61 protein-coding genes and 1 riboswitch (2 of these 62 only partly in view) are annotated in these 57,198 nt (G+C 42.1%); of the genes, 12 read left to right on the top strand and 49 right to left on the bottom strand.

The features are described from left to right. The 21 genes from ACRRMM_RS12985 to ACRRMM_RS12885 form a co-directional block, all read right to left on the bottom strand. Positions 1 to 219 carry the 5' end (the start) of a TetR/AcrR family transcriptional regulator gene (locus ACRRMM_RS12985; RefSeq protein WP_428828597.1) on the bottom strand. The gene continues 348 nt to the left of window position 1, outside the view, so 219 of the gene's 567 nt are visible here — the first part of the coding sequence; it begins with the start codon at positions 217 to 219; its stop codon lies off the left edge, out of view. 146 nt (positions 220 to 365) lie between these two features. Beyond that, a complete protein-coding gene (locus ACRRMM_RS12980; RefSeq protein ID WP_428828598.1) occupies positions 366 to 968 on the bottom strand; it encodes a DUF3885 domain-containing protein in 603 nt (200 codons plus the stop codon). A 394-nt stretch (positions 969 to 1,362) separates the two neighbouring features. Beyond that, the gene (gene sufB / locus ACRRMM_RS12975; RefSeq protein WP_007500362.1) at positions 1,363 to 2,760 is read right to left on the bottom strand and encodes a Fe-S cluster assembly protein SufB; all 1,398 of its coding nucleotides are present in this window, start codon (positions 2,758 to 2,760) and stop codon (positions 1,363 to 1,365) included. A 17-nt stretch (positions 2,761 to 2,777) separates the two neighbouring features. After that, positions 2,778 to 3,224: a Fe-S cluster assembly sulfur transfer protein SufU gene (gene sufU, locus ACRRMM_RS12970; RefSeq protein WP_008347017.1), complete on the bottom strand. Its 447-nt coding sequence runs from the start codon at positions 3,222 to 3,224 to the stop codon at positions 2,778 to 2,780. After that, on the bottom strand, positions 3,214 to 4,434 hold the full coding sequence (locus ACRRMM_RS12965; protein WP_035389339.1) for a cysteine desulfurase: 1,221 nt from the start codon (positions 4,432 to 4,434) through the stop codon (positions 3,214 to 3,216). The genes sufU and ACRRMM_RS12965 overlap by 11 nt, the downstream gene beginning before the upstream one ends. Continuing rightward, positions 4,434 to 5,747, bottom strand: coding sequence for a Fe-S cluster assembly protein SufD (gene sufD, locus ACRRMM_RS12960; RefSeq protein ID WP_008347022.1), 1,314 nt, complete (start codon positions 5,745 to 5,747; stop codon positions 4,434 to 4,436). The genes ACRRMM_RS12965 and sufD overlap by 1 nt, the downstream gene beginning before the upstream one ends. An 18-nt stretch (positions 5,748 to 5,765) precedes the next feature. Beyond that, a complete protein-coding gene (sufC, locus tag ACRRMM_RS12955; RefSeq protein WP_007500355.1) occupies positions 5,766 to 6,551 on the bottom strand; it encodes a Fe-S cluster assembly ATPase SufC in 786 nt (261 codons plus the stop codon). 210 nt (positions 6,552 to 6,761) lie between these two features. Continuing rightward, complete coding sequence (locus ACRRMM_RS12950) at positions 6,762 to 6,899, bottom strand: hypothetical protein (protein ID WP_008356693.1); 138 nt, start codon at positions 6,897 to 6,899, stop codon at positions 6,762 to 6,764. 215 nt (positions 6,900 to 7,114) lie between these two features. Further along, positions 7,115 to 7,483 carry a carboxymuconolactone decarboxylase family protein gene (locus ACRRMM_RS12945; RefSeq protein ID WP_003212803.1) on the bottom strand — a complete coding sequence of 123 codons (369 nt, stop codon included), beginning with the start codon at positions 7,481 to 7,483 and terminating at the stop codon, positions 7,115 to 7,117. A gap of 105 nt (positions 7,484 to 7,588) precedes the next feature. Beyond that, positions 7,589 to 8,410 carry a methionine ABC transporter substrate-binding lipoprotein MetQ gene (metQ, locus tag ACRRMM_RS12940; protein ID WP_007500351.1) on the bottom strand — a complete coding sequence of 274 codons (822 nt, stop codon included), beginning with the start codon at positions 8,408 to 8,410 and terminating at the stop codon, positions 7,589 to 7,591. Between the two features lie 14 nt (positions 8,411 to 8,424). Next, positions 8,425 to 9,093: a methionine ABC transporter permease gene (locus ACRRMM_RS12935; protein ID WP_025207943.1), complete on the bottom strand. Its 669-nt coding sequence runs from the start codon at positions 9,091 to 9,093 to the stop codon at positions 8,425 to 8,427. Then, the gene (locus tag ACRRMM_RS12930; protein ID WP_024719778.1) at positions 9,086 to 10,111 is read right to left on the bottom strand and encodes a methionine ABC transporter ATP-binding protein; all 1,026 of its coding nucleotides are present in this window, start codon (positions 10,109 to 10,111) and stop codon (positions 9,086 to 9,088) included. The genes ACRRMM_RS12935 and ACRRMM_RS12930 overlap by 8 nt, the downstream gene beginning before the upstream one ends. A 155-nt stretch (positions 10,112 to 10,266) precedes the next feature. Next, positions 10,267 to 10,375: riboswitch (SAM riboswitch) on the bottom strand. Between the two features lie 102 nt (positions 10,376 to 10,477). Further along, positions 10,478 to 10,819, bottom strand: coding sequence for an SCP2 sterol-binding domain-containing protein (locus ACRRMM_RS12925; protein ID WP_017368016.1), 342 nt, complete (start codon positions 10,817 to 10,819; stop codon positions 10,478 to 10,480). 120 nt (positions 10,820 to 10,939) lie between these two features. Continuing rightward, complete coding sequence (locus tag ACRRMM_RS12920; protein WP_041091867.1) at positions 10,940 to 11,242, bottom strand: thioredoxin family protein; 303 nt, start codon at positions 11,240 to 11,242, stop codon at positions 10,940 to 10,942. Between the two features lie 13 nt (positions 11,243 to 11,255). Next, on the bottom strand, positions 11,256 to 11,600 hold the full coding sequence (locus tag ACRRMM_RS12915; protein WP_008347035.1) for a toprim domain-containing protein: 345 nt from the start codon (positions 11,598 to 11,600) through the stop codon (positions 11,256 to 11,258). 127 nt (positions 11,601 to 11,727) lie between these two features. Beyond that, positions 11,728 to 11,964 carry a YusG family protein gene (locus ACRRMM_RS12910; protein WP_008347037.1) on the bottom strand — a complete coding sequence of 79 codons (237 nt, stop codon included), beginning with the start codon at positions 11,962 to 11,964 and terminating at the stop codon, positions 11,728 to 11,730. Between the two features lie 44 nt (positions 11,965 to 12,008). Next, positions 12,009 to 12,392, bottom strand: a complete 384-nt coding sequence (gcvH, locus tag ACRRMM_RS12905; RefSeq protein ID WP_003213614.1) for a glycine cleavage system protein GcvH — start codon at positions 12,390 to 12,392, stop codon at positions 12,009 to 12,011. 66 nt (positions 12,393 to 12,458) lie between these two features. Next, positions 12,459 to 12,815 carry an arsenate reductase family protein gene (locus ACRRMM_RS12900; RefSeq protein ID WP_008356673.1) on the bottom strand — a complete coding sequence of 119 codons (357 nt, stop codon included), beginning with the start codon at positions 12,813 to 12,815 and terminating at the stop codon, positions 12,459 to 12,461. 110 nt (positions 12,816 to 12,925) lie between these two features. Next, positions 12,926 to 14,710 (bottom strand): acyl-CoA dehydrogenase family protein, encoded by a 1,785-nt coding sequence (locus ACRRMM_RS12895; RefSeq protein ID WP_060781380.1) that lies wholly within the window; start codon positions 14,708 to 14,710, stop codon positions 12,926 to 12,928. An 11-nt stretch (positions 14,711 to 14,721) separates the two neighbouring features. Further along, positions 14,722 to 15,897 (bottom strand): acetyl-CoA C-acetyltransferase, encoded by a 1,176-nt coding sequence (locus ACRRMM_RS12890; protein WP_255389842.1) that lies wholly within the window; start codon positions 15,895 to 15,897, stop codon positions 14,722 to 14,724. 12 nt (positions 15,898 to 15,909) lie between these two features. Next, positions 15,910 to 18,297, bottom strand: a complete 2,388-nt coding sequence (locus tag ACRRMM_RS12885; RefSeq protein ID WP_019743166.1) for a 3-hydroxyacyl-CoA dehydrogenase/enoyl-CoA hydratase family protein — start codon at positions 18,295 to 18,297, stop codon at positions 15,910 to 15,912. Positions 18,298 to 18,496: 199 nt separating this feature from the next. On the opposite strand from ACRRMM_RS12885, the gene ACRRMM_RS12880 reads away from it, so the two are divergent. From ACRRMM_RS12880 to ACRRMM_RS12870, 3 genes are read left to right on the top strand one after another with little or no spacing between them, the layout of a single operon-like run. Further along, on the top strand, positions 18,497 to 18,634 hold the full coding sequence (locus tag ACRRMM_RS12880; protein ID WP_008347049.1) for a YuzL family protein: 138 nt from the start codon (positions 18,497 to 18,499) through the stop codon (positions 18,632 to 18,634). 10 nt (positions 18,635 to 18,644) lie between these two features. After that, the gene (locus tag ACRRMM_RS12875; RefSeq protein ID WP_060698253.1) at positions 18,645 to 18,896 is read left to right on the top strand and encodes a hypothetical protein; all 252 of its coding nucleotides are present in this window, start codon (positions 18,645 to 18,647) and stop codon (positions 18,894 to 18,896) included. Between the two features lie 12 nt (positions 18,897 to 18,908). Further along, positions 18,909 to 19,256 (top strand): spore coat protein, encoded by a 348-nt coding sequence (locus tag ACRRMM_RS12870; protein WP_007500333.1) that lies wholly within the window; start codon positions 18,909 to 18,911, stop codon positions 19,254 to 19,256. Between the two features lie 232 nt (positions 19,257 to 19,488). On the opposite strand, the gene ACRRMM_RS12865 is transcribed toward ACRRMM_RS12870, so the two are convergent. The 3 genes from ACRRMM_RS12865 to ACRRMM_RS12855 all read right to left on the bottom strand — a co-directional run bounded on the left by ACRRMM_RS12865 (position 19,489) and on the right by ACRRMM_RS12855 (position 21,235). Beyond that, the gene (locus ACRRMM_RS12865; protein WP_035389350.1) at positions 19,489 to 19,740 is read right to left on the bottom strand and encodes a YusU family protein; all 252 of its coding nucleotides are present in this window, start codon (positions 19,738 to 19,740) and stop codon (positions 19,489 to 19,491) included. Positions 19,741 to 19,812: 72 nt separating this feature from the next. Then, positions 19,813 to 20,643, bottom strand: a complete 831-nt coding sequence (locus ACRRMM_RS12860; protein ID WP_008347057.1) for an ABC transporter ATP-binding protein — start codon at positions 20,641 to 20,643, stop codon at positions 19,813 to 19,815. Between the two features lie 145 nt (positions 20,644 to 20,788). Then, positions 20,789 to 21,235: a YusW family protein gene (locus ACRRMM_RS12855; protein WP_169476062.1), complete on the bottom strand. Its 447-nt coding sequence runs from the start codon at positions 21,233 to 21,235 to the stop codon at positions 20,789 to 20,791. Between the two features lie 113 nt (positions 21,236 to 21,348). On the opposite strand from ACRRMM_RS12855, the gene ACRRMM_RS12850 reads away from it, so the two are divergent. Further along, positions 21,349 to 22,191 (top strand): oxidoreductase, encoded by an 843-nt coding sequence (locus ACRRMM_RS12850; protein WP_191219081.1) that lies wholly within the window; start codon positions 21,349 to 21,351, stop codon positions 22,189 to 22,191. Between the two features lie 41 nt (positions 22,192 to 22,232). Here ACRRMM_RS12850 and ACRRMM_RS12845 read toward each other — a convergent pair whose 3' ends face one another. Then, a complete protein-coding gene (locus tag ACRRMM_RS12845; RefSeq protein WP_008347064.1) occupies positions 22,233 to 23,603 on the bottom strand; it encodes a S1C family serine protease in 1,371 nt (456 codons plus the stop codon). A gap of 337 nt (positions 23,604 to 23,940) precedes the next feature. On the opposite strand from ACRRMM_RS12845, the gene ACRRMM_RS12840 reads away from it, so the two are divergent. Beyond that, a complete protein-coding gene (locus tag ACRRMM_RS12840) occupies positions 23,941 to 24,615 on the top strand; it encodes a response regulator transcription factor (RefSeq protein ID WP_008347066.1) in 675 nt (224 codons plus the stop codon). Continuing rightward, a complete protein-coding gene (locus tag ACRRMM_RS12835; protein ID WP_007500323.1) occupies positions 24,612 to 25,943 on the top strand; it encodes a HAMP domain-containing sensor histidine kinase in 1,332 nt (443 codons plus the stop codon). The genes ACRRMM_RS12840 and ACRRMM_RS12835 overlap by 4 nt, the downstream gene beginning before the upstream one ends. 21 nt (positions 25,944 to 25,964) lie before the next feature. On the opposite strand, the gene spxO is transcribed toward ACRRMM_RS12835, so the two are convergent. Further along, entirely contained in the window at positions 25,965 to 26,129 is a 165-nt protein-coding gene (gene spxO / locus ACRRMM_RS12830) for an anti-adapter protein SpxO (protein ID WP_008347070.1), read from the bottom strand. A gap of 192 nt (positions 26,130 to 26,321) precedes the next feature. Between spxO and ACRRMM_RS12825 the strand changes: the two genes are divergently transcribed. Beyond that, a complete protein-coding gene (locus tag ACRRMM_RS12825) occupies positions 26,322 to 27,200 on the top strand; it encodes a TetR/AcrR family transcriptional regulator (protein ID WP_428828599.1) in 879 nt (292 codons plus the stop codon). Between the two features lie 119 nt (positions 27,201 to 27,319). On the opposite strand, the gene fumC is transcribed toward ACRRMM_RS12825, so the two are convergent. Both fumC and ACRRMM_RS12815 read right to left on the bottom strand, forming a co-directional pair. Next, a complete protein-coding gene (fumC, locus tag ACRRMM_RS12820) occupies positions 27,320 to 28,714 on the bottom strand; it encodes a class II fumarate hydratase (RefSeq protein WP_428828600.1) in 1,395 nt (464 codons plus the stop codon). 87 nt (positions 28,715 to 28,801) lie between these two features. Beyond that, on the bottom strand, positions 28,802 to 28,969 hold the full coding sequence (locus tag ACRRMM_RS12815; RefSeq protein ID WP_003213147.1) for a YvzF family protein: 168 nt from the start codon (positions 28,967 to 28,969) through the stop codon (positions 28,802 to 28,804). Positions 28,970 to 29,084: 115 nt separating this feature from the next. On the opposite strand from ACRRMM_RS12815, the gene ACRRMM_RS12810 reads away from it, so the two are divergent. From ACRRMM_RS12810 to ACRRMM_RS12795, 4 genes are read left to right on the top strand one after another with little or no spacing between them, the layout of a single operon-like run. After that, positions 29,085 to 30,509: a spore germination protein gene (locus ACRRMM_RS12810; protein ID WP_098680605.1), complete on the top strand. Its 1,425-nt coding sequence runs from the start codon at positions 29,085 to 29,087 to the stop codon at positions 30,507 to 30,509. Beyond that, complete coding sequence (locus tag ACRRMM_RS12805) at positions 30,496 to 31,590, top strand: GerAB/ArcD/ProY family transporter (RefSeq protein ID WP_008347081.1); 1,095 nt, start codon at positions 30,496 to 30,498, stop codon at positions 31,588 to 31,590. Before ACRRMM_RS12810 ends, ACRRMM_RS12805 begins: the two co-directional genes overlap by 14 nt. Then, the gene (locus ACRRMM_RS12800; RefSeq protein ID WP_008347083.1) at positions 31,587 to 32,705 is read left to right on the top strand and encodes a Ger(x)C family spore germination protein; all 1,119 of its coding nucleotides are present in this window, start codon (positions 31,587 to 31,589) and stop codon (positions 32,703 to 32,705) included. The genes ACRRMM_RS12805 and ACRRMM_RS12800 overlap by 4 nt, the downstream gene beginning before the upstream one ends. Positions 32,706 to 32,745: 40 nt before the next feature. Further along, positions 32,746 to 33,114, top strand: a complete 369-nt coding sequence (locus tag ACRRMM_RS12795) for a hypothetical protein (RefSeq protein ID WP_007500307.1) — start codon at positions 32,746 to 32,748, stop codon at positions 33,112 to 33,114. Positions 33,115 to 33,156: 42 nt separating this feature from the next. Here the strand turns inward: ACRRMM_RS12795 and ACRRMM_RS12790 are convergent, their stop codons facing one another. The 7 genes from ACRRMM_RS12790 to ACRRMM_RS12760 all read right to left on the bottom strand — a co-directional run bounded on the left by ACRRMM_RS12790 (position 33,157) and on the right by ACRRMM_RS12760 (position 38,437). After that, positions 33,157 to 33,792, bottom strand: a complete 636-nt coding sequence (locus ACRRMM_RS12790; protein WP_041115722.1) for a response regulator — start codon at positions 33,790 to 33,792, stop codon at positions 33,157 to 33,159. Then, entirely contained in the window at positions 33,789 to 34,853 is a 1,065-nt protein-coding gene (gene liaS, locus ACRRMM_RS12785) for a two-component system sensor histidine kinase LiaS (protein ID WP_008347087.1), read from the bottom strand. The genes ACRRMM_RS12790 and liaS overlap by 4 nt, the downstream gene beginning before the upstream one ends. Continuing rightward, the gene (gene liaF, locus ACRRMM_RS12780) at positions 34,850 to 35,614 is read right to left on the bottom strand and encodes a cell wall-active antibiotics response protein LiaF (protein ID WP_034646654.1); all 765 of its coding nucleotides are present in this window, start codon (positions 35,612 to 35,614) and stop codon (positions 34,850 to 34,852) included. The genes liaS and liaF overlap by 4 nt, the downstream gene beginning before the upstream one ends. Before the next feature lie 30 nt (positions 35,615 to 35,644). Next, a complete protein-coding gene (gene liaG, locus ACRRMM_RS12775; protein WP_019744036.1) occupies positions 35,645 to 36,514 on the bottom strand; it encodes a LiaG family protein in 870 nt (289 codons plus the stop codon). 111 nt (positions 36,515 to 36,625) lie between these two features. Continuing rightward, positions 36,626 to 37,291 (bottom strand): stress responsive protein LiaH, encoded by a 666-nt coding sequence (gene liaH, locus ACRRMM_RS12770; protein ID WP_203085416.1) that lies wholly within the window; start codon positions 37,289 to 37,291, stop codon positions 36,626 to 36,628. A gap of 15 nt (positions 37,292 to 37,306) precedes the next feature. Beyond that, entirely contained in the window at positions 37,307 to 37,702 is a 396-nt protein-coding gene (locus ACRRMM_RS12765; protein WP_428828601.1) for a hypothetical protein, read from the bottom strand. Positions 37,703 to 37,867: 165 nt separating this feature from the next. Beyond that, positions 37,868 to 38,437 carry a cob(I)yrinic acid a,c-diamide adenosyltransferase gene (locus tag ACRRMM_RS12760; protein WP_007500294.1) on the bottom strand — a complete coding sequence of 190 codons (570 nt, stop codon included), beginning with the start codon at positions 38,435 to 38,437 and terminating at the stop codon, positions 37,868 to 37,870. A gap of 189 nt (positions 38,438 to 38,626) precedes the next feature. Between ACRRMM_RS12760 and ACRRMM_RS12755 the strand changes: the two genes are divergently transcribed. Then, the gene (locus ACRRMM_RS12755; RefSeq protein WP_025207954.1) at positions 38,627 to 39,373 is read left to right on the top strand and encodes an SDR family NAD(P)-dependent oxidoreductase; all 747 of its coding nucleotides are present in this window, start codon (positions 38,627 to 38,629) and stop codon (positions 39,371 to 39,373) included. Positions 39,374 to 39,409: 36 nt separating this feature from the next. Here the strand turns inward: ACRRMM_RS12755 and pdxA are convergent, their stop codons facing one another. The 14 genes from pdxA to ACRRMM_RS12685 form a co-directional block, all read right to left on the bottom strand. Continuing rightward, positions 39,410 to 40,414: a 4-hydroxythreonine-4-phosphate dehydrogenase PdxA gene (gene pdxA / locus ACRRMM_RS12750; protein WP_035389369.1), complete on the bottom strand. Its 1,005-nt coding sequence runs from the start codon at positions 40,412 to 40,414 to the stop codon at positions 39,410 to 39,412. Then, positions 40,390 to 41,736: a four-carbon acid sugar kinase family protein gene (locus ACRRMM_RS12745; RefSeq protein ID WP_116306190.1), complete on the bottom strand. Its 1,347-nt coding sequence runs from the start codon at positions 41,734 to 41,736 to the stop codon at positions 40,390 to 40,392. The genes pdxA and ACRRMM_RS12745 overlap by 25 nt, the downstream gene beginning before the upstream one ends. 25 nt (positions 41,737 to 41,761) lie before the next feature. Beyond that, the gene (locus ACRRMM_RS12740) at positions 41,762 to 43,546 is read right to left on the bottom strand and encodes a PrpR N-terminal domain-containing protein (RefSeq protein ID WP_428828602.1); all 1,785 of its coding nucleotides are present in this window, start codon (positions 43,544 to 43,546) and stop codon (positions 41,762 to 41,764) included. Positions 43,547 to 43,692: 146 nt separating this feature from the next. Next, positions 43,693 to 44,868, bottom strand: coding sequence for a sialidase family protein (locus tag ACRRMM_RS12735; protein WP_035389375.1), 1,176 nt, complete (start codon positions 44,866 to 44,868; stop codon positions 43,693 to 43,695). Beyond that, positions 44,868 to 46,271, bottom strand: a complete 1,404-nt coding sequence (locus ACRRMM_RS12730; protein ID WP_025207958.1) for a sodium:solute symporter family protein — start codon at positions 46,269 to 46,271, stop codon at positions 44,868 to 44,870. Before ACRRMM_RS12730 ends, ACRRMM_RS12735 begins: the two co-directional genes overlap by 1 nt. Before the next feature lie 71 nt (positions 46,272 to 46,342). Then, the gene (locus tag ACRRMM_RS12725; RefSeq protein WP_428828603.1) at positions 46,343 to 47,515 is read right to left on the bottom strand and encodes an iron-containing alcohol dehydrogenase; all 1,173 of its coding nucleotides are present in this window, start codon (positions 47,513 to 47,515) and stop codon (positions 46,343 to 46,345) included. Between the two features lie 4 nt (positions 47,516 to 47,519). Further along, complete coding sequence (gene dapA, locus ACRRMM_RS12720; protein ID WP_079919746.1) at positions 47,520 to 48,422, bottom strand: 4-hydroxy-tetrahydrodipicolinate synthase; 903 nt, start codon at positions 48,420 to 48,422, stop codon at positions 47,520 to 47,522. A gap of 179 nt (positions 48,423 to 48,601) precedes the next feature. After that, a complete protein-coding gene (locus ACRRMM_RS12715; RefSeq protein WP_428828604.1) occupies positions 48,602 to 49,888 on the bottom strand; it encodes a heme ABC transporter ATP-binding protein in 1,287 nt (428 codons plus the stop codon). Continuing rightward, entirely contained in the window at positions 49,885 to 50,943 is a 1,059-nt protein-coding gene (locus ACRRMM_RS12710; protein ID WP_046527683.1) for a FecCD family ABC transporter permease, read from the bottom strand. The genes ACRRMM_RS12715 and ACRRMM_RS12710 overlap by 4 nt, the downstream gene beginning before the upstream one ends. Beyond that, positions 50,909 to 51,859, bottom strand: coding sequence for an ABC transporter substrate-binding protein (locus ACRRMM_RS12705; protein ID WP_428828605.1), 951 nt, complete (start codon positions 51,857 to 51,859; stop codon positions 50,909 to 50,911). The genes ACRRMM_RS12710 and ACRRMM_RS12705 overlap by 35 nt, the downstream gene beginning before the upstream one ends. A 169-nt stretch (positions 51,860 to 52,028) precedes the next feature. After that, positions 52,029 to 53,420 (bottom strand): glycoside hydrolase family 28 protein, encoded by a 1,392-nt coding sequence (locus ACRRMM_RS12700; RefSeq protein WP_428828606.1) that lies wholly within the window; start codon positions 53,418 to 53,420, stop codon positions 52,029 to 52,031. Between the two features lie 20 nt (positions 53,421 to 53,440). Next, a complete protein-coding gene (locus ACRRMM_RS12695) occupies positions 53,441 to 54,934 on the bottom strand; it encodes a UxaA family hydrolase (protein WP_428828607.1) in 1,494 nt (497 codons plus the stop codon). Then, on the bottom strand, positions 54,931 to 56,382 hold the full coding sequence (locus ACRRMM_RS12690) for a tagaturonate reductase (RefSeq protein ID WP_428828608.1): 1,452 nt from the start codon (positions 56,380 to 56,382) through the stop codon (positions 54,931 to 54,933). Before ACRRMM_RS12690 ends, ACRRMM_RS12695 begins: the two co-directional genes overlap by 4 nt. Before the next feature lie 58 nt (positions 56,383 to 56,440). After that, positions 56,441 to 57,198, bottom strand: partial view of a LacI family DNA-binding transcriptional regulator gene (locus ACRRMM_RS12685; protein WP_017359253.1) — the 3' portion only. Its footprint extends 253 nt past the window's final position; 758 of the gene's 1,011 nt are visible here — the last part of the coding sequence; the start codon falls outside the window, past its right edge; its stop codon occupies positions 56,441 to 56,443.

The raw sequence follows: 57,198 nt of genomic DNA, 5'->3' as shown, positions 1-57,198 counted from the left end.
AAATTGGGTCTGAGACAGTACGTCATCCATTGCAGCTTGATACATATCAATCCAATAATCAACGACCCCTTCTAATAATTCCTCCTTATTAGAAAAGTGATAATACACATTAGACTTTGAAACTTTGCTTACACGTACCAATTCATCCATACTTGTATAAGCAAACCCTTTTTCCAAAAATAATGTTGCAGCTACTTCAAGTACACGTTTTTGATTCATTAATTTTACCTTTGTCATAATTAGAACTATACAGTACTAAATTATATGTTGCAAGTATTTATGATCATTTAGAAAAGAGTTTGATGAAAAAGTTTTCTCAATGCGGTCAAACGCAAATGAGGAAACTAACAATAAGAGAGTTTCTTTTAATTATAATCTTCTCCTACCATTAAAGTACTATACTTTGTTTTAAATTTTTCATACTTTTTCTCATCCTTAAATAATAAGAATGCCCCTCTGTCATCATAAATATGATAAATAAAATCTTTATTTATAAAGAATATTTCAGGATAACTACTATATTTGTCATTGAACCTCGGAGCCATACTTTTAAAATCTTGATTACATATAGCCTTGATTATTTTCTTGTACTCTATATGCTGTTTTTTTGTTTCTAAAGAATACTGAATGACTTTTCCATTCTCATCTTTAGAATTTTTTACATTGAGTCTGTATTTATTAATTTTTTTTGAATACTTACTATATACTCCTATCGGCCTCTGTAATGAATGCTCGCTTCGAACAATTGTGACGACGAACAATAAATCGTTCTCCCCAAAAAGTTCATCAAATATACTTATTGCAACATTATAAACCTTATTAAAATATTGAGGATTTAAATGGCCTTGATCATTAAACTGATACATATCTTTTTCGAGTTGAATATGAAGGCTTAGAGGTAACTCGTTAAAGGAATCATTAATTAAATCAATATTGAATTCACTTTGTAAATAATCTAGGTGAACCATATCTCATTCTCCATTCATTCTTTTATGTACAATTCTTATTTTATTAATACTCGACCACTTTTATTTAGTGTAGCTATACGCTCTCCGGATTTATTCATTAATTTGTAGTAACCTCCTCCATGAGAATTCCCTTTCCCAAGATCTCTTGAAATGGACAAACCAGATGCAGGATCTTTCCACTCTTGTTACCTTTAACCTTCTTAGTGAAAAGAGAAATCTTAACCCCAGTATCATTCAATAAAGTTTTTTATTCATTGTCAACTTAGATGTAACCAATGAAATAGAAAAAGACGAACTTAAAAAGTTCGTCTCCTACACTAAAAGGTCATCTTGATCGGCACAAATTCGGCACGCTTCATCAACCTCTTATATCAATCATTTTCAATCCTCTGTATTAACCAATAGAACCTTCCATTTCAAACTTAATCAAACGGTTCATTTCAACGGCGTATTCCATTGGTAGTTCTTTTGTGAATGGCTCGATGAAGCCCATGACGATCATTTCTGTTGCTTCTTCTTCAGAAATTCCGCGGCTCATCAAGTAGAATAGCTGTTCTTCTGATACTTTCGATACTTTCGCTTCGTGCTCTAATGAAATGTTGTCGTTTAAGATTTCATTGTAAGGAATTGTATCAGATGTTGATTTGTTATCCATGATGAGTGTATCACACTCGATGTTTGAGCGTGCACCCTCTGCTTTACGTCCGAAGTGAACGATTCCACGGTATGTGACTTTACCGCCTTGTTTGGAAATCGATTTCGATACGATCGTTGAAGATGTGTTTGGTGCAAGGTGAATCATTTTTGCACCTGCATCTTGGTGCTGACCTTTACCTGCTAGGGCAATACTTAATGTCATACCACGAGCGCCTTCACCTTTTAAGATGACAGCTGGGTATTTCATTGTCAGCTTAGAACCGATGTTTCCATCAATCCATTCCATTGTTGCATTTTCTTCACATACTGTACGTTTCGTCACAAGGTTGAAGACGTTGTTTGCCCAGTTTTGAATCGTTGTATAACGGCAGTAGCCGCCTTTTTTGACGATGATTTCAACAACCGCACTGTGAAGTGAGTTTGTTGTGTAAACTGGAGCTGTACAACCTTCTACGTAATGCACGTGTGCGCCTTCATCAACGATGATCAGTGTACGTTCGAACTGACCCATGTTCTCAGAGTTGATTCGGAAGTATGCTTGAAGTGGTGTATCTACTTTTACGCCTTTTGGTACGTAGATGAATGAACCACCAGACCATACAGCCGAGTTAAGCGCAGCAAATTTGTTGTCAGTCGGAGGAATGACTTTTGCCCAGTGCTCACGGAAGATGTCTTCGTTCTCTTTTAATGCACTGTCTGTATCTTTAAACACAATGCCTAAATCTTCAAGATCTTGCTTCATGTTGTGATACACAACTTCAGATTCGTACTGAGCAGATACACCTGCTAAGTACTTTTGCTCTGCTTCAGGGATTCCAAGCTTATCAAAGGTTTGTTTGATTTCTTCTGGTACTTCATCCCAAGAACGCTCAGAGCGTTCTGATGGTTTTACGTAGTACGTAATTTCATCAAAGTTTAATGCATTTAAATCTCCGCCCCATTGTGGCATCGGCATGTTGTAAAAGTGCTCAAGAGATTTCAAACGGAAGTCGAGCATCCACTGAGGCTCTTCTTTCATACGAGAAATTTCTTCAACGATCTCTTTTGTCAGTCCGCGCTCTGAACGGAAAATGGAAACGTCTTTATCAGAAAAGCCGTATTTATATTCACCAACATCTGGCATTTTTTTAGCCATCCATTTTCACTCCAATCTTATGATTTGCCGTTATCTTCGGCAGATGCGCCTTTTTCAAGCGCCTTCCAGGATAATGTTGCACATTTGATGCGCGCCGGGAATTTTGCGACTCCCTGCAGCGCCTCAATGTCACCAAGATCAATGGAATCGTCGTATTCTTTTCCTAGCATCATATCGGAGAAAATCTGAGACATTTTCAAAGCTGTTTCAATATCTTTCCCTTTAATCGCCTGCGTCATCATAGAGGCAGATGCCATCGAAATCGAGCATCCTTCTCCTTCAAATTTCGCATCGATGACTTTTTCGTCTTCGATTTTCATCGTGAGACGAATGCGGTCACCACACGTTGGGTTGTTCATATCGACGACAATGCTGTCGTTTAACACACCTTTGTTTCTCGGATTTTTATAATGATCCATAATCACTTGTCTGTACAGTGTGTCTAAGTTTACATTAAAAGACATTCGTAAAATACTCCTTTGTCTTACGGAGCGCTGCCATGAGCTCGTCAATCTCCTCTTCTGTATTGTACAGATAGAAGCTTGCTCTTGCAGTCGCTGATACACCAAGCCATTTCATGAGCGGCTGTGCACAGTGATGTCCAGCACGAATGGCGACACCTTCCGTATCTAGAACAGTTGAGGCATCATGAGGATGGACGTCGTCTAAGTTAAACGTCACAAGTCCAGCTCGGTGCTGCGGTCCGTAAACCGTGGCACCTTCAAGCTCCTTAAAGCGCTCAAGTGCATAAGTCGCAAGCTGATGCTCGTAACGGCTGACTTCTTCCATTCCGATGTCATTTAAGAAATCAATCGCTTTTCCGAGCCCAATTGCTCCTGCAATAATCGGTGTTCCCGCTTCAAATTTCCACGGCAGCTCTTTCCATGTAGAATCATATAGATCCACAAAGTCGATCATTTCACCGCCAAACTCAGCAGGCTCCATATTATTCAAAAGGTCCTTCTTCCCGTAAAGAACACCAATGCCAGTCGGTCCACACATTTTATGCCCAGAGAAAGCGAAAAAGTCACAATCTAGATCCTGAACATCAATTTGCATGTGCGGGGTGCTCTGGGCACCATCGACGACGATAATTGCACCGTGATCGTGAGCAATCTTTGCGATGTCTTTAATTGGGTTGATGGTTCCTAATACGTTTGAGACATGTGTGACAGCAACGATTTTCGTTTGATGTGTGATGGTTTGCTTCACATCTTCAAGCGACAGCGTGCCGTCTTCCTGTAACGGAATATATTTCAATGTGGCGCCAGTTGCTTTTGCTGCCTGCTGCCAAGGGATGATATTCGCATGATGTTCCATATGCGTAATGACGATCTCATCGCCTTCTTTAAGGTTTGCTCTAGCATAGCTGATTGCCACTGTGTTCAGTGCTGTTGTTGTACCTCTAGTAAAAATAATCTCCTGGACAGAAGAAGCGCCAATGAATGCTCGAACTTTTTCTCTTGCACCCTCGTATGCGTCCGTTGCTCTTGTGCCAAGGGTATGAACACCCCGGTGGACGTTCGAGTTGTAAGACCGGTAATACTCATTCATTGCATCAATGACAACTCGTGGTTTTTGAGATGTCGCTGCACTGTCCAAATACACCAAATCATGTCCGTTCACTTGCTGATGAAGAATTGGAAACTGCTCACGAACGTCTTTGATATTCATTATTTTACTTTCCTTTCGATCACAGAAACGAGCTGCTTTTTTACTCCTTCAATCGGCAGTTCTTTGACGACTGGATTTAAGAAGCCATAAATGACAAGTCTTTCTGCATCTTCTTTGGAAATCCCACGGCTCATGAGGTAATAGAGTTGAATTGGATCAACACGCCCAACAGACGCAGCGTGCCCTGCTGTTACATCATCTTCATCGATTAAAAGAATTGGGTTAGCGTCACCGCGTGCTTTCTCACTCAGCATGAGAACACGAGATTCTTGCTCTGCATTTGACTTCGTTGCGCCATGCTCGATTTTACCAATCCCGTTAAAGATAGAAGATGCTTGATCCTTCATGACACCATGCTTCAAGATATACCCTTCAGAGTTTTTACCGAAGTGGATGATGCTTGTTGTGAAGTTTTCCGTTTGATTCCCGCGGCCAACAACAACTGATTTTGTATCACCGAATGTACCGTCGCCCATAAGCTTCGTGATGTTTTCAGACACGACGTCTCCATCATTCATCAGACCAAGCGCCCATTCGATTTTACTGTCACGACCATTTGCCATACCACGTCTATTCACATAGACTGTCACACCTTCTGCAAGGTTATCCACTGCACCGTAAGTGACGCGGGCATTTGCACCCGTGAAGACTTCAGACACGATATTGAAGATCGCTTCTTCTGGTGTTGCCGTACTGATGTAGTTTTCGACATATGTCACAGCACTATGATCGTCTGCTACAACGATGACATGGTTGAACAACGTTGTTTCGTCATTTTCATGAAGATAAACGGCTTGAATTGGTGCTTCAAGCTCTACGTTTTTCGGTACATAGAGGAAAGCTCCGCCATTCACTAAAGCAGCATGTAGAGCTGTTAGTTTGTGCTCATCCACTTTCACTGCATCAGTCATGAAATATTTCTTCACTAGGTCTCCATGTTCGCGAATCGCAGTATGGATATCAGTGAAGATCACGCCTTTGTCTTTTGCTTCAGTAGAAAGAGACAAGTATGCTGGCGTTTGATCACGCTGAATGTAGACTGTCTTATCTGTGTCCTCTAAATCAATAAGAGACTTCACTTCTTCAGGAAGCTCTTCTAAAGATCCAAATGGCGCACTTTCGACTGTATGCTGTTTGAAATTGGTTAAATTCCATTTAGAAATATTCGTTTTGTCAGGCTTTGGCATTGGAAGGTCTTCTGCTTTTTCAAGAGCCTGTAAGCGAAGGGAACTCATCCATGCCGGTTCCTGATGCTTCTCGGAGAAGCTTTTGACATAATCTTGATCTACTGATAATTTCGTTTCTAATGTCATCAATAATCCTCCTAACGCTTACGCTTCTTGACCAACAGTTTCGTCTTCAATTCCTAACTCTTTTTTAATCCAGTCATAACCTTCTGCTTCTAGACGCTGCGCGAGTTCTGGTCCGCCAGATTTCACAATACGTCCTTGCATCATGACATGAACGTGATCTGGTGTGATGTAGTTCAATAAACGCTGATAGTGAGTGATCATTAAGCAGCCGAAGCTTTCGCCGCGCATTTTATTAATTCCTTTAGAAACAACTTTCAGCGCATCGATATCAAGACCAGAATCGATTTCGTCAAGGATGGCGATTTTTGGTTCAATCATCATTAATTGAAGAATTTCGTTGCGTTTTTTCTCCCCGCCTGAGAAACCTTCGTTTAGGTAGCGTTGCGCCATATCTGGGTCCATTTCAAGGAATTCCATGTTTTCGTCCATTTTGCGGATGAATTTCATGAGAGAGATTTCATCGCCTTCTTCTCTGCGTGCGTTAATAGCCGAACGAAGGAAGTCTGCATTTGTTACACCACTAATTTCAGATGGATATTGCATTGCAAGGAAAAGACCCGCTTGAGCGCGCTCATCTACTTCCATTTCAAGAACATCTTCGCCATCAAGCAAGATGCTGCCTTTTGTCACTTCATACTTAGGGTGGCCCATGATTGCAGCAGATAAAGTAGATTTACCTGTACCGTTTGGTCCCATTACTGCGTGGAATTCTCCACCTTTTATTTCTAGGTTTACACCTTTTAAGATTTCTTTCCCTTCAATCTCAACGTGCAAGTCCTTAATTGTTAATGTCGAAGCAGTCATATATCGATACCTCCAAAATAATCATTATTCTCAATTTATTCTCATTCTAATTTTATAACAAATTAAAAGTGAATACAACACATTCACGACAAGCGTGAGAGGATGCTCTCAAAATTCTAACAAAAAATACAGGTAGATAAAAGGATTTATGTCGAAAAGACTGTTTTCATAAAGAAGGGGCGGGAAACTGTTCTCCCCGCCCCTTAGCTATCAATAGCCTCGTATATTCATTTTTGCGAGCTGTCTTTTCTCATCTCGATAGGACTGCTCTCGTTTAAGTTCTACTTTCATTCGTAAGTCATGGTCTCTTTCGTACTCTGCATAACTCATGCCATGAGATTGATGCATGGCCTTTTCCATCTCGGCGGTATAATCCAATCCCAGTGTACTCTGGTCCGAACAAATAATAAACCATTCCCTTCTTTGAGTGTAGCTTCATTGTATCAAAGGCATGCTGCTTCACTCAAAAGGGATATAACACGCTATGCTGGCATATTTTCTCACACAACCGGCTGAGAACGACTCAACTCCCTGATATGGAAAAATACCATCTTATCCTTCCCTTAATGCGTCTGTCCTCCAAATTCATCAATACATTGCTGAACAACTGTGATGCCTTGACTTAGTGCAGCACCGCCGCCAAACGCTGCCGCCACACTGACGACCTCCAGCAAATTCTCTTCTGTTGCGCCTTGGTCGAGCGCTCCCTTTGTATGATAGATCATGCAATATTCATCCTGTGCATGAATGCTGATGCCGAGGGCAATCATTTGTTTTTCTTTTTGTGTTAAGGAATCGCTCTGAAAGCACTGCTCCGTAAATTCATTAAATTTCTTGCCAAACACCGGCATTTTCTTCTGAAATTCACCCATTGCCGTTTTATAATCCGTCAGTGATTGCTGCATCGATCCGCTCATATGCTGTTCATTCATCTTCATTCCATCCCTTCAGGTCATTTGTTCGTTTTTATTATGAGCGAGATTTGAAAAAATACACAAAAAAAACCTCGCTTTGATGAAAGCGAGGTTTACAAGTTGTTATTCAGATACAGGCAATACTGCACCATCATACTTTTTGTCGATGAATTCTTTGATTTTATCCGAGTGAAGAACTTCCATTAATACCTTGATCTTCTCTGATTTTTCGTCACCTTTGCGAACAGCGACGATGTTTGCATACGGGTTGTTTTTCGTTTGCTCAAGTTCGATTGAATCTTTTTTCGGATTCAATTTATTTTGGATCGCATAGTTAACGTTGATAAATACAGCGTCGCCTTCACTGTTTTCATAAGCTTTCGCTGTTAGTTCAGGAGCGATTTTTTTGAATTTTAGGTTCTTCGGGTTTTCTTTGATGTTTTTGACTGTTGCGTTGATTGTATCTACTTTTGGATCAAGCTTGATCACACCAGCATTTTGTAATAGGGCAAGCATACGTCCTTGCTCAGCTACGTTGTTTGTCATGATGATCGTGCCGCCGTTTGGAATATCTTTTACTGATTTGTATTTCTTAGAGTAGATACCGAAAGGCTCAAGGTGAACGGCACCAGCACTCACTAAGTTGTAATCTTTGTTTGATTTATTTTCTTCGTTCAAGTAAGGGATATGTTGGAAAAAGTTCGCATCCACTTCTTTTTCAGCTAATGCTTTGTTGTACATTTTATAATCGCTCAGTACTTTCACTTTTAGATCGTAGCCTTTTTCTTTTAGAAGTGGTTTTGCTTCTTCAAGAATCTCGGCATGTGGTGTTTTTGAAGCGGCAACCGTGATGGTTTTGTTATCGCTTGCGTTATTTGATGAACCGCAAGCAGCTAAAATGCCTGCAAATGCTAGAAATAGTGCACTTAAAATCAATTTCTTCATGAATAATTCCTCCCTTAACGTTTATCAATTTTATTTGTAATCAAATCACCGATTATTTGAATGATAAAGACGATGATCAGAATAAACACAGTGGCTACAAGTGTGACATCTGTATTACCAGATTGGTATCCTTCTACATAAGCAAGGTCACCAAGTCCGCCTGCTCCAATTGCTCCTGCAATCGCAGTAGAGCCAATCAGAGCAATCGCTGTTACAGTAATTCCTGAAATAAGGGCTGGCAGTGATTCTGGAAGCAATACTTTGAAAATAATGGTCGACGTTTTTGCTCCCATAGATCGTGCTGCTTCAATGACTCCTTTGTCTACTTCACGCAGTGCAATTTCGACAAGACGTGCGTAGAAAGGGGCTGAGCCAATGACAAGGGCTGGTAATGCTGCATTTGGACCTAATATCGTGCCCATAATTAGTTTAGTAAATCCTAATAATAGAATGATTAATATGATAAAGGGAATCGATCTGAAAATGTTGACTACTGCGCCGATGACAGCATTAATTGGTTTGTTTTCCCACAAACCGCCTTTACTTGTCAAAAAGAGCAACAGCCCAAGGATGATGCCGATAGCAAAAGCAAACGCTAATGCAATGAGTGTCATATAGACCGTTTCACCCGTCGCGTTCCAAATAACCTCTAGATCAACGTTCGGAAACCATTTCTCAAACATGTGTCATCACCTCGATTTCAACCTGTTTGCTTTGGATATAGGCGATGGCTTTTTCAACTTCGTTCTCGTCTCCATTAATATGGATAAAGAGTGTTCCAAACGCGCCTTCCTGCGTTTGAGAAATCTTTCCTTGCAGGATGTTCACATCGACCTTGAAGGATCGAATAATTTCCGTGATCAGCGGCTGTTCGGCAGAATCTCCAATAAAGGACAACCTGACGACCTGACCTTCTTTTACTCTCTCTAGGACGTGCTCGATCGTTTCTTTTGCTTCTTCTGGTTCAGCAAGCTGTTTCACGAATCGCTTCGTCATTTCTTCTTTCGGCTGTCTGAAGACACGTAATACTTCGCCTTCTTCGACAATACGGCCATTCTCCATCACTGCCACACGGTGACAAATTTTGCGAATGACGTGCATTTCATGTGTGATCAATACAATGGTGAGTCCTAGTCGTTTATTAATATCGGCTAAAAGCTCAAGGATGGAATCCGTTGTTTGTGGATCAAGCGCAGAAGTGGCTTCGTCACATAGCAGAACTTTTGGGTCATTCGCTAATGCTCTCGCAATCCCTACACGCTGCTTTTGCCCGCCGCTGAGCTGAGAAGGATATGCATTTTCTTTTCCTTCTAAACCGACCAATTTAATCAGTTCGTTTGCACGAGCTCTCCGTTTTGACGTTGGTACACCTGCGATCTCGAGCGGGAACATAATATTTTGTCTCACTGTTCTTGACCAGAGCAAGTTAAAGTGCTGGAAAATCATGCTGATTTCTTGTCTTGCTTTCCGAAGTTTCGCATTCGATACTTCATTGATCCGGTTGCCTGCCACTTCAACGATTCCTTCTGTTGGCAACTCCAGACCGTTTAATAGGCGAATCAAGGAGCTTTTCCCAGCGCCGCTATACCCGATAATTCCGAATATTTCACCTTTATCGATATCCAAGTTGACGTCTTTCACGGCATCAACATTTCCGCTTTTTGAATGATACGTTTTTGATACATTCTGTAAATGGATCACAGTCTGTTCACCTGCTTTCTTGCTGAATCTATAGGTTGCCATCACATACGTTCATTTATTCTTCCGACTGTTATGACGCTAGCCTGACGCAAGGTCAGTAAAAAAGACCTAACTGCAACGCAAGCAGAAAGGCCTTTTATATCAAATACGCCTTTCTCTCATCTTTCAAAGCGTTGCGGCTTTGAGTGAATTGGCACCAATTTCAGCTATGCTGACGGTTGCCGGGTTTCATAGGGCACGTCCCTCCACCTCTCTTAATAAGAGAAAATATGTTGTTTTATGTGATGTTCATGTTTTTACTAACGTAGAATATCATGCTATCTGAGATATGTCAACGCTGTAAATCGCTAATTTCCAAGTAAACGACTACGTTATCATTTTTCGAAAAAAACCGTTCGTCAACCAAAGTACTGCTTCTAGTCGAAGAAGCGCTCGAAATGAGCCTTTCACTTTCACATGTCCTCTGCTGATCAGCTGCTGTAAGGACATGTCTCCATCTAATAATTGCAAAATCTCTTTTCGCTCACCATAAAAGATGAGATCCGATAACTCAATTGCAGGTAGTTTCTTCACTTCACCACGTTCATCCACAATCAATGTACAAGAGTCCGTTTCCGCCTCAAATGTAATCTTCAAGGATGATGATGAGAGCAGCGGCTTTAACAATAATCGCTGCCCTGCACTTCCATGGGCTTTCACATTTTCCACATGTATAACCTCCCTGTCATTTGGTTATACATAACATTTCTCTACAAACATCGGCTTGTCCTTTATAAATAGCTCGACAAATTTTCAAATGAATTGCTTGAAATATGACAAAAAACCGCTTTATTTAGCGGTTTCAATCATTTCGTGAAGATATGGAACGGAGTGAAAAGCATAGCCTTTTTGCACGATTTCACCCTTTTTAAACAGGAGAAAGCAAGGAACACTCTCGATCTCAAATGCTTTTGCAAAACCTGGTGAATAGTTTAAATTGTTTTCGTAAAATGGTACATCCGGCTGCATGGCGTCTACGACTGCCAGCATTTTCTTTGCCAGCTGGCATGTTCCGCAAAACGGTGTATATAAGTATAAAAGAAATAAATCGTCCTCTATCTCTTTGAATTCGTGTTCTTCAATCTCTTTCATAATACGTCCACCCTCATAAATATTTCGAATGAACATCAATGTTTGCAGCTAATAGAATAGATGCAATATGGGCTGACGGTGAAGCGGCCACTTCGCGGTACGTTCTGTCGACAAAAAGATGCAGTGCTTCAGGGAATTCTTTTCGAAATTGCTTCCGCAGTTTGTCGCCAGCATCGTCACTGTCTGCTAATATGTAAACGTCTTTCCCGAATAAATCGTCCACAAGCTGATCCAGCTTCGATGTACTGATCGTGCCATTGGTGCAAATGATGGTAACAGGTTCACTTATGACTTCTTTTAGCTTCTGTTTATCTGATTTACCTTCTACAATGATGACCTTTTCTATCTCGACATTCATCACGATCACCCGGCCCTTTTGACGTTGATTCACTTCTTCCTTAGATTACAATCTTTCATTCAGGTTGTAAAGATTGGGCAATTGATCAACAAAAAGACTGCAGCACTCACTGCAGCCTTATCTGTGATCAGCACCAGCCATTTTCATCGTCACAGTCTACATATTTTTCAGTCCCATGGGTCAATGTATCTGACAGACGATAAAAACGGTTTTGATCGTAGGAATAACCTGATTTTAATTCATATTGATTTTCACTAATCATCGTGCCAATCTCTTCGTTTTGATGGTAAAGCACCATGCCGCTCTCTTTGAATCGTCCAGTGACATGCTCTGTTATATCCACCTGTTCTTTTTGAAAAGACAAATTGGACACCCCCCATATAGGTAGAGTGTCCAATTTCACATGAATTAGTCTTCTTTTGTCATTTCTTCATATTGCTCAGCTGTCATTAAGTTCTCGATTTCAGATGTATCCGCTGGCTCTACTACGATCATCCAAGCTTTTTCGTATGGAGAGTCGTTGACGAACTCTGGGCTGTCATCAAGCTCATCGTTTACTTCAACGATTGTGCCGTTAATCGGTGCGTATAGTTCAGAAACTGTTTTGACTGATTCTACACTTCCGAAAGGCTCGTCCGCTGTGATTTTGTCTCCTACTTCAGGAAGCTCAACGAACACGATATCCCCTAGCTCAGATTGAGCAAAATGCGTAATACCGATACGCACCTTATCTCCTTCTACTTTGACCCATTCGTGTTCTTCTGAATAACGTAAATCTTTTGGTGTGCTCATTTCATACCCCTCCAGTCTTTTCTTACAATCTATATTGAAGATACCACAATCTGAATGAAAGTTACATCATTTCCAGACGCTTTTAAATGTATCTTCATTAAATCCAACTGTCACTCGTTTGCCGTCTGTTGTTATTGGACGCTTGATTAGCATTCCGTTAGACGCAAGTAATTCAAGCTGTTCGTCCTCTGACATTGCAGGAAGTTTATCTTTCAGCTGCAGCTCTCTGTATTTCTGACCGCTCGTATTAAAGAATTTCTTCAGCTCTAAACCGCTTTTTTCGTAAAGGGCTTTTAATGTTTCTTTATCAGGCGTCTCTTCGACGATATGTATGCTGTTGATGTCTTTATTGTGTTCTTCCAGCCATTTCTTTGCTTTTCGGCATGTACCGCAAGATGGGTATTCGTAAAAATCTAAAGCCACCATTTTCACCTCCTGCAAATAGTGACAACATTTTATCACAAAACATATGAAAAACCTAAATGTATGCTTACAAAAAGGTGCGACATGATATCCGCACCTTTTAAGCCGTCTTATACGATATATTTCTCTGCTTCAAAGATTCGTTTCGCCACCTCACGCTTTTTGGCGATGACATTCATTGGCGTGAATCTTGTCAGCTTGCGAAGGGCTGACAGACTCATACGGAGTGAATCTCCTTCTTCCATGGCAATCAATGATTCTTTCGCATGAGCTTCAATCTTTAAAAAGGCTTCCTGTGTGAAAATTTGTGTATACGCCAGCTTTTGTGCATTTTTTTCTGCGCCTGATGCAGCGATTGCTTTTTCCGTACGCAAGACCGCCGACTCAGCAGCAAAGAGTTCATTGACGATATCTGCTATATTCACAAGGATTTCTTGCTCTTTGTCTAATGCTTTCCCATATTTCATCGCCGCCATTCCAGATACCATCAAGGCGATCTTTTTCGCATGGGCAAGTAAGTATTTCTCTTGATCAAGCGGCTGATCACCCGGCTCTTCCGGCATCATCATCATTAGCTCTTCCTGTAGGGTTTGCGCTTTTTGAAGAAGCGGAAGCTCTCCTTTCATCGCTTTCTTCAAGAAGGTGCCTGGCACAAGCAATCGGTTAATTTCATTCGTTCCTTCAAAAATACGGTTAATTCGTGAGTCACGATAAGCTCTTTCGACTTCGTATTCTTGCATGAAACCATATCCGCCGTGAATCTGCACACCTTCATCCACAATGTAATCGAGCGTTTCAGAGCCAAGCACTTTACAAAGAGAGCATTCAATCGCATATTCTGCAATGGATTGCGCAATTTGTTTCCCATCCTTTTGCTCCTCGTCACTTAACAGACCCATTCTTTGTTCAAATAACCCGACTGTGCGGTATACAGCACTTTCCATGGCATAGAGCTTTGCCGACATGTTGGCTGCTTTTTCGCCAATTAAGCTAAATTGAGAAATTGGTGTTTTAAACTGCTTACGCTGATTGGCATACTCTGCTGATAATTGAATGACTCGTTTTGATGCACCGATTGTCCCTACAGCCAGTTTGTAGCGTCCAATGTTTAAAATGTTAAAGGCAATGACATGACCTCTGCCTGCTTCACCAAGCAAATTCTCCTTTGGCACTTCGGCATCTTCAAGGATTAACGTTCTCGTCGAGGACCCTTTAATGCCCATCTTTTTCTCTTCAGGTCCTGTTTTGACTCCAGGAAAATCCTTTTCTACGATGAAAGCAGAGAAGTGTTCACCATCAATCTTCGCATACACGACAAACACATCGGCAAATGCGGAGTTTGTGATCCATTGTTTTTCCCCATTGAGGACATAATGCGTTCCAGCTTCATTCAGGACTGCCGTTGTTTTCGCACCTAGCGCATCAGAACCTGACCCTGGCTCTGTTAGGGCATATGCCGCAATTGTTTCTCCAGAGGCGAGTCCTGGCAGGTACTTTTCCTTTTGCGCTTGATTGCCGAACAGCACGATCGGCAAAGAACCGATCCCGACATGGGCGCCGTAAGAAAGAGAGAAGCTGCCTGCTCTTGCAAATTTTTCAGTAATGATGGCTGAGCTGATTTTATCTAGCCCCAGCCCGCCAAATTCCTCAGGAACATCCGCACCAAGCAGGCCAAGCTCTCCAGCCTTTTTCAAGAGACGAACAGAATGCTCGAATTCATGATTTTCAATTTGATCGATGTGCGGAACGACATCTTGTAAAATGTAATCTTCTGTTGTTTTCCCGATCATTTGATGTTCATCAGAGAAATCCTCTGGTGTAAAGATATGCTCATAATTCGTCTCATCAATTAAGAAACTGCCACCCTTTTTTACATCTTCCATTGCTTTCATCATGTTTTCCCCCTTTAGATCAATTCAAAAATGCCTGCTGCTCCCATGCCCCCGCCGATACACATCGTCACAATACCAAATTGTTCATTTCGCCGTTTCATTTCATGAATGAGTGACAGCGTGAGTTTCGTTCCTGTACAGCCTAGCGGATGTCCTAATGCAATGGCGCCGCCGTTGACATTTACCTTCTCTTCATCGATCCCTAAATGACGAATGACTTGAATCGCCTGAGAAGCAAATGCTTCATTTAATTCAAACAGCCCGATGTCCTTCAGCTCTAGACCAGCGATTTTCAGCGCACGCGGAATGGCTTCAACCGGCCCAATTCCCATGACTTCAGGTGGTACACCACCAACAGCAAACGCCCTGAACTTGGCGAGCTGCTGAAGAGAAAGAGAAGATGCTTTTTCGCGATCCATCATCATGACACATGCCGCTCCATCACTCGTCTGCGAAGAGTTTCCTGCAGTCACTGTGCCTTTTGTTGAGAAGGCAGGTCGTAACGTTGAAAGAACCTCCTCTGTTGTGCCCGCTCTGACACCTTCATCTTGTGAGAACGTAAATTGGCGTTCTTCTAGTTGATACTGCTCTCCTACCCGTCTTTCTATCACATCAACGGGAACAATTTCATCTGAAAATTTCCCTTCTTGAAGTGCCTTTGCTGCCTTTTGATGGCTCCTCACCGCAAAAGCATCTTGATCTTGCCTTGTGACCTGATACTTTTGCGCCACTTGCTCCGCTGTGTGGCCCATGCTCATATAGTATTCAGGCGCTTGCTCTGCCAAAAGAGCGTTTGGACGAATGGAGTGACCCATCATTGGGACTTGCGACATCGATTCGACGCCTCCGGCCAAAATGGTTTCTGCCTGCCCAAGCATAATTCGTTCACCTGCATAAGCAATTGACTGCAGACCAGAAGAGCAATAGCGGTTAATGGTGATAGCAGGTACTGTATATGGCAAACCTGCTAATGCCCCGATATTCCGGGCCACATTCAGCCCTTGCTCTGCTTCTGGTGTCGCACATCCGATGATTAAATCATCGATTGTTCCATCATAATCACCGGCACGCTTTAGCGTTTCTTTTACACACAATGCGCCCATATCATCAGGTCTGACATGTTTTAATGATCCTTTTTTGGCTTTCCCTACTGGTGTTCTTGCGCCAGCTACAATCACTGCTTCTCTCATTTTGACTCCCCCCTAGTTACGTAAAGGTTTTCCTTTAACGAGCATGTGCTGCATGCGTGCCTGAGATTTGACTTCCCCTACAAGACTTAAAAAGGCTTCTCTTTCAAGCTCTAATAAGTATTGTTCATCCACCTCTGTACCAAATGGCAATTTGCCGCCAGAAATGACATGTGCTAGTTTTTTCGCAATGGTCATGTCATGGTCTGAAATGTATCCAGACAATCTCATGTTTTCAGCAGCCAGCACCATTGCTGCGTAGCCTGTTTCCCCCATCACGGGCACCTTTCGCTTCAGAGGTGCACGATAACCCGCTTCATCAAGAGAAAGAACGAGTTGTTTCGCATCATGGATTAAATGATCACCATTCATGCTGATCCGGTCATTCACTCGGAGCATCTTCATATCACGCGCTTCCTCTGCTGATGTAGATACCTTTGCCATCGCAATGGCTTCAAAGGTTTGTAGCGTAGCATCTTGGATCGCAGTTGCTGATGGCTTTTCCGCTCCTTGCAGATGGCGAATATAGAGTTCTTTGTTTCCGCCTCCGCCCGGTATGAGTCCGACCCCCGCTTCGACAAGCCCCATATACGTTTCACTGGACGCTTGGATAGCGGCTGCTGGTAGACAAAGCTCCGTCCCTCCGCCAAGTGTCATACCAAATGGTGCAGCCACAACTGGACGGTCACTATACTTCACCTTCATCATCGCCTGCTGGAACCTGCGAATGACAAAATCAATTTCAAAGAAGTTGTCGTCCTGTGCTTCCATTAAAATTAAGGCGAGATTCGCACCAACACAGAAGTTCTTTCCTTGGTTACCGATGACCAGCCCTTTATAATTCTTTTCCGTTTCATCTACAGCACGATTGATCATATCAATGACATCAAGCCCAATGGCATTACTTTTCGAATGAAATTCAAGCAAGACAACATCATCCCCAATATCGATCAAGCTTGCACCTGTATTTTTAAAAATGACATCGTGTTTCTTTTTCAATCTAGCTAACGAAATATTCTTGTCGTTTCCCTTTTCCTGTTCATAAGCACCATTCTGATAAAATGCACGGTCTCCTTCGGCATTTTCTTGATAGAATGTGTCATGTCCTTGTGAAAGCATATCTCGCACCCAGGTCGGGATGCTGTGCCCTTCCGCTTCCATTCGACTGACGGCTTTTTTCACGCCAATCGCATCCCACAGCTCGAACGGGCCATGCTGCCAGCCAAATCCCCATTTCATGGCGTTATCGATGGACTGAATATCATCCGCAATGTCGCCTTTTAGTTGAGCTGAATAAAGAAGAACAGGTGCGGTCATATTCCAAAGCAATTGCCCAGCACGGCCGTCTTGATAAATAAGCGCTTTCAATTTCGCTTTTGTCCCCTTTTGCTGCTTGGCAATGTCAATGCCCGGATCCTTCAGCTTTGTCCGTTCTCCGTATGTGAGTGTGACAGGATCAAGCTCTAAAATGCTCTTTCCGTTTTTTTGATAAAATCCTTGCCCTGCTTTGCTGCCGATCCACCCTTTTTCGAGCATTCTTTCCATAAACTCAGGCAGCTGAAAAATATCTTTTTCCTTTCCTTCTACCTGTTCATACACATTGCGGGCTACATGAGAAAATGTGTCGAGTCCCACCACATCAAGTGTGCGGAAGGTCGCACTTTTCGGTCTGCCAATGAGTGGACCTGTAACAGAATCGACCTCTCCGATCGTGTATTTGTTCTCAAGCATTTCACGCACTGTGACAAGAAGCCCATAAGTGCCAATTCGGTTGGCAATAAAGTTCGGTGTATCTTTTGCTTCGACCACACCCTTGCCAAGTACATCTTCACCAAATGTTTTCATATATGAGAGTACTTCTGGATCTGTTTCTTGAATAGGAATTACTTCTAACAGCTTTAAATAACGAGCTGGGTTAAAAAAGTGAGTGCCTAAAAAGTGGCGTTTAAAATCAGCTGATCGGCCTTCTGCCATTTTTTCAACAGAAATACCGGATGTATTGCTGGATACGATGCTGCCTTCTTTGCGGTGTTCGTCGATGAGAGAGAATACGTGTTGTTTAATGCTGAGCTTTTCAGTGACGACTTCAATGATCCAGTCAGCATCGTGTAATAAGGAAAGGTGATCTGTGAGATTTCCGGGTGTGATGTATGATAGGTTTTTGGCTGAAGTAAGAGGTGCTGGCTTTTGCTTTAACAATTTTTTCATTGCGTCTTGGCTTAATCTATTCCGAACACTAGGGTGATCAAGCGTTAGCTTTTTTGCCGTTTCTTCCTTTGTCAGTTCATGTGGCACAATATCTAGCAATGTTACTGGTATCCCGATATTGGCTAGATGTGCAGCAATGCCTGAGCCCATGACACCTGAACCAATGACAGCCGCCTTGCGAATATGTTTGCCCATAAATATCCCCCTAAACATTTTGAATGAACAGTCATTCATTTTTTGTCCAAAAAAAAGCAATGCCTCTTTCTTTATCTTAAAAGATTTTCCGAAACAGTTCAATAGCAGATTTCAAAAATTTACACATTCTCATGCGACTTTCTTTACAGCGTATGAATTAAAGACGAGGGGGAATTGTAAGAATGGAGGTGATGTCCACATGTCTCGTTTGCAAAAGAACCCATCAAAAGCAGGCGTAAGTGCTGCAAGTGTGAAAGGAAACGCAGGTCCATCACAAGAAGCAGACCTAGGTGGTAAAAAGACCAGTCAAAATCAGCAATATAAAAAGAAATCGTAAGGAGGAACACATCTTGAACAACCAGCAAATGAATATGCCCCCACAGGTGATTTCAGTAAAAGATTCCTTGTACCTAGAGGATATGCTGAACTGGAATTTGATCGCCATGAAAAAGGCTCATTTTATGGCCGAGCATTGTCAGGATCAAACATTGAAACAAGAACTCAATCAAGTTGGCCAAATGCATCATCAGCATTACACACAAATTCTTCAGCATTTAGGCAGCTCAGGGCAAGGCCAGTCTTCTGGCTTTATGCAATAGGAGGTAACAGACATGGAACAGCAAAACCAACAAAAAATCGGGAATCCACAAACGCCGGTTCCAACAACGACAAACATGAACGATCGCGACTTTGTCACAGACCTTTTGTCGACTGAAAAATATATGACAAGCGGATATAACACAGCGCTCAATGAATTCAGCCATGAATCTCTTTACCAAGATATTCAGCGAATTGCGCTAGAAACACAAAAAACGCAAAGACATTTATATGATGTCATGTTCAAATATGGCTGGTACTCTGTCGAAGCTGCTGACCAGCAGAAGCTCCAGCAGGCACATCAAAAGTTCCAGCAAACACTGACAGATCAATCACCGTACGGATCATCACCTATGTCATAAAGAGAAACTGCCAGCTCGTACTGGCAGTTTCAGCGTGTAGACAAACCCTCGCATTCGGTGTCAGTCCTGCGCTTTGGTGCTCACGAATGTCAAATTCACTCCGCTCCGATGCTCGTTCTTCCTAGACTGCAAAAGTTTTCTATCACGCTGAAAAGAAGACAAAGGGCTAAAATAAAGTTCATTTTAGCCCTTTGTCAACAATCTGATACTGCCAGCTCGTACTGGCAGTTTTTTAACGGTCTTTATTCGCACGATGAGCTTCATTTAATTGCTTGATCCGCTGAATCATTTCTTTGATGTCTTCTTTTGCCTCTGGATACATGTCATTAAAATGCTTGGCTAAAGGCGGCATGCTTTTGGCAATATGAGAATAGATGATCCACTGCGTGACCTCTCTTTTCAGTTCCTCATTCGTTTCACCAAGCAGCAGCTCTGTATATTTATCAAGTAGGCCTTCGAGCTTTTCATCTAATTCATTTCCCATTGGTATTCCGCTCCTTTTTTCAGAAAAAAGCCTGACTCTGCATGTAACAGATGTCAGGCTTTTCACATACGATTATCTTGCAGCAAGAAATGTCTCAGCTTGTGCCTGTTGGACAATACAGCGTCCTCTGCCGTGCGGAATACATAACGGTGTTCCGAATAAAGGATCTGTTGTTACTTGGCAGTTCATATCAAAGACATTTTTCACAAGATCACAGTTAATGACAGTTTCCGGTCTTCCTTCTGCATAAATTGACTTGTCTTTAATGGCCACAAGGTGATGCGCATATCTGCAAGCGAGATTGAGGTCATGCAGAACCATGACAATCGTGCGCTGCTCTTTTTCATTTAAATCAAAAAGAAGATCCAGGATTTCAATTTGGTGCGTCATGTCTAAATACGTTGTTGGCTCATCTAATAGAATAATATCCGTCTCCTGTGCCAATGTCATCGCAATCCATGCACGCTGCCTTTGTCCACCTGATAATGAATCAACCGTTCGATCAGCAAGGTCTTCCATCTTCGTTGACTTCAGTGCACGATTTACCGCTTCTTCATCTTGCTTTGACCATTGCTTCAGCCAATTTTGATAAGGATATCGCCCTTGCTTGACGAGCTGATGCACCGTTAATCCTTCTGGCGCTTCTGGTCCTTGCGGAAGAATGGCGAGCTGTTTCGCCACTTCCTTTGTTGGTAATTTGGCAATGGAATGACCTTCAAGCAGGACAGAACCACCCATTGGCTTCATGAGACGGGCCAAAGAGCGAAGTAGCGTGGATTTACCGCATCCATTGCTGCCAATAAATACTGTGATTTCACCCTTAGGGATTGACACATTTAGTTCGTCTATGATCATTGTTTCTCCGTAACCTAAGCTTAAACCTTCAGTAGAAATGGCACTCATTCCGCTCAAACGCTCCTTTTCTCATCCAAATTTTTTATATTGAATATCGTCTATGTAGACGTCAAAGATCACTTATCTCAATTTAGTGTATCAGATTTAAGTGATCTTGAAAATCATTTTCAATTAAAAAATGAGAAAGTCTCGTTTACTTTTTCTTTTCGAATGCACGTTTTGTCCCATCTTCGAGCTTGATATCGACTCGTATCCGCTGATAATCATCATCTAAATTAAAAGCAGATAATAACTCATTGACATATGTTTCATTCAGCTTTGCACTAGGAATCGACATATCATTGAGCTTCATCTTCATTTCACGTAAAGCTTCTTCCCCTTCATAGCGGACACCATTCATATGATCTCGAATGAGTGCTTCTTCTCTTCCACCTGCTTGACGATAGGTAGCTTCATATAATTCGCTTTTTTGTCCATATTGTACGTGCAATTGCAAATGCTGAAATGGCAGTTCCTTCATTTGAACAGCGGACAGACTTTCAGCTTCTGCTTCATGTGAATGTTGTATTGGTTCGATTGAACGACAGCCAGACAGCATAAAGAACAGCACTCCTAGCAGTCCCGCCTTCTTCCAGCACATCATGTATTTCCTCCTATTTTATAGCATCGTTTTTTATTCTTCTCCAAGCCCCTTTTCGTTATTCAATAAAACAGTAGACTATGGTAGATTAAAACAAAAAGGAGAACCGGATGATGAATAAAACAGCCATTGTGACTGGTGCCAACAGCGGTTTCGGAAAGCTCATCACACTGCGCCTCGCTCAGCAAGGGTACACTGTGATTGCTGGCGTAAGACAGGAAACCAATACGAAAAAGCTTGCCGAAGAAGTAAAGAACGCCGCTTTATCCGAATCGATACATATTGAAGCATTAGATGTGACAGATACACAGTCCATTCAAGCATTTCAAAAAAGGCTTAATGCCTATGCTCCGATTCACCTGCTTGTGAACAATGCAGGAACGGCCTATGCTGGTTTTGCTGAAGAAGTGCCTGTTGATCAGTACCGAGAGCAATTTGAAGTGAATGTCTTTGGTGTGATGGAAATGACACAAGCAGTCCTTCCGTTGATGACGAGCGGTGCAAAAATATTGAATATGAGCAGTATCAGCGGACTCATGGGAATGCCCGCACTCTCTCCATATGTATCGTCAAAGTTTGCGCTAGAGGGCTATACAGAGAGTTTGCGAATTGAGCTGGCTGCGTTTGGCATTCAGGCCGCTTTGATTGAGCCGGGTTCTTTCCAAACGAACATTTGGAACACCTCCATGAATGAGCAAATGACGCCGCCTGCAGAAGGTTCTAAATACACAGCTATTTATCAAAAGATGATGTCCTATATAGAGGCGCAAAAAAACAACTATGGAGATCCCGGCGAAGTTGCAGAGCTTGTGGTTTCGCTTGCAGAGAAGAAGCGGCTAAAAAAGCTAAGGTATCTTGTCGGGAAAGGTGTTCGGCTTTCATTCATAGCAAAGCAGCTCTTGCCTTGGAATGTATGGGAAAACATTATTTTACGGACACTATCCTCAAAAAAATAGGCACAAAAAAACAGGTGGATAAACGATCCACCTGTTTTCTTTTATTCGTTATCAGACTGCCCAAGGGTAATATCAAGATTTTTGTTCTTTCCATCACGGATGACAGTCATTGTCGTTTTATCGCCAATTTTTGTTTCTTTATAAAGGATTTCTTTCAGTTGTGAGCTGTTCGCTACATCTTTTCCTTTGAACTTGATGATGACATCTCCAGACTTCAAGCCTGCTTTTTGTGCAGGAGATCCTTTTGATACATCTTTTACATAGATGCCTTTACCGATTTGTTTATCAAATAGGCCAAGTGTATTTTCCTGATACGTTTCAGGCACTTGCTCAAGGTCAATCATTTGTACGCCAAGGTAAGGACGTTCGACTTTTCCATTTTTCAACAGCTGATCTACGATCGGTTTGACATCGTTACTTGGGATCGCAAATCCGAGTGATTCTACTCCGCTTTCGCTAATTTTCAAACTGTTGATGCCGATGACTTGACCGTCTGTATTGATTAGCGGACCGCCACTGTTTCCAGGGTTAATGGCAGCATCTGTTTGAAGCACATTCATCTCAACGGTTCCAGATGATGTATTGGCTTCAACGGTACGATCGAGACCACTAATAATCCCTTCTGTTACTGTACCAGAGAACTGCGCACCGAGCGGGTTCCCGATTGCGATGACTTTGTCTCCAGCACGAAGCTTAGAAGAATCTCCAAAACTTGCAACTTTATCAATGCCGTCAGCATTTATTTCCACGACAGCTAAATCTGTCATTACGTCACTGCCGACAAGCTTCGCATCTTTTGTTTTCCCATCGTATAGTGTGACCTTTAATTTATTGGCACCCTCGACTACATGGTTATTTGTGATAATGTATGCTTTTTTGCCATCTTTTTTGAAGATGACACCAGAACCCGTTCCAGCTTCTGCTTCAGTTGAATCACCGCTAAGACCGAACGAGTTTTGTGTAGATTGATAGTTTGAGACCCCTACAATCGTCGGCTCTAAATCTTCTACCATATCAGCAACATTCGTCGCATTGGTGATTTGTTTTGTTGAGAAATTTTCAGATGAAGCCGGTTCGCTTGATGCTGTTTGGGTTTGAGTGTTTGCCGCTGTATCTTGTGACTGCGGTAAAAGCGGTGTAATGCCAAGCACAAGACCGCCGCCAATAATCCCTCCAAGAATCGGACTTAGCCATGCAGCCTTTCGTTTTTTCTCCTTTTTAGACGAACGGTCATCAATCACTTGAGGAGACCCATTTGTCACCCTCTCCTGAGAGGCAGATGCTTCGTTTTCATGATGGTGAAAAACGAGTTCTTTCTCTTTTTCTGGTTCTTCTATTTGTTTCTCATTCTCTTGATGTGTGTGTTCTTGATCATTCATCTTTTTCTCTTCATCTTCTCTTCGGAAATCCATCGCTTGCACTCCTTTGCATCATTTTCATGAAATGCTTCATTCATATGTCTAGACAGGACTCATGTCCCCTTAATGGCAATATCATTGAAAAATTCTTTATGACAATATGTCAAATTATATAATACTTATTCATAGAAAAAAAGCAAGGTGTGCACATTGGTGAAAAGCACCTATTGATTAGCCTTTTGTCTATGCCCTTTTTTCCCTTGAGCTTATCATAAACAAACATTATGGGATAATGATGAGAAGAATATGTGAAATTGTGAAAAAAGCGTGTGATTGTTGACATGCCGCCTTTGTATCCCGTTATAATGACGTTGAGAGGATGTGGAAGACTTTGTCGTACACCATTTATTTAGTTGAAGATGAGCAGAATTTAAATGAACTGTTAACCAAATATTTAGAGAGTGAAAATTGGAATGTGTCCTCTTTTTTAACCGGAGAAGCGGCACGCGCGGCCATGAACAAGCCACCGCATCTATGGATTTTAGATATTATGCTGCCTGATACGGACGGCTACACACTCATTAAAGAAATCAAAGCAGCCTCGCCTGACGTACCGGTCATTTTTATTTCGGCACGTGATGCAGATATTGATCGTGTGCTTGGCTTAGAACTCGGGAGCAGTGATTATATTGCGAAACCCTTTCTTCCGCGCGAGCTGATCATCCGCGTGCAAAAGCTGCTGGAGCTTGTATATAAAAACAGTGACACACCTCAGCAAAGCGTCACACCCGTTTCTTCCTATATCATTCACGAGGACGTAAGAGAGGTGTATGAAGGAGATCAGCTGATTAACTTAACGTCTAAGGAATTTGATTTGCTGCTCTTATTTACCCATCATCAAGGACATGCCTTTTCCCGGGAAGATATCCTCGTCAAGATCTGGGGGCACGATTACTTCGGGACAGATCGTGTGGTCGATGATCTTGTCAGACGGCTGCGAAAAAAAATGCCTGACTTAAAAGTCGAGACCATTTATGGATTTGGCTATAGGATGCTAAAAGGATGAAGAACAAACCACTCGCTTTTCAAATTTGGGTTGTCATCTCTGGCATTTTACTCACCATCTCGATTGTCCTGATCATTTTATTTTCAAATACATTACGCAGCTTCTTTACGAATGAAATTTATAAAAACATCGAAAACGAGCAGCAAGTGTTAACAGAATACCCTCTGAATCGAGACGGCTCACCAAAGTCGACACCAGAAAACCGCTCGGTTCAGCACATTCTGATTCCGTCAGATGAATTAAATCAAATGGCTCAGTTTTTCCCGCATGCCTTTATTGAAAAAGTGCAGTCCTTTGTTAAAAAACAAAAAAGCGCAACAAAACGCTATTCTGAAGAAGTGAATGGCCAGCATATCTTTTTTGTGATCAAAAAAGTCTCAACTGGCAATACACAATATATTCTCTTGTCATATGCACCCGATTCTTATCGAGATGACTTGTCCTTTACACTGTTTAAACAGCTGATTTTCATCTTAGGAACTGTTATTTTACTAAGCTGGATTCCATCGATTTGGCTCGCCCGCTACTTATCACGTCCAATCGTCGCGTTTGAAAAGCACGTCAAGCGCATTGCACAAGAAGACTGGGACGATCCTGTGATGGTTGACCGGCAAGATGAAATTGGCAAGCTGGGGCATACGATTGAAGAAATGAGACAAAAGCTCATTCAAAAGGATGAAACAGAACGAACGCTTTTGCAAAATATATCACACGACTTAAAAACACCTGTGATGGTCATCCGCGGTTATACGCAGTCTATTAAAGATGGAATTTTCCCTAAAGGAGATCTTGAACAAACGGTGGAAGTGATTGAAGGCGAAGCGGAAAAGCTTGAGAAGAAAATCAAAGATTTGCTGTATTTAACAAAGCTTGATTATTTATCAAAACAACATCCGGCGCATTCTCCCTTCCTTGTGAGTAATACAATGCTGGAAGTGGTTGACCGTTTACGCTGGTCGAAAAATGAATTGCAGTGGAACGTGGACTTAGATGATGAGGCTGCACTTGAAGGCGATCCAGAACAATGGAGCAAATTATTTGAAAATGTATTAGAAAATCAACTTCGCTATGCAAAAAATAAAATTGATATTCATATGAAGCAGGAAGAGGATCAAATTCGCATCGTCATTCGTAATGATGGCCCTCCAATTGAAGAACACATGCTATCCAGCCTATACGAACCTTTTAGTAAGGGAAAAAAGGGCGAATTCGGCATTGGATTAAGCATTGTCAAACGAATTCTTTCAATGCATCAAGCGTCCATATCAATTGAAAATGATGAACTAGGTGTACGCTATACGATCACTGTTCCAAAGAAGAGGCTGTAGGTTTTACACCGCAGTCTTTTTTTAGATGAATGAATACCCATTGAAATCACGGTATGTGGCTTTGATCTTCTTGCCAGCTTGATACATCCATTTCTTTTCAATGGTTGTCTCTTTCGGCATTTTGACTTTTTCTACTTGAATTCCTTTTGCTTTCAAGCGTCTAATCATATCATCAATTTCTCTCATGGAACATCATCCTTTCACATTTTTTGACCGGTTGGTCACCTTACTTTATAATATAAAGAATTACACTGTAAAAAACAAGTTACAATCTGATTAATTTTTGAAAAGTTTTGTCGTTTATGACCGATAAGTCACATCTCTTTGCGCACGTTTCCTAAGACATTTGTCTCTCGGTAAGAAAGGATGACATTCATATTGAAAAAGAAAGAAAAAATGATTATTGAGGCTGGTATGAAGTTATTTGCCAGCAAAGGCTATAATACAACGTCTGTTCAGGAAATTGCAGATGAATGCCACATGTCAAAGGGTGCGTTTTACCTTTATTTCAAATCGAAGGAAGCACTACTTATTTCGATCTTGCATTACTATTACGATAAGGTATTTACCCGGATTCATGAGGTTCAAACAGAGGGCGGCACACCAAAAGAGGCCTACCGGAAACAGCTCACTGTCTATTACGATAATATTTTGCAACAAAAGGATTTTATTAAAATGCAGCTAAGCGACAGGGCGCTCCCATTGAACGAAGAAACGCAGCAGCTCGCAAAGCAAATTCGACTTGCGACGATTCAGTTGCACATTGATAACATTAAGCAAGTGTATGGAGATGCAGCCATTCCTTATATGGCTGATCTTTGTTTAACGATCGAGGGCATGAGTCACGTTTACTTTGAGCTTGCCATTTTATATGATTTTCAGCTCGAAGCAGAGGAGCTTGCCTCAACAATGATTCACCGTATCGATGATCTAATGGGCGGTATGATGAAGCGCAATGACCATCCGCTCATTTCTGTGGACCAAGCAAGCGACTGGTTCGGCCCTATTTATGAACGATCATTTGACCCGCTCACAGAATCTCTATTAAAAGAATTAAGAGAACTGGCAGAAGCACATTATGAAGTGAAAGACGAGCCAGATTTATTTGAAGCGCTTGGCATTTTAGAAAACGAGTTAAACAAACAAAAACCAAGACAAGTCATCGTCAAAGGCATGCTTTACCAATTGAAATTATACACACCGCTTCAGCCGGTCTCAGGCTCCTTATTACGCATTCTAAAAGAAGATCATTTATAAAACCCAGGGCTTGGTTGCCCTGGGTTTATGATTGTGACAAAAACAAACAATCAAACTTCTTTTCTGTGATTTCAGGGAGTTTCCATTAAAAAAACCAGAGGCACAGAGGCCTCTGGTTTTTATTTTGCTTTCGGTGTCACCATTTCTTCTGGTTTCACAAACTCTTCAAACTGCTCTTCTGTTAATAGCTCTAATTGAAGTGCAGCTTCTTTTAACGTTAAACCTTCTTTGTGCGCAAGCTTCGCAATTTTCGCTGCATTTTCATATCCGATGTGCGGGTTCAGTGCCGTCACAAGCATCAATGAATTATTCAGGTTTTTCTCGATTGTTTCTAGGTTTGGTTCAATTCCAACGGCACACTTGTCATGGAATGAGTTCATGCCGTCAGCAAGCAATTCAACTGACTGCAAGAAGTTATAGATGATGACCGGTTTAAATACGTTCAGCTCGAAGTTTCCTTGGCTTGCGGCAAAACCGATCGTTGCATCATTCCCCATGATTTGTGCGGCAACCATTGTTAAAGCTTCACTTTGAGTTGGGTTGACTTTTCCTGGCATAATGGAGCTGCCTGGCTCATTTTCAGGAATGATCAATTCACCAATTCCGCAGCGAGGACCACTTGCAAGCCATCTCACATCATTGGCAATTTTCATTAAGTCAGCTGCAAGAGCTTTAAGCGCACCGTGTGCATATGTGATTTCATCATGGCTTGTGAGCGCATGGAATTTGTTTGGTGAAGAATTGAACGTTTGACCTGTTAACTGGCTGATTTCTTCTGCCACGTATTTGCCAAACTCAGGATGTGCGTTAATTCCTGTCCCAACAGCTGTTCCGCCAATCGCAAGTTCTCTCATTTTTTCAGTAGATTCTAAAATCATTTCTTTTGAACGATCAAGCATGTACACCCAGCCGCTAATCTCTTGGCCCACTGTAAGAGGTGTTGCATCTTGCAAATGCGTACGGCCAATTTTCACGATCTCTTGGTATGCTTTTGCTTTCTCATCAAGCGTCGCTCTTAACTGGTCAATCGCAGGCAATAGCTTTTTGTACACAGCTAAAACAGCTGCCACGTGCATAGCCGTTGGGAATGTATCATTTGAACTTTGGCTACGGTTCACATCATCATTCGGGTGAATGCTGAATTCACTATTTTTATCTTTCAAGTAAGCAGTTGCTCTATTTGCAACGACTTCGTTCATGTTCATGTTACTTTGTGTTCCACTTCCTGTTTGCCATACAACAAGCGGGAAATGCTCGTCATACTTTCCACTGATGATGTCATCACAAACAGCAGCAATCGCTTCAGATTTTTCACTTTCTAAGTTGCCTAGACGTTCGTTCGCAATCGCTGTGCTACGTTTCAAAATTGCAAACGCATTCACAACTTCCTTTGGCATTTTCTCAGAACCGATTTTGAAATTTTCTTTGCTTCGTTGTGTTTGTGCACCCCAGAACTTGTCCTGTGGCACCTTGATTTCGCCCATTGTATCTTTTTCGATTCTAAATTCTGTCATTATGTATCCCTCCATAGCTTCATCACTCAACTCTATTCTATACAAAAAACGAAAATCCTTTAAGCGTTTTCAATTAAAATTTTATCTTTATTTTAATTTTAGTTCAATATAAACACGAACATCTTTGGAATATTTGTATTTCGGATTTGTTTTTCCGTAATCTTTTGACGTATAAGTCACCTCATAATGCTTGTCAAACGACTGTAGAATACGGTCGATCTCCTCTTTTGTTCCTGCTAAACGAATTTGCGCCATCTTCTCTTTCCTCCAACACCGTGATTCTTTCATATACCACAAAATAATGTAACACAGAATATTGTTTTTTCAAGCAGGTAATGCTAAGAAAAAGAAATTGAGGCGGGTGATCCTTTTGAATCAAACTCCATTGAAAGAGCACTTATACGATAATCTCTCTGTCATTCTCCCTCAGTTAAAGGACATGGATGATTTGATCCATGAGAAAAAAACATTGCCTCATGGACAGGTTGTTTATTATTTATACATTAAAGAAATGAACGAAGCGATGCAGATTCAAACCTTCTTAAAACTGCTATTGCAAGATCATGCCTCTCTGACAAAAGAGAAGCTAGAATCCAATTTATCGATGATGACTACCCGTACGGTGAAAACCTCTGAAGAACTAGTAGATGCTATTTTCCAAGGACATTGTGTCGTACTGATTAATGGATTTCAGCATGCTTATATTTTAGAAACACACGGAACGAAGAAACGTAATTTAGGAGATGCTACATCTGAAACCATCGTAAGAGGACCAAAAATTGGTTTCATTGAAGATATCAACACGAACTTAGCTCTCGTCAGACAGCGTTTGAAAAACCCTGATCTCAAAACAGTAGATATGAAAATCGGCGAAAAGAAATACACCCAAGTATCGATCATGTACATTGATGGTATCGTTGAGCCCTCTGTTTTAAAAGAGGTAAAAAAGCGTCTCAAACAAGTCACCATAGATGATATTCAAGACTCAGGCGTTCTTGAGGAGCTGATTGAAGACAATGTGTATTCTCCTTTTCCGCAAATTCAAAACACAGAACGGCCTGATAAAGTGGCATCTGCTTTAAACAATGGACGCGTCGCCATCTTTGTTGATCATTCGCCTTTTATCTTAATTGTGCCTGCTTCTCTCGCGACGATTATGCAATCACCTGATGATTATTATGAAAGATGGATCGCTGCCTCTCTGATTCGTTTGCTGCGTTTTACGTCCATCTTTCTCACATTGTTTTTATCAGCCATTTATATTGCCCTTGTGTCCTTCCATCAAGGTCTTTTGCCCACAACTTTAGCTATTTCCATCTCAAGCACACGAGAGAATGTCCCCTTTCCTCCTATTGTGGAAGCACTCATCATGGAAATGACCATTGAGCTGCTGCGGGAAGCCGGGTTAAGACTGCCTAATCCACTTGGACAAACAATCGGACTTGTGGGCGGTGTTGTCATTGGGCAGGCAGCCGTACAAGCCCATATCGTCAGCTCCATTATGGTCATTATTGTCAGCGTCATTGCACTTGCATCCTTTACCTTTCCTCAATATGGAATGGGGATATCATTTCGTGTCCTTCGCTTTGTGTCCATGTTTGCTGCAGCTGCATTCGGTTTATATGGACTTGTCCTGTTTATGCTCGTCTTACTCACTCATTTGACAAGACAAAAAAGCTTTGGCACCCCATATTTTTCACCAGATTTTGTGTTCAGCTATAAAAATGAGGACAATTCCATCATCAGATTGCCTTTGAAAAATCAAAAGAAAGGGGAACAACATGGTCAATCATAAAGAGTCGATCACAAGCTATCAGGCAAGTGCCATTATCGCCAATACCACACTAGGCGCAAGTATGATGATTCTGCCAAGATCAATGGCTCAAGCGGCGCCTACACCTGACGGCTGGATTGCACTCTTACTCATGAGTGTGATATACATTGTGTTCATTTTTGTCAATGTGCTCATGATGAAAAAGGTCTCCTTTTCTTCCTACTATGACTATACAAAAGAAGGACTTGGAAAATGGATTGGCTCACTTGCCAACCTGTTGATTATTATTTACTTTCTCGGCGTTGCCAGCTATGAAGTACGAGCTATGTCTGAGATGGTGAAATTCTTTCTACTTCAAAACACACCTGTAGCCGTGACGATGATTAGCTTTATTTTGGTTGGTTTTTACCTTGTGATTGGGGGGATTGGTGATTTTGCCCGGCTGTGCCCTTTTTTTCTGATTGTCACACTCATCATCTTATTTGTAGCCTACGGACTTAGTGTACAAGAGTTTAAGCTCGATAACCTACGGCCAGTTTTAGGAGAGGGCATTTCCCCTGTTTTCAATTCCTTGAATGCTTCGGCCATTTCGTTTGTCGGCATTGAAATGATGCTTTTCATGCCTGCCTATATGAATACGCAAAAACACACTTTTGCATATGGCTCCATCGGCTTTTTGATTCCTGCGATCATCTATATTTTCACCTATATTCTTGTGGTTGGTGCGCTCACGGTGAAAGAAACGGCGACTCTGACGTGGCCGACCATTGCCTTATTTCAATCATTTGATATTCAGGGGATTTTTATTGAACGGATTGAATCCTTTTTGCTGATTGTTTGGCTTGTCCAGCTTTATACGAGCTTTGTAGGATATACGTTTTTTGCTACGATAGGAGTCATCAAATTGACTAAATTCCCTAAAAAAATCGCGCTCGCCTTGATGGGCATTGTGATCTTCTTTGCCGCTCTTTTCCCAAAAGATGTTGATACGGTCCGAGACTATTTAACCTACGTAAACAACTTGTTCTTTCTTCTATTTGGTATACTCCCGTTTCTTTTATTTATCATCGTATTTTTCAAAAGGAGGCGGAAAACAGCATGAAAAAGAAAGCGGTTCTTGCGCTCTTCTCACTGATTCTATTATGCGGGTGCTGGGATAGTACAAATATCGAGGAGCTCAACATGGCAATTGGATTTGCTGTAGATAAAGGAGATGACGGACATAAATTGAAGCTGTCTATGCAGGTGCTCGTTCCGCAAAAAATTGAGCAAGAATCAAGCGTGAAAGATCCGACGAAGATTATTGAGACAAGCGGTGATTCCATACACCAAATTTTTCGTACGACGGCCCTAAAAACACACCGCATTTTTGCTCAGCAGCTGAGGGTTTATTTGTTTTCTCAAGACCTTATCAATGAAAATAATTTCGATTTGGTCATCAATCAATTCATTCGGGACAATGAAACACGAAGAGGAAGCCTTGTCTTTATGGCCTCTGAGAAGCCTGGAGATATGCTGAAAATCAATGACGACGGCCAGCCTGCCGCTTCCACCTTATACGATATTTCTTCGAATACAAAAACGACCATTCGTATGTTCAAGCCCGTTTCCTTAGGAGATATTTCTTCTGCTATGCAAAACAACGTATCCTTTGCCATTCCGAAAGTCAGTGTCAGTCAGGGCAAATTAATGCTGGATGGTGCCTCGATTATTCAGAACAAACGATTTCTCACCAACATCTCTCCTTTAGCGGTGCAGTCCTACAACCTGCTGACTGGAGATGCAACAGGCGGAGTGATTGAATTCCAATATGAACATAGCATTTATTCTTTTGAGATCTTTAAAATCAAACACAACATTGACACCCATAAAACAGCCAGTGGCAAATATGAATTTGATGTGTCAGTGGAGCTTGATGGAAGATTGTCTGAGGATTGGAATGAACGGGAAAATTCATTTAATGAAAAATACCTCCAAGAAATTGAGAAAGTCGTGGCACATCGACTTGAGGAAAATGTAAAAGATTTTATCGGGGAATTACAGCATGAGATCAAAGCAGATATTTGTGGATTTTATCAAAAAGCGAGTATTGCCTATCCGAAGGAATTCCGAAAAGAAGCAAAACATTGGGATGACATTTTTAGTGAATCGGATATTCGTTACAAGGTAAATGTGAAAATCCGTGACTTCGGGACTAAGGGCGCAACACAATCCTAATAGAGTATGTTAAAATGGTAAGAAAAAAAGGGTGTCAATCATGAAACGAGCTTTACTTTCGGCCGGCATTCTATTTTTGATTCTAGGAATACTTCTGTTAGTCGTGGTATTCATGCAATCAAAAGAAGATTTCTTCATTGAAGCCGACAGCTTTTCAAGCACATTTTTGATCGTGATTTATTATGGACAAACCCCTGCGCTCCTTCTGATTGGAGGCGGTTTATTTGTTGGACTTTCACAGATCATTGATTTGCAAGAGAAAAAAGCGGCAGTGGCAAAGGAAAGCGTCAAGCTGCTTTCCGAGATGAAGAAAACCCTGGAAGACAAATCGGCCGAGGAGCAGGAGGCTTTTCCAGTTCCTGAGCTCCATCAACTATCCGAACGTCCAATCACAGGACAGAAGGACTAATTTTGCGCATGTTCCAGCAGCTTTCATTTGAAAGCTGTTTTTTTATTGAATCAGCTTATGGCGATGTGCATACACGGCTGCTTGTGTGCGGTCTTCTACATCAAGCTTGGAAAGAATGTTGGTAATATGCGTCTTGACTGTTTTGATGGTAATAAACAATTCCTCAGCAATGACCTTATTCGATTTCCCATCTGCAATCAGCTTTAATATTTCCATTTCTCTTGCGGTTAACGAATCGTGCAGAATGGACCCATTTGATGAATGGCGGAGTTTGTTCATGACCTTTCCAGCTACTTTTGATTCAAGCCTTGGTTCGCCGATACTCGCAGACCTGATGGCATCAGCAATTTCTCCTGCTTTCGATGTTTTTAAAAGATAGCTTAAAGCGCCAGCCTCAATAACTGGATACACTTTATCATCATCAATAAAGCTCGTCAGTACAATAATCCGGGCATCCTCTATTTCCTGACAAATTCTTTTCGTTGCTTCGATGCCATCCATGCCTTCCATGACAAGGTCCATTAAAATCACGTCTGGCCTTAATTCAACCGCTAGTTCTACACCTTTTTGTCCATCTGACGCTTCACCGATGACTTCAATATCCGCCTGTGCCTCTAAAAAAGCAGCAAGACCCATTCTCACCATTTCGTGATCGTCAATTAAAAGCACTCGAATCATCGAACGTTCTCTCCTTTTCCTTCATCAAAAATGGGAACCTTCACATCAATTTGTGTGCCTTTTCCCTCAAATGACATAATCTCTGCGACACCGCCTACTTCACTTGTTCTTTCTCGTATCGATTCAAGTCCGTAGGAAGCAGTCTTCACATGATCTGTTTGAAAACCAATCCCGTTATCAATTATTTTCAGCTGAACTTGACGGTTTCGAATGAGCAGACGCACTGTCACCTTTGTCGCCTTTGCATGCCTAAACACATTGGAAAGGGCTTCTTGCACAATTCGGAACAGATGGTCCTCCACCCCTTTAGACAGCGGAGCATCATCTTCTATTTCCCAATCAATATCAATTGGCTGCTTTGCCTGAAATTCATTGAGCAGCTCAATCAAGCCTTTTTTCAAGTCTTTTCCTTCAAGGGTGATCGGTCTTAAATGCAGAAGGAGTGCACGCATCTCATTTTGTGCATCGCCAGCCATTCGTTCCACAAGTCGCATTTGCTTTAAAATCTTTTCATCCTTTTCCTTCATCCCTTCAAGAATCGCAGACGTCATCATCGAAATGGCGAATAGCTGCTGGCTGACTGCATCATGCAGCTCACGCGCTAGACGCTGACGCTCTTCAGAGACAACCGATTTTTTCATTTGAACCTGCCATTCAGCTCGCTCATTTGAGAGCTTTTGTAAGGAGGCTACTTGCCCTTCCACTCGTTTCGCCATTTCATTTAATTGATCTGCCGCCAAACCAATTTCATCATCACCTAGAGAAGGCAGTCTATAGGCAAAATTCCCATTTTCAAACTTCAAAATCGACTCTACAAGCTGATCCAGCCGCTTTTTATGCTGATAGCCAAACACATGCCCCGCTGATACACCAATGGCGAGACTAATAATGAGTAAAATACAAAAAAACGGGATGCCGAACCACCGCGTAGACAGCAAAATCATGGGATCAAGCTGGTAATAAAAAAACATCGGGAATGTCGTCATGATGACAACACCAAGCGAGATACCGACTGCCAGACGAACAGATTGCCACTGGATGCCTAAATGCAGTTTCCTCATAAGTACCTCACATCCACATCCCCAATCAATAGAGAGATGGAGATTTTCACTTTTCGCTTGCTCTCATCATAATCATTTGTCATGACATACACTTTACTGCCGAACCCGCTTCTTTTTTCATCAATGATTTTCATATCACCGATCGCAGCCGAAGCACTCACACATACTTCAATATCCTGAGGTACATAAATATCGACATCTCCAATGAGTCCACTAATGACGATCGTGCTCTCTTCCTCAGCAATGATCGCCTTTGATAAATCGATTTTGACATCGCCAATAAAACCTGAAATGGTCAAATCGCTTAATTGAAATGGTTTTTTCATCAGCCTGACTTCACCGATAAAGAAATCATGTTCTTTGCGCGGCTTTGCCTGGCTTTTTGTTTTCTTCTGATCGCCCTCTTTTTCAAGATTGACTTTCAGTGAAGGCTTTCCATCGTCTGATGATTCCTTTTTATCGACATCAAAAACAGGTTTGTTTTTCAATAAACGATAGCCCGCATAGATCAAAAAGGCAGCAAATAAATACCCAGTCAAACTAAACGTGATATTTAGTAGAAACTTCAAGAAGAGAAAGCCTGCAAAAATATAGGAAACCGAACCGAGCCAACGTTTAGATCGAGAGTGCAGCCAATAACCAAATAGAGCAAAAAACACTGGCCAAAATAGGTCTGCCCCAATCCCAATAATTTTGAGAAAAAGATTAATACCAAAAATCACCACAATGATGCCTAAAATTTGATTTCTAGAAAAACGCAGTTGACTCGCCTCCTTCCTTTTTTCGTTTGTTTACCGCAATTTTAAGTTTCCGCTTGTCATCTCAATATCGACTAAGTGTGTCCCTTTCCCATGCGTGCCTGTAAAACCTCGGCCTTCACTATCCGCTTGGTCAAAATCATACGAATGATCAATACTTCCACTCGTTTTTTTCACTTGAACTTTGAAATCTCCCTCATCTGGCAAGTTCAATTTCGCACTGCCTGATGTCATGTGAAAGTCGACTGGTGAATCAATTGTATCAAAGCTTGCTGTCAGCCTGCCGCTTGTCATGCCTAATTGCAGCTTTCCTTTTACATCTTGAATATCAGCACGACCAGAAGTGGCACCAATATCACTTTCCTTCGCATCAATATGAGACACTGAGAGTCTGCCAGAAGTCGCCTTGATTTCCACTCGATTTGCTGAGAAGTTCTCAGCTGTGAGGTTTCCGCTCGTTGATTTGAGCGTCACATCTTGAAGAGACAGCTTTCCTTCGCCATTTACTTCGCTCACGCCGATTCCACCTGTTATTTTCACATCTTTATGATAATCTGTTGGAATTTTGACTAAGAGTTCTCCTTTTTCAAATGCAGAGAAAAACAAAAATCCTTTATTTTCAGCACGGACTTTGAATGTTCCGCCTGTTTGTTCCGCATACATTTTCCCTTTTCCATTCACAACCATCACAGAAATATCCGAACGATCTTCCGGCTTCACCTTGATGCGAAATCCAGAAAGAGAGATATCTAATTGTTCAACCTCATCCTTTTTCGCTGAAGCTGTTGTGACCGCTTTATCACGAGAAAAGCTCAAATGAAAGAGATCTCCATTTTTGAAAAGCATCCCAATCATCAAAAAAACACCAACAAGTATACAAATTAGACCAATGAACCGTTTCATTTATATCATCCCTTTATCCTTTGACCTTTTTATTATAAGGAAAAGCGAAACAGAAAGAAATCAAATAACGGAAGAAAAATCCTGTTTTTCTTCCGATTTGACACATTTCCATTAGTTTGCCGGCTGTTTCTCAGGCTGCTTTGATCGTTGAAGCTTTTGCCATTCCTTTTCAACCTCATCAGCGTAATCAAGATGAGCATAAGCACCCTGATCGGCAAATTGTGCATAACTACCCGCTTTTGTCTCCATTTCCTCTATACGATTCTCCATGCGTAGAAATTCTTTATAAGCACTTTCACTATCAACCTTATTCATAGATTCATTCATATGCTGCTTTGCCTGTGCAGCATTGGCTCTTGCAATCAGCGCTTGCTTCTTGTCTTTAACATCACGCAGCTTTGTTTCTAGATGCTGCAACTGTTCTTTCAGCTCTTTCAACTGTTTAACAGATTGCTGGTAGGCTTCTTGATATTCGTTGTGCTTTTCTTCAAAATACTTCATTTCAGTCAGTGCTTTCCGTGCAAGTTCTTCTTCTCCTGCATGAAACGCCAGCTCCGCCTGTTTCTTTCGCTTATCAGCAAATGCTTCTGTTTCTTCTGCTTTTCTCAAGAAACCTTGCTGAATGGTTTGCTGTTTAATGATCGCATGTTTCGCTTTGGCAATATCGTCCTCCATATCACGAACATATTGATTCAGCATGACACGCGGATTCTCCAATTTATCTAAACCTTCATTGACTGTTGCAACAAACATATCACGTACTCTTCTTAATACCATTTCATATTCCTCCCTTTATTTTTTCTTTAAAAAGTCTTCCCATTCTTGATCAAATGACGTGTGCATCGGTTCTTCCATGTTCGGTACCGTGTTTGGCTCCATATAGGATGATCTGCCTGATGATTCCTTTGCAGATTCACCATTGATCATCTTCCAGCCAAAGTAGAGAAGTACTCCAGCAAATGCGATTCCGAGTAAAAATGGCAGCGACTGCACGACGAGCAATACACCGATAATAGAGAGAATGACCCCTGTTGTTTTACTGCCTTTATCATATTTTTTGACACCTACATAAATGAGCCACGCCCCAATCAAAGTCGGGATCAGCCCGCCCAATGAACCACCAAAGAAGATGGATAAACCGATAAACATCAGGATTGAACCGATGATGGTTTTACTTGTGATTTTCATCTTCATGCCTCCTTTCTTGCTCCTTGCTTTCACTATAGTCAAAAAAGGAAGCTGGCAAAACGTGTCGTAGATTGATCTTTGATTGCGACCAGAGTCGTAACATGGCTCAGACTGAGCGGTTGAATCTATAGAAAAAGCACTCTTCGACTAGAAGAGTGCTTTTCCTCATTTAGAACGAAACACGTCTGCACTTCGTTCATATTCAACATCCGCTTCACCAAGCCGATGATTTACAATACGGGCGACAGCAAATAAATAGTCGGATAGACGGTTCACATATGTGAGCGTAACTGCTGGAATCTCCTCCTGCTTTGCGAGTGTCACAATATGCCGCTCGGCTCTCCTGACGACTGTTCGCGCTACATGTAAGAGGGCAGCACCTTCCTGGCCGCCAGGTAAAATAAATTTAGTCAGCGGTGCGGCTTCTTCTACATACACGTCCATTCGCTTTTCAAGGACTGTGACAGACTCTTCTTTTAACTTGCCTTCTTTCGGTGGTTTCACCGCTGCCAAATCACCGCCGCAGTCAAACAGCTCATGCTGAATGACCATTAGCTCAGATAGAATATCTTGAAACAATTCGCCATGCTGCCTTAAGTTTGCATGGGCTAGTCCAATCAAACTATTCGCCTCATCTAATGTACCGTACGCTTCTACTCTTGCGTCATCTTTATCAGCTCGCCCGCCAATCAAGCCTGTTTGACCTTGATCTCCAGTTTTTGTATAAAGTTTCATTGAGGTTCCCCCTTATCCATTGCTTGTTCCTTTTAGTATACCCTGAAGTGGAAAAGATGTATTTGTTTTATTATGAAACACTTTTATTCAAAATCTCTTCATTTCTACTTTATATGTTGAATGATGAAACATCACATTTTATAATAAATGAAAGCGCTTTTTAATTATGACTGATGGGTGGGATGATAGATGACTTTACAAAACAAAGTAGCAATCATTACAGGTGCAAGCAGAGGGATTGGCCGCGCCATTGCTGAGGCATTTGTCTCTGAAGGAGCTAAAGTGGTGCTGAACGGAACGAATGAAGTGCTATTGCAAGACGTTTGCTCCTCTCTGAATAAAGAAGAGACACGCGCTGTTTCTGTCACTGGTGATGCTAGTTTACCAGCGACAGCTGCCTCCCTCGTTGAGAAGGCAAAAAACCATTTCGGACAGATTGATATATTGGTCAACAATGCTGGGATCAATTTGCGGAAATCAACAGTCGATACATCTGTTGATGAATGGAAAAGACTAATTGATATTAATTTGACGGGTACGTTTCTCATGTGTCAAGCAGTCATTCCTGACATGATCAAACAGCAAGGCGGGAAGATTGTCAACATGAGTTCAACTACTGGCAAAACCCCTCATCACAATGCATCACCCGCTTACGGCGTTTCAAAGGCAGGTATCAATTACTTAACGATGCATCTTGCCAAAGAATTAGCAGCACATCACATTCATGTAAATGCTGTCTGTCCTGGGCCAATTGAGACAGACATGAGCAAACAGTGGAGTGATGAATACCGTAGATCTGTTTTAGAAAGAATTCCTCTGAAAACAATTGGAACACCGCAGCAAGTCGCAAACGCCGTCACCTTTTTAGCCTCTGATCAGTCAGATTTCATCACAGGGGAAACCATCAATATGAATGGCGGAACGTATATGAACTAAAGAAAGAGCCTCCATTGGAAGGCTCTTTCACTTTTACTATCGGTTCTCTCTCGTACCAGAAAGCATGATTGCCTGCCGAATGGCTTCTTCCATACTCGCAGAATCAGCCTTTCCTGTTCCTGCAATATCAAATGCTGTCCCATGATCGACACTTGTACGGATTATAGGCAATCCAACTGTAATATTAACGCCTGATTCTAAGCCAAGCACCTTGATTGGTCCATGCCCTTGATCATGATACATCGCCACAACGATATCAAAGTCGCCTCTTGTCGCCCTAAAGAACAGTGTATCAGCTGGTAGCGGGCCAAATACTTGAACCCCTTCATCCTGTGCTCGTTCTACCGCTGGAATGATCTTCTCCTCTTCTTCTCCGTTTCCAAACAGACCATTCTCCCCGGCATGCGGATTAATCCCGCACACAGCAATTCTAGGTGCAGGGATACCAGATCGAACGAGGGTATCATGAGCCAGTTTAATCGTTGTGTATACACGCTCAGGATTGATTTTTAAGATGGCATCCATTAATCCGATATGTGTCGTCACATGCACCACTTTTAAATTAGGAGCTGCCAGCATCATGGCATAATCGTCCGTACCTGTCAGGTCAGCTAATATTTCTGTATGCCCTGGATACATATGACCAGCCTTATGAAGTGCTTCCTTGTTTAACGGTGCTGTACAAATGCCGTCAATTCTACGGTCATTCGCAAGTGTAATGGCTTTTTCAAGATATCGAAAAGCGGCATTCCCTGCTTCTTTTGAAATCTCTCCTACTGGAATATCACTTGTTAATAGATGAAGATCAAGACAAGGAACGGCACCAGCTTTTACTTGTTCCGCCTCCTCCGGTTCTTTAATACTGACAATCTCCACATGTGTATTCACAAAATCTTTCGCCCTATTTAATATATGGGTGTCTCCAATGACAAATAGAACGGCTTCTTCATGTAAACGGCTTTGCTGGAAGGCTTTTAAAATAATTTCAGGACCAACCCCAGAAGCATCTCCCATCGTTACAGCAATGATTGGTTTTGCCATTCGTCTACCCCCTCTATGTTTTTCAACACTTCAACCGCATGGAGCACAGAATCTTTTTGACCATATGCCCCTGCTTTTGTGACCGCATATACACTCGTATCAACGAGCCGCCCAAGCGGGATGCCGGGTTCAATTTCTTTCAACAGCTGAATCCCGCCTGCTCCAAGCTCATGGCATATCGCACGCGCCGTATCTCCACCAGTTAAAAAAAGGCGTTTCATCCCTGTTAATTCAACAATGTCTTTTGTGATCTTACCAAGACAGACAGATAAGGTACTTCCTACTTCTTGTCTTGTCATGCCATTCGCTTCACCGTATGCCAACATCTGTTCAACCATTTCTGGCCTTGCGTCTGTATAAAGGAGAATATCTTCATCCTGACGCATGAGCAGCTGATCCATGACTGATTTCCTTTCCCATGCTTCACGGCCGTTTAATACATTCAACGGGTTCACTTTCACATCGAGACATTTGTGCTTTTCTCTTAAAAAAGCAAACTGCTCATTTGTTTTTTGAGAAGCACTTCCTGAAACGATGAGAACAGATTCATGCTTTTTTGCATGAGAAAGATTGCGGTGTTTCGCGACATAGGATGATAATGCGCCAGCGAGTCCGGCTGACCCGACCCAAAGCACTCTTTGATTGATCTTCATAAACAAATCAACGATCTGTGTTAAATCATTGTTCGTTTCTGCATCACACACAAACCATTGATGACCATGTTTTAATAAAGATGAAACGTCATGACTCGTTTCGTTTAGCTCTGAATAGACCGCTTGCTTCGAAAGATGTTTTGGCTTGATGTTTGTCTGCTCGTCAATTAAGTCTGAAATACTGGATGTCAGGACAGGCGTTTTTGGGTCCTTCGCTGCTTCTGATAGATGAACAGGCACACCCTCCACATAATGAATCCCATAGGCCGTAGATCTATTCGCATCGGGGTAAGCGGGGGCAATGACTGCCGCATCAAACCGGCCAAGATCCATTAGTGCCTGAAGCTCTATTCCTATATTTCCTCTTAACGTTGAATCTATTTTTTTAAAGAAAAGGTGCGAATCCCCTTGTAGAAACGGCTGGACCACTTGACTGACCTCATTATACGCTCTTTCAGAAGACATACTTCGTGAGTCTGTATCGACAATCAGTACATCTTCCTCCTTGTACCGGCTCATATCCTCAAATGACGGCTGGAACAGCACAGAGGCTTTTAAACCGGCCTTCACAAATTGAACACCTGTATCACTTGCGCCTGTTAAATCATCAGCCACAATGATCACCTTTTGCTCTAAGTTCGCTCCTTTTTTTAATAGATCGTTTGTCATTTAGACACCTCGGTCTCATTGCATATTATTCCTTTAGCTTTCTCCACAGCGTCGTGCGGTTAATATTGAGCCGCTTTGCTGCTTTTGATTGATTCATATTTTCTTCTTCCAGCACCGTCCGAATGATTCGTCTTTCAATTTCGTCAAGCGTGCCATGTAAATAGCTGGACAGCTGTTTTTCTTCATTCTCAGAAGCCAGTTGCTCAATTGCCGGCTTTGCTTTACTCAATGTGATATATCCACTTTTTGTTGTCAGCACCAGTTCCTCCATAATTCGCTTGAACTGCCGGACATTTTCTCTAAATCGCTCGTTTTGAAAGGCGGCAATCACTTCTGCTGACAGCCCAACAACCTGCGTCCCATAAAGAGAATTTAATTCAGCTATAAATAACCGGCTCATATCCTCAATATCTTCTGCCCGTTCAGATAACGGCGGGACATGAATGACGAGCTCCTGCAAACACGTATATAGGTCTTCATGAAACGCCCCAGATTGCATCAATTTGAACAAATCAACTGTAGATGCAGCCATCCAGCGAATGTTCTGCTGATGATGAATAAGCTGCTCGGCCATGAGGGGCTGCATAGCCATTGGGACACGATCAATATCTTTCAAAAAGATCGTCCCTTTTTGATGCACCGGAATTATGTTTACATCATCTAATTCAGTCAAACGGCTGCAATGCACCGTCATAAAGCTCTCATTTTTCCTCTCGCTCATTTGGTGAATAGCAAAAGCAAGGCTTGATTTACCAGTTCCTTGTTCACCATAGAGACAAATCGATCGATCTGTTTGGCTGAACGCCTTTGCCCTTTTAATCACATCTTTCATATTTGAACTCTGCTCAGTAAAAAGAGCAAATGGATGTGCTGAATGAACAGGTGCAGCCAGCGTCCATATAGACTGCCCCTCCCTATTAATCACAGCAGAAGGCTTCTCAATCGTCAAAAGTAGCTCACCTTTAGATAATAAGCTTCCTTTGACATGCCACACTTGCTGCTGAAAGGAGATTTGAGAATATCCATTTTGTTTTCCTTCTCGAACTGCTTTTACTGCTGGTTCAAGCGCCGGGCACCAATCCATCACATCAACATGAGACGTAAACGGTGCAAATAACCCTTTTTCTGTCCATTCTTTCATTTGCTGATTGATAAAATAAAGCTGATTGTGCTGATCAATGATCAGCATCCCTTTTGACTCTTGGTCAATCATTTCACGAAAGAGGCGCTGCTCAGCTGTCGCCTCTTTATATAAACGGTACATTTGTTTTGCTTGATGAAACGCTTCTTTGACAGATTCACGTCCTGAGGTAATGAGCATGCTTTGCATCCCCAACTCCTTGGCCGCTTTATCTGTAACCACATCACCCAGTACAACCTGTGTCCCTTGCTCCTGTAACTGCTGTAAAAGATCCCACACTTCTTCCTCTTGCTGTATTGTATAAATATCAATTTTGATCCCGTATAACTCTCCGATGGTGCGTACACCTTGTGTAATATTTTCAAATCCAACTACTGCTTTTTTCCCTTGGTAATCTTTAATCAGCGTCAGGGCACGAAGCAAGTCGTAGCCTGACACAGGGATATCCACCACTGGAATGTTGACGTGTTTTTGAATAAGCGCAGCTGTCCCCCCGCGGCTCATAATAATATCCATTCCTTGAGCCTCGGCCTGTTCTGCCAGTGCAACACCAGACCTAAGATCTCCGACTTCAAGCTGGAATGTGATGCTTTTTTCGTCTTTGGCAAGGTCGATTAATACATCGCCTAATCCTTTATACGGCGCAATACCTAATACTTTTATATTCATGAAAAGGACCCCCATTTTTTATCTCTTCATCGTGAGACATACGTTGAGGGAGTCCAAATGTTAGCAAATTGAGACAACCCTCCAAACATCAATTATAAATGAAGAAAATGAGGGTTACAATTCACGGAAACACTGATCCCTTGCGGTTAAGACGTGTGATGAGTCCATTCTTCTTTCACACACACATACTTGATGGCCTGCCGGTAAAAAGTAAACGCAATGTGCAGACTACCATCTTTTCCTTCTGTGATGGATGGATAGGAATACTCTCGATTCAATTTGTCCTTTGAGTTGTTTGTCATGGCATATCCATCGCCAATTTCAAGGTTACGTCTGACGGGCCATGTCGCACCGTCATCCGTCGAGATGGCAAGTGTCATTGGCGCACGCGGTGTTCCCCAAAAGGCTGGACGCGCCTCTGTATCAACAGCCGTTCGTGTATCGCCTTCATCCTCAATTTCATCATACAAGGACGCTCTTCTTTCTGTTTGATCATCCGCGTTGATATGGTTATAAACGAGGGCAAGATGACCATTATGGAGCACCGTAAATTGAATGGATGAGTTATTGTTTGGCAGCTCTGTTGCTCTTGGCTCAGACCATGTCCGTCCATGATCCACTGAACGGCTCATATAAATCGAATCAGCAAACCGGCTTCTAAAGAGGGCAAGCAGGGAACCATCCGCACATTTTCCGATATTCATATGAACACAGCCAGTACTGTTGGGCACAGTGACCTCTTCCCAGGTCTTCCCTTGATCTGAGGAAATCTTCACAGCACTGACATCACGGTTTCCTGTCCATTTTACGCCAGGAATCGTTTTACAATAGAACACCGGAAGGAGCCAATCATCATTATCCAATACAACAATAGGCTGTCGTATAAACGTCCCCGGCTGATCAAATAAAGTACCAATCTCTCCCCAAGTCTCTCCTCTATCCTCCGATAAACGATATCTCACAAGAGCTGTATCTTGATTGCCAGAAAGTTGTGCTGTATAAAGCAGCCACAGCCTGCCATCTTTCTCTTGAAAAAGAACTGGATTTTGTTCAGATCGTGTAGAATCATCAGACAGCTTCACAGTTTTCGTCCATTGATTACTTCCTTGCTTGAGCCTTGACATATAGATAGAGATATCAGGAATTCCTTCTTGCGTACCGCCAAACCATACACACAGCAAATCTCCATTATCCAGTTCGATGAGATTAGCCGCATGGTTTTGCACGCAATCTGTTGGTAAAAAGGCTTCTTTTCTAGCTGCGTCTTGTTCATTTTGTCGCAATTTTCCATCTATTTTGATCATGATGTCTTCATTTGTCATCATAATTCTCCTTTCAGTGATTGATCCTTTTTAGCTGGCGGGCTGATCCATCGATCCATCACCAGAACTAGGAAAGGAATGATAATGGCCACATACATATTATCGATTCCAAATGGATTATCGAGTAAATACCACACCGTCGTGGCGATGCCTGAAGCGGCAAGACCAATGGTTGCTCCTCTATTTGAATTAAAGTATGGCAAGTAAAAGCCCATTGCTGCTACAACTGCAATCGATGTTCGAAGTGCTCGTGTAAAAAAGGAAAGTGACAGCAACTCTGGTGCAAGTGCGACCCCCACAAGCGGCACAATCCCAACCATGACAGCTACATACCGAGTCACCTTCATACGCTGCTCTGGTGATGGTTTCTTTTTCGGTACATAAAAGTCATCAATAATCAACGTGGTTGTAGCAAGTGCAACCGTCGAGACACCAACAAAAATGGATGCGACAAGCGATGTTGCCACAATAGCGCTCAAAATCGGATTCATATGCTGTAAAAAGACAGGGAAAGCATAAATAGGGTCAATGTCTGGATACAAATAACGGGCTGCGACACCGATGATCCCGATCGCAATGGCAAGCGGCAAACAAAGGAGTGCTGCATACAGGGTCGATTTTTTCGCTTCTCGCTCACTTTTCGACGAGGTGATCGCTTGAATGATAAACTGCGTCGCAAAAATGGCCCCCATGTTTCCTATAAACCAAGCTCCAATCGTTCCCCAACCGATGGTCCCATCCCATGTAAAGAAATGGTCGGGTAATGTTTGTTTCATTGGCTCAAAGCCTTTTGTTAAATAAAGGGCTACCCCTAGTGTAATCAAAATCCCCGCATACTTCACAATTGAATGAAGGATCGTGACCCATGCAACCCCCTTCATTCCTCCGAAAGTAAAATAAAATGTACTCACAACCGCCGTGATGATGGCACAGGTCATTAAAGGAAGACCAAGAATGGATGCAATGGCAGCTGAACCACTTAAATAGTTTCCTAGATTCACCAAGAGCAGGGCTGCAATCATAATGACAGAGACAACAAGCTTTGTTGATTTCCCAAATTTTTGATCAATAATACCTGAAATCGTGTATTGTCCTGTTCGATAAAACTTTCCCACTAAGAAAAAGGAAAAAATAAAAAAGGCAATAGCAACTGTGATAACAGACCATGAAGCGGAAAGCCCGTGTGTAAAAGCAGATTCAGCTGTTCCGACAGTTGACTTCGTCCCAATGAATTCACTCATTAACAAAATACCGACCACAATAGCTGGAAGTGACTTAGCGGCATTGTTAAATTCTGAGTTAGACTTACTACGGAAACGCATCGTCAGCCAGGTCGTAAACAGAATATAGAGAATAATGACGATTAAAATAAATGTGATGACAGAACTACTTAAGACATTCACTTAAAATCCCCCTTTGTGTGCAAGCCGTATGAAGCAACTTCTCATGTCCCATCCCAGTGACGTATGAAGTGTTAAACGTGGAGCAGTTTCATGTAGATCTGTTCAATATCAGAGACAGACATCGGCTTCGGGTTGTTATCCATTAATCTCTTCACCTCTGAAGCAGCTTCAGCAAGTACCGGAACATCTTCTTTTGACACGCCGAAGGCTTTGAGTTGTTGAGGAATGTGTAAATCCGCTGTCCACTCTTCAACTTGACGAATCACTTGCTCTGCAAGCGTATGCTTTGAGCCTTTCTCTTCGATCCCTATCACTCTAGCAATATCTTCAAGACGATCTTTGATATGGTCTGCATTAAACGCCGTGACATGAGGAAGCAGCATGGAATTAGCGACACCGTGTGAAATTTTGAATTTCCCCCCTAACGGATAAGCCATTGCATGAACAGCAGCGGTTCCGGCACTTGTGAGCGCCATCCCGCCATACATGGCACCAACCAGCATATCTTCCCTTGCTGTCATATTATCCCCGTGATGATAGGCCTCCTGAATACTTCCTGAAATGAGCCTCATCGATTCGAGTGCAAACATATCACTAAATGGATTGGCTTTATTTGAAATATACGATTCAAGCGCATGCGTAAACGCATCCATCCCTGTAGCTGCGGTAATGGCTTTTGGCAATTTGAGTGTCAGTGCGGGATCTAAGATCACAAGATCAGGCAAAAGGTATGGGCTGACCATGCCAATTTTTAATTCTTTTTCCGGAAAGGTAACAATCGCGTTTGGTGTCACTTCTGATCCCGTACCTGAGGTTGTTGGAATGAGAATCGTTGGAACTCCTCTTTTTTTAACAAGGTTCGTGCCAACGAGATCAGAAATTGGCTGATCATTCGTCTTTAGAACAGCTAATATTTTGGCCGCATCCAGCACACTCCCGCCACCAATCCCAATAATAGCTTCATGCTCCCCTTTTAAAAATGTCTGGAATACGTCCTCGATATTTTCTTCCGTTGGTTCAGGCTTAATCTCTGTGCTGATCTCACTCACAATCCCTTTTTTCGCAAGTTCTGTTTTGATTTGATCTGCGTAACCAAGAGATACGATGGATGGCTGCGTTAAAATAAAAATCGATCTCAATTTGCTAAGTCCTAATAGCTCTAGCTTCTCCCCAAGGAGCTCTAGAGAGTGGGCGCCAGAAACAATGTGTGATGCCGTTTGAAAGTGATAATGTGATATTGTCATCTCTTCACGACTCCTTTGCTGCTTTTGCTTGTATCCGATAATTCTCCATCATGTTCACCACAGCTTCTAAAGCCTCGCCGGATAATGCTTTGACCGGGCTTTTTGGCGGACCTACAGGAATCCCTGAAAGTTCAGCTGCTTTTTTCAAAGGTGCTGGTAACGTTCCTAATGTGAATGTCGCTCTTAACGGCTGCAGTTGCTGCTGACATTGCTCACTTTGGTCAAGATTTCCTTGCTGAAACGATTCATAAATGCCAACGACGGTTTTGGGAAGCACATTTGCCGTTGCCGCCACTGCACCTGTTCCGCCTAGCTTCAATGTCTCTAAAATGAGGGAATCCGTTCCTGCAAGCACGACAAACTCTTCATCCTTTGTGACATCGAGATACGCTTTGATATTGGCAATATCTCCACTACTGTCTTTAATACCTAACACATTCGGTAGAACGCTGAGCCTTGCAACCGTCTCTGGCGCAAGTGACACACCTGTTCTTGATGGAATGTTATAAAGTAAAATGGGGATGGTCACATTCTCTGAAATATGACGAAAATGCTCATACAGCTCCTCTTGTGATGGCGCAACAAAATAAGGGGTGATAACCGACAAGACATCTACGCCTAAATCTGCGAACTTGTTTGACAGCTTAATGGTTGCCTTAGTGCTATTCTCACCTGCTCCCATGTATACAGGTACCCTGCCGCCCGCAGCCTTTACAACAGTTTCAGCAATTTGAAGCTTTTCTTCCTCTGAAAACAAATGAAATTCGCCGTTTGTCCCTAAAGCAAAGATGCCGTGCACACCTGAGTCGATTAAATGATCAATAAGTTGCTTTGTCACTTCTGGATGAAAATGCTCTTCTTCTGTAAGCGGTGTCAAAATAGCTGGAATGATTCCTTGAATGTTCAAATGATCCTCCCCTTTCGGTTGTTGCATTTTTAAACAATTAATTATTAAAACGCTTTCATTATTCTTATTATAAAAGCAATATGATTTATTTAGCAACATATTTTTCGTTTTTTTCAAATATTCAGTGGATGACATAAGTAGATGTTGATGTTTTCAACAAAAAAAGTGAACCAGCCGGTTCACTTTTTCATAGCATTCAATGTATGAAGAAGATGCTTCACTTTCAGTCTGACTCTTTCATGTAAATGAGCAGTATGCTCCTTTTCTTCTGCATTGGCAGCAGCGATACAAAGATGATGTACCTGGATACTTGTCTCTTGTTTGATGAAGTGCATCAGCTCGCCCATTAGCTGGACAGACGCACCATCTGATATCGTTCCTTTCAGCACAAGCCAAACGGACAGCTCTCCTTCTTGATGCATCCCATAAAGAAGGACATCTTCATCATCATCTTCAGCGGCGTATTGCTTCGGCCCATCAGATTGACCAAGAAATAAGTACCCTTCCTCATCATCCAGCATGTCATGGAGTGCTTCAGTTCCCGTTCCAAGGGACCGTGTCCAAAAGAAACCCCCGCTTTTCTCATGTGATGAAAGGATGCGCAATGGCTGATGAGTAGAAAATGTCATTCCGTTTGCGCCATATGTTTTCCACCCATTCGCTAAGTTCAGCCTTGAATGTTCAGAGATGGACGCAGGTTCAATTACCAGCTGAGGGTTGGCCCGCAGTGGATGTTGGAGAGGTGTTACATTTGTTTCATACACCCGGTTCACCCGTTCGGTGGTCAACACATGATGCGGTTCTCCCAGCATGTCCGTCTTTCCTTCATTCAGCAAAAGCAGACTGTCACAATACAAACTGGCAATGTTCACATCATGAAACACACCGATCACCGTTAAGTTAGAGGAAACCGTCTCTTGTTTAATCAAATCGAGTAACTCTTTTTGATAAGCTAAATCAAGAAAACTCGTTGGTTCATCCAGCAATAAATAGTCAGGGCACTGAGCCAGCGCTTGAGCTAAGTAAACCCGCTGCTGTTCTCCACCGCTTAACTCATGGATGGATTGATCCTTAAATTGAGCAATATCTGTTTGGTCCATCACCTTGCTGACAATCTCGATATCTGCTTTCGTAACAGATTGCAGCCAACCTTTCTGATAAGGATAACGCCCAAACTGGACCGTTTCTTCCACTGTAAATGAAAAGGCTTGATCGGTCTTCTGGGGAAGAACCGCCAATTTTTGCGCAAGTGCCTTTGGCCGGTAGGATTGAACTGGATGGCCATCTAGTGTTACTTGGCCGCTCTCAGGTGCTAAAATACCTGCGATCATTTTAAGCAGTGTCGTCTTACCGCTCCCATTTGGACCAAGGATGCCGAGGAATTCCCCTCGCTCCACTTCAAAACTCACGCCGTGAATGACCTCTTTTTCTCCATATCCTCCTCTAACTTCCTTCACTTGAATCATAGATGCGTCCCTCCTCTATATCTGCGAATGAGGATGATGCCAAAGACAGGTGCACCAATTAACGCTGTAATGATGCCAATAGGCAATTCAGTCGGTTCAATGATCGTACGGGAGAGCACATCTGCTAAAACGAGAAAGGAAGCACCATTCAGCATCGACAAAGGCAGCAAATGACGATGATCCGTAATGGATAAAAGACGGATAAAATGCGGAATCACCAGTCCTACAAATCCGATCGTTCCTGACACAGCCACCGCACTTCCAGTCAGAATCGAACCAGCAAGCAACACCACATATTTGCTCCGTTTCACATGAACCCCTAACAGTTTTGCCTTTTCTTCGCCATATGTCATCACATTTAAATCTCTTCCCATCAAGATCAATGCAAATGTACCAATGAGGAAAAAAGGAAGGAAAAGAGCAATATATCGCCAGCCTCTCATAGACACACTGCCTAGAAGCCAATGAATAATCTCTTTTAAATCATCACCTGTTAACGCAATCATTAATGAAATGAGCGCTCCTAAAAAAGAGCTAAAGATGACCCCCGTCAAAATTAAAGAAGAAATGCTCATTCCTCGGTGAACCAGACGGGCAAAAAAGAGGACGAGACATAGTGTGACAAGCGCTGTTGTCATACTCAAAAAAGGCAGTGTAAAACTGCCGAGCAAAGGAAACTGCAAACTGAAAAACAATGTGGCTACAGCCCCCACAGATGCCCCTTGAGATACCCCAAGTGTATAAGGGTCAGCGAGAGGATTTTTTAATAAACCTTGAAAGGCTGCACCAGATAACGCCAGAGCTGCTCCGACTAACGCCGCTAATATCACTCTCGGCAGCCGGATATTCATCATAATATTGCGGTCAATTGCATCAATGGTTCCGGCCTGAATTCCAAATACTTCATGAACAAAGATCCGAAGTATAGAAGGAATGGGAATCCCTAAACTGCCAAATGAGATTCCCATTCCAATGCTCACCACAAGAAGTAAAACACTTGCTGTGTATGCGATGATGATTTTATTTGAACGTGTCAGGATAGATACTTTTCGCAAGAGCCTCCACTCCTTCAACCAATCGCGGTCCCGGTCGTGATGCCAGATCCGTATTCAATTGAAAGACTTGTTTTTCTTTGACTGCTTTGATCGCCTTCCAGCCGTCTCTTTTTTTCAGATCAGCTAAGCTTGCGCCATCAATCGTAACAATAGCATCAGGATTTCGTTTAATAATTGATTCTTCCGTCATTTGCACCCAGCCTGTTTGGTCGCCAGCAGCATTTTTTGCATGAATGACAGACAACATTTCGTCCATAAACGTTTGTTTACCTGTTGTATAAATTTCAGGTGCACCTGATACTTCGACAAAAACTGTTTTTTGTTTGTCTTTGGAGATGGATTCTGCTTGTTTTTTGATGTCATTCAGTTTTGATTTCATCTCATCTACAAGCTTCGTTGATGCCTCTTTTACGCCAGCTGCTTCACCAATCATATTAATAGACTTATACACATCTTTGAAGGAAGCTGCATCATTAACAGTCAGCACTTGAATACCTGCATCTTCAAGCTGTTTAAATCCGTCTTTTGAGCTCATTTGTGATGCATGTGCTAAGACAAGATCAGGCTTTAAGGAAATAACCTTCTCTACATTGAAATCAAGACCGCCAATCTTCTCGACCTTTTCTACTTCCTTTGGATAGTTGTCAAAGTCTGATCGACCAACGATTTTATCTCCAAGACCAAGGGCATAGGCAACCTCTGTATTACTTGGAATTAACGAAACAATTCGTTTAGGCTGTTCTTTGATTTCAACTGTTTTACCAGCTGCATCTTTGATGGATACAGGAAATGCGGCAGCCGCTGTCTCTTTAGGCTTTGAACTGTTTGTTTTTTGGTCCGTTTCCGCACCTGCACACCCTGCTAAAACACCGATCACAAATAACAATGATAGCCAAATACCAGTTAACTTCTTCATCAATAAACCCCCTGCTTTATGTACTGCTTGACGTCATCTCTTTCGTCAATTCTTTTCTAATTTCGGGAATATTATACTACAGAGCAGATAGGTTGTATATGTGACGGCCAATACGTTTTTTTGCCCTTATAAAAGAAAAACAGCCTTTGACGTGGCTGTTTTCACTTCGCTATTGGTTGATATGTTCACCATTAATGACAACTTTCTGAAATGAAGGAGATACTGCATGTTCCAATGAAAGAGGGTACGTGACATCGTCAATGACACAGTCTTTCATTTTAAAGTGTGTGACCGGGGAATGTGAGTATGCGGCGATCTTGACACCATATCGCCCTCCGCTGCTTTTTAACCCTTCTACTTCAATATGACGGACTACAGGCCTATGCGGACCGGCATCCCCTTCCTCATACATCATGTCGATACAGACCACCTCATGCTTTAAGCTTTTCACTAGATTGTTTTTAAAATAGATGTGTTCAATGGTACCGCCCCTGACAGAGTTGGTCTTAATGCGCAATGCCCTGTCGAGGTTCGGACTGTCCATGACATTATCCTCTGCATATACATACTTGACGCCTCCAGAGATTTCACTCCCGATCGTTACTCCGCCATGACCATCACGCATCGTATTTCTACGAATGACGATGTTTTCAGATGGAACACCGATTCTCCGGCCGTCCTCATTTCTGCCCGATTTAATGGCAATACAATCATCGCCATTATCAAAATAACAATCTTCAATGAGCACATGTCGGCACGACTCTGGATTCACACCATCTGTATTTGGGCCATGACCGATGATATTCACCCCGCGGACGATGACGTTTTCACTTAACACCGGATGGACTTGCCACATCGGTGAATCCTTTACGGTTACTCCTTCAATGAGAATGTTTTGGCAATTGTATGGCTGGATAAAGCTTGATCTTAAATAATGTCCTTCACCAAACACTCTTTCTTCCACTGGTATTCTTTTTTCAGCCATTTCAAAAAGAAGCTGACGATCCCGGTCCTGAGAGGGTTGACCATTTGTTCCATACTTCCAAGGCCACCAGTGGTGTTCATCCCCTCTCCCGTCCAGAGTGCCTGCTCCTGTAATCGCGATGTTTTCTGCATGATGGGCATAAATAAGTGGTGAATAATTATAAAGCTCAATGCCTTCATATCTTGTTAGAACAAGCGGGAGATAATGACGTGTATCTTGGCTGAAGGTCACATAGGCGTCTTCATGAAGATGAAGCTCTACATTGCTTTTCAATTCTAGAGCGCCTGTCAAAAATGTCCCTTCAGGAATCAGCACACGCCCTCCTTTCAAACGATGTGCATCATCGATGGCAGACTGAATAGCATTTGTCGAAAGCTCTATCCCTTTGTTATCTGCACCATAATGAATGACATTGAATTCACGATCTGGGAACTTTGGCGCTTTTATTTGCTTTAACACCTGATCTATACCATCTGTTTCTTTGTCTTTTTTCCCTTGCTTTGCTAAACGTGCGAGTCCAATTCCTGTTAGTACTGTTCCTGCTGTCACATACATCAAATTCCGTTTTTTAGACATTTCCTCATCCCCCAGACGCCTTAAAGTGTCACACCTGTTTTAAAAATGGCCAGCTCTCTAAAATTGTTTTTTTCATGATTTAACAGCTTTCCACTCGCCACATCAATCAACGTGGCAATGAATTTCTCTAGCACCACATCTTCTGGTACATCTTCAAGCAATTCCCCCGCATTAAAGTCGATCCAATGTTTTTTTGTTTCATATAAAGCGGTATTGGTCGATACCTTCATCGTTGGAACAAATGTGCCAAACGGTGTGCCTCTGCCTGTTGTAAAGAGGACGAGCTGACAGCCAGACGCTGCGAGAGCAGATGAAGCAACCAAATCATTCCCAGGCGCACTTAATAAATTCAATCCTTTTCGTTTTAGCAGCTCCCCGTATGTTAAAACATCCTTTATAACGGAAGTACCCGCTTTTTGTGTGCAGCCGAGAGATTTATCTTCTAATGTCGAAATTCCTCCTGCTTTATTTCCCGGGGAAGGATTTTCATATACTGGCTGTCGATGATCCATAAAGTATTGTTTAAAATCATTGATCATCTGCACAATATTGTCGAATGTCGCTTTTGATTCCGCTCTCTCCATTAAGATCGTTTCAGCCCCGAACATTTCCGGTACTTCTGTTAAGACGGTGGTTCCGCCTTGAGCCACAATAAAATCGGACAGTCTGCCTAAAAGTGGATTTGCGGTAATGCCTGAAAACCCATCTGATCCTCCGCATTTCAAGCCAATTTTCAGCTCAGATAACGGAATGTCTTCACGCTGATCTTCTTTCGCTGCGTCATAAATTTCCTTGAGCAAAGCGACACCCGTCTCAATCTCATCCCCTACTTCTTGGCTTCTTAAAAATTTCACCCTCGTCTGGTCATACTCCCCTAATGTAGCCTGAAAATCCTCAATGTCATTGTTTTCACAGCCAAGCCCTAGAACGAGAACCCCTCCAGCATTTGGGTGCTTTACGGCATTTTGAAGAATGTTTTTTGTGTTTTCATGATCATCCCCAAGCTGTGAGCACCCATAATTGTGCTTTAATACGAGAGCCGTTTCAAAAGGAAGGATGTCTCCACCCATTTCAGCGGTAAATATTTGAATGATTTGATCAGCAATGCCATTGACACACCCAACTGTTGGGACAATCCAAAGCTCATTTCGTATACCACTTGCGCCATTTTTTCGTTTATACCCTTTGAATGTCAGATTCGTTTTTTCATAGGGGTTTTCTGTTAAAGAAGGGCGGTATTCGTAATCGAGCTTACCTGATAGATTCGTTTTGATATTGTGCGTATGCACCCATTCTCCAGCAGAGATCTTAGTGGCTGCATGACCAATGGGGTAGCCATATTTGATGATATTCTCTTTTTCTTTGATCTCAGCCAATGCAAATTTATGACCTTTAGGAACGGTTTCTTTTAAAATGATTGTATGACCTTGGTGCTGAAGCTCTTCGCCTTGCTCAAGCACTTTTAAAGCGATACCAACATTATCTGAAGGATGAATCACAACAAAGTCTCTCATGCCTTCTCCCCCTGACTTTCATATTGAAGAATTTGGTGAACAGCAGCTCTCATGCCATTTTCATGTATGAAGGTGAGCTGCTCGGCTACTGCATCCTTCAGCCCTACGATCCTCGTCAAATCCATCCCCCATAAAATTTCGTTTGAAAGAAGTTGATCGACCATTAATTCATAGGAATGGTCCACTTCCTCCCATGCTTCCTTCATGAATGTCATCACAGACTCATCATCCTTTATTTGATCTGCATGGACTTGATAAAAATAAATCAAACTGCTCAGTGAGAACATAAGCTTCGTAGGCAACTGTTTTTTTAGCTCTATATAATCTAGAAGAGACGGGAGAATACGCGCCCGAAACTTCGATACACCGTTTAAGGCAATATCGAGTAATTGATGTTTGACAAAAGGGTTGCAGAATCGATCCCACACGGATTGTGTATAAAGAAGAAGCTCTTCTTCAGGAAGTGGCAAACTTGGCAGCACTTCCTCCTCAAGCATGCGGCGAATGAACATAGCAACATGCTCATCATCCACCGCTTTTTTGACAGTATCCAAGCCACATGAATATGCAATCGGCACCATCGCTGTATGTGCACCGTTTAAAATGCGAACCTTGCTCATACGATAGGGAGCGATATCTTCCACAAAAAGTACGTTTAACCCTGCTTCTTGAAAAGGAAGCTCTTTTTGAACAAACGCAGGTGCTTCAATGACAAACAGGTGATAATATTCTGCTGTGACAAGCAATTCATCGATATACCCCTCTTCTTTTTGAACAGTCTCCGCTGCTTCCTGAGAAAATCCTGGGACAATCCGATCAACTAACGTATTACAGAACGTGTTGGCTTCCTTGACCCAAGCCACAAAATCAGGCGGAAGATTCCACTCAGCTGCCATTGTGATCACATATTCTCTTAATCGATCACCGTTTTGTTCAATCAATTCACAAGGTAAAATGATCAAGCCCTTTTTCTCATCTCCAGAAAAAGCTTTGAAGCGGTGATACAAGAAGGCTGTCAGCTTTCCTGGAAAACTTACTTGCGGCCGATCTTCTAATCGGTCCTCTTTTCTTAACACAAGTCCTGCCTCTGTTGTATTAGAAAAGACAAAGCGCACATTAGGACTTTCCGCTACATGTAAAAAGGCTTCATAATCTGTATATGTGCTGATTCCCCTGCTGATGGATTGAATGACGATCCGTTCGTTCATTTCTTTTTGGTCATGAAATCCTTGAATACATAAAGTGTACAAACCATCTTGTTCATTTAGAGCGGTCACTGATCCTTTTCGAGGAGGAACGACCACTGCTCTTCCTTTAAAATCTGTACAGTCGTTTAGCTTCTGGATCTGCCAATTCATAAATCCCCGCATAAAGTTTCCTTCGCCAATTTGTAGAATGGTTTCAGGATATTCAGCCACTGGGTACACATCTTTGGATAATCGTCTCAAACGCTTTTCCTCCCTGCATTTTTTGCACACGTGAACATTTTCATTTAAAAGATGCTGATTACTGCACCTTTTTTACTGAATCTCTAATCATCAGCTCTGTGTGGACATACACTTTTTCCAGATGATCGTCTTCTTGCTTTTCACCGTTGATGACTGAAAGGATCGCTTCTGCTCCAAGCGCACACATTTTTTCAATTGGCTTTTTGACTGTTGTGAGGGCAGGCGTTGTATAAGATGAAAATGAAATATCATCAAATCCGATAATAGAGAGATCATCAGGACACCTTTTACCTTTTGCAAACAATGCATTCATCGCACCAATCGCCATGTCATCGTTTGAGCAAAAAAGGGCAGTTGGCGGATCATCAAGAGTGAGTAAGGCTTCCATTGATTCATAGCCGCTCTTCATATGATAGTCGCCTGTGATCATGTATTCTTTCTTCATGGGTACATGATGGTCAATGAGTGCTTGCAAAAAACCAGCTTTTCTTTCCTGTGTGGATTTAAACCCTTCTTTCCCTTCAATAATGGCAATTTGTTTATGCCCCTGCTGAATGAAATAGTGTGCAGCTTGATATGCCCCTTCACCATCATCCGCTAATATATTCATCACTTGATTACTTTCTACACGACGATTCAGTACAATAATGGGAATTCCCTGTTTTTTCACATGATGGATAAACGCTTCATCATGCTCGCTCTGGCTCATGAGCAAAATACCATCATACCGCTGTTTATGAATGGTTGTGTAATCGTGAAAATCGTCAATTCCTCTTACAACCAAATGATAGTTTTCTGTTATCACACTGTTGACGC

This window comes from Bacillus sp. XT-4, assembly GCF_050864245.1.
In the GTDB taxonomy this organism is placed as follows: Bacteria; Bacillota; Bacilli; order Bacillales; family Bacillaceae; genus Bacillus; species Bacillus altitudinis.
The sequence above is the reverse complement of the archived record's forward strand: the minus strand, read 5'-3'. Positions and strand labels throughout refer to the sequence as shown.

What these genes read in the sequence shown, in the direction of transcription:
- fumC (WP_428828600.1), bottom strand. Translation starts at nt 28,714, where the DNA reads ATGACAGAATTTAGAATCGAAAAAGATACAATGGGCGAAATCAAGGTG.
- ACRRMM_RS12765 (WP_428828601.1), bottom strand. Translation starts at nt 37,702, where the DNA reads ATGAAAATCACAAGTAAAACCATCATCGGTTCAATCCTGATGTTTATC.
- sufD (WP_008347022.1), bottom strand. Translation starts at nt 5,747, where the DNA reads ATGACATTAGAAACGAAATTATCAGTAGATCAAGATTATGTCAAAAGC.
- ACRRMM_RS12795 (WP_007500307.1), top strand. Translation starts at nt 32,746, where the DNA reads ATGAAACGAGCTTTACTTTCGGCCGGCATTCTATTTTTGATTCTAGGA.
- sufC (WP_007500355.1), bottom strand. Translation starts at nt 6,551, where the DNA reads ATGACTGCTTCGACATTAACAATTAAGGACTTGCACGTTGAGATTGAA.
- ACRRMM_RS12945 (WP_003212803.1), bottom strand. Translation starts at nt 7,483, where the DNA reads ATGAATGAACAGCATATGAGCGGATCGATGCAGCAATCACTGACGGAT.
- ACRRMM_RS12800 (WP_008347083.1), top strand. Translation starts at nt 31,587, where the DNA reads ATGAAAAAGAAAGCGGTTCTTGCGCTCTTCTCACTGATTCTATTATGC.
- ACRRMM_RS12845 (WP_008347064.1), bottom strand. Translation starts at nt 23,603, where the DNA reads ATGGATTTCCGAAGAGAAGATGAAGAGAAAAAGATGAATGATCAAGAA.
- ACRRMM_RS12920 (WP_041091867.1), bottom strand. Translation starts at nt 11,242, where the DNA reads ATGAAAGAGATTGAAGAACACGAATTCAAAGAGATAGAGGACGATTTA.
- ACRRMM_RS12760 (WP_007500294.1), bottom strand. Translation starts at nt 38,437, where the DNA reads ATGAAACTTTATACAAAAACTGGAGATCAAGGTCAAACAGGCTTGATT.
- ACRRMM_RS12700 (WP_428828606.1), bottom strand. Translation starts at nt 53,420, where the DNA reads ATGTCTAAAAAACGGAATTTGATGTATGTGACAGCAGGAACAGTACTA.
- ACRRMM_RS12880 (WP_008347049.1), top strand. Translation starts at nt 18,497, where the DNA reads ATGTCTCGTTTGCAAAAGAACCCATCAAAAGCAGGCGTAAGTGCTGCA.
- ACRRMM_RS12895 (WP_060781380.1), bottom strand. Translation starts at nt 14,710, where the DNA reads ATGATGAAAGCAATGGAAGATGTAAAAAAGGGTGGCAGTTTCTTAATT.
- ACRRMM_RS12870 (WP_007500333.1), top strand. Translation starts at nt 18,909, where the DNA reads ATGGAACAGCAAAACCAACAAAAAATCGGGAATCCACAAACGCCGGTT.
- ACRRMM_RS12890 (WP_255389842.1), bottom strand. Translation starts at nt 15,897, where the DNA reads ATGAGAGAAGCAGTGATTGTAGCTGGCGCAAGAACACCAGTAGGGAAA.
- spxO (WP_008347070.1), bottom strand. Translation starts at nt 26,129, where the DNA reads ATGAGAGAAATTGATGATATGATTAGACGCTTGAAAGCAAAAGGAATT.
- ACRRMM_RS12935 (WP_025207943.1), bottom strand. Translation starts at nt 9,093, where the DNA reads ATGTTTGAGAAATGGTTTCCGAACGTTGATCTAGAGGTTATTTGGAAC.
- liaH (WP_203085416.1), bottom strand. Translation starts at nt 37,291, where the DNA reads ATGGTATTAAGAAGAGTACGTGATATGTTTGTTGCAACAGTCAATGAA.
- ACRRMM_RS12950 (WP_008356693.1), bottom strand. Translation starts at nt 6,899, where the DNA reads ATGCATCAATCTCATGGCATGAGTTATGCAGAGTACGAAAGAGACCAT.
- ACRRMM_RS12865 (WP_035389350.1), bottom strand. Translation starts at nt 19,740, where the DNA reads ATGGGAAATGAATTAGATGAAAAGCTCGAAGGCCTACTTGATAAATAT.
- ACRRMM_RS12915 (WP_008347035.1), bottom strand. Translation starts at nt 11,600, where the DNA reads ATGAATGTCGAGATAGAAAAGGTCATCATTGTAGAAGGTAAATCAGAT.
- ACRRMM_RS12705 (WP_428828605.1), bottom strand. Translation starts at nt 51,859, where the DNA reads ATGAAGAAGTTAACTGGTATTTGGCTATCATTGTTATTTGTGATCGGT.
- ACRRMM_RS12980 (WP_428828598.1), bottom strand. Translation starts at nt 968, where the DNA reads ATGGTTCACCTAGATTATTTACAAAGTGAATTCAATATTGATTTAATT.
- ACRRMM_RS12715 (WP_428828604.1), bottom strand. Translation starts at nt 49,888, where the DNA reads ATGATTCAAGTGAAGGAAGTTAGAGGAGGATATGGAGAAAAAGAGGTC.
- ACRRMM_RS12735 (WP_035389375.1), bottom strand. Translation starts at nt 44,868, where the DNA reads ATGACAAATGAAGACATCATGATCAAAATAGATGGAAAATTGCGACAA.
- ACRRMM_RS12695 (WP_428828607.1), bottom strand. Translation starts at nt 54,934, where the DNA reads ATGAGAGACTTTGTTGTGATTCATCCTTCAGATAATGTTGGTATCGCT.
- ACRRMM_RS12805 (WP_008347081.1), top strand. Translation starts at nt 30,496, where the DNA reads ATGGTCAATCATAAAGAGTCGATCACAAGCTATCAGGCAAGTGCCATT.
- ACRRMM_RS12855 (WP_169476062.1), bottom strand. Translation starts at nt 21,235, where the DNA reads ATGTGCTGGAAGAAGGCGGGACTGCTAGGAGTGCTGTTCTTTATGCTG.
- ACRRMM_RS12745 (WP_116306190.1), bottom strand. Translation starts at nt 41,736, where the DNA reads ATGACAAACGATCTATTAAAAAAAGGAGCGAACTTAGAGCAAAAGGTG.
- ACRRMM_RS12755 (WP_025207954.1), top strand. Translation starts at nt 38,627, where the DNA reads ATGACTTTACAAAACAAAGTAGCAATCATTACAGGTGCAAGCAGAGGG.
- ACRRMM_RS12860 (WP_008347057.1), bottom strand. Translation starts at nt 20,643, where the DNA reads ATGAGTGCCATTTCTACTGAAGGTTTAAGCTTAGGTTACGGAGAAACA.
- liaG (WP_019744036.1), bottom strand. Translation starts at nt 36,514, where the DNA reads ATGAAACGGTTCATTGGTCTAATTTGTATACTTGTTGGTGTTTTTTTG.
- sufU (WP_008347017.1), bottom strand. Translation starts at nt 3,224, where the DNA reads ATGTCTTTTAATGTAAACTTAGACACACTGTACAGACAAGTGATTATG.
- gcvH (WP_003213614.1), bottom strand. Translation starts at nt 12,392, where the DNA reads ATGAGCACACCAAAAGATTTACGTTATTCAGAAGAACACGAATGGGTC.
- ACRRMM_RS12725 (WP_428828603.1), bottom strand. Translation starts at nt 47,515, where the DNA reads ATGACAATATCACATTATCACTTTCAAACGGCATCACACATTGTTTCT.
- ACRRMM_RS12965 (WP_035389339.1), bottom strand. Translation starts at nt 4,434, where the DNA reads ATGAATATCAAAGACGTTCGTGAGCAGTTTCCAATTCTTCATCAGCAA.
- ACRRMM_RS12885 (WP_019743166.1), bottom strand. Translation starts at nt 18,297, where the DNA reads ATGGGCAAACATATTCGCAAGGCGGCTGTCATTGGTTCAGGTGTCATG.
- sufB (WP_007500362.1), bottom strand. Translation starts at nt 2,760, where the DNA reads ATGGCTAAAAAAATGCCAGATGTTGGTGAATATAAATACGGCTTTTCT.
- pdxA (WP_035389369.1), bottom strand. Translation starts at nt 40,414, where the DNA reads ATGGCAAAACCAATCATTGCTGTAACGATGGGAGATGCTTCTGGGGTT.
- ACRRMM_RS12790 (WP_041115722.1), bottom strand. Translation starts at nt 33,792, where the DNA reads ATGATTCGAGTGCTTTTAATTGACGATCACGAAATGGTGAGAATGGGT.
- liaS (WP_008347087.1), bottom strand. Translation starts at nt 34,853, where the DNA reads ATGAGGAAACTGCATTTAGGCATCCAGTGGCAATCTGTTCGTCTGGCA.
- ACRRMM_RS12835 (WP_007500323.1), top strand. Translation starts at nt 24,612, where the DNA reads ATGAAGAACAAACCACTCGCTTTTCAAATTTGGGTTGTCATCTCTGGC.
- ACRRMM_RS12740 (WP_428828602.1), bottom strand. Translation starts at nt 43,546, where the DNA reads ATGAATATAAAAGTATTAGGTATTGCGCCGTATAAAGGATTAGGCGAT.
- ACRRMM_RS12815 (WP_003213147.1), bottom strand. Translation starts at nt 28,969, where the DNA reads ATGGCGCAAATTCGTTTAGCAGGAACAAAAGAGGAGATCGACCGTATT.
- metQ (WP_007500351.1), bottom strand. Translation starts at nt 8,410, where the DNA reads ATGAAGAAATTGATTTTAAGTGCACTATTTCTAGCATTTGCAGGCATT.
- ACRRMM_RS12850 (WP_191219081.1), top strand. Translation starts at nt 21,349, where the DNA reads ATGAATAAAACAGCCATTGTGACTGGTGCCAACAGCGGTTTCGGAAAG.